Annotated in this window: 47 protein-coding genes and 4 tRNA genes (1 of these 51 running past the window's edge); 17 read left to right on the top strand and 34 right to left on the bottom strand. The window is 48.9% G+C overall.

Annotated elements, in window-relative coordinates:
- The 4 genes from HMPREF2675_RS01225 to HMPREF2675_RS01210 form a co-directional block, all read right to left on the bottom strand.
- A tRNA-Asp gene (locus tag HMPREF2675_RS01225) sits at positions 1-52 on the bottom strand; it reaches 25 nt to the left of the window's first position.
- Between the two features lie 32 nt (positions 53-84).
- Positions 85-160 (bottom strand) — tRNA-Val (locus tag HMPREF2675_RS01220).
- A gap of 125 nt (positions 161-285) precedes the next feature.
- Complete coding sequence (gene ribA, locus HMPREF2675_RS01215) at positions 286-879, bottom strand: GTP cyclohydrolase II (RefSeq protein ID WP_003685106.1); 594 nt, start codon at positions 877-879, stop codon at positions 286-288.
- Complete coding sequence (locus HMPREF2675_RS01210) at positions 872-1537, bottom strand: hypothetical protein (protein WP_070813783.1); 666 nt, start codon at positions 1535-1537, stop codon at positions 872-874. Before HMPREF2675_RS01210 ends, ribA begins: the two co-directional genes overlap by 8 nt.
- A gap of 161 nt (positions 1538-1698) precedes the next feature.
- Here HMPREF2675_RS01210 and HMPREF2675_RS01205 point away from each other — a divergent pair.
- A tRNA-Leu gene (locus tag HMPREF2675_RS01205) sits at positions 1699-1783 on the top strand.
- 158 nt (positions 1784-1941) lie between these two features.
- Positions 1942-3282 carry a DUF2868 domain-containing protein gene (locus HMPREF2675_RS01200; protein ID WP_070813782.1) on the top strand — a complete coding sequence of 447 codons (1341 nt, stop codon included), beginning with the start codon at positions 1942-1944 and terminating at the stop codon, positions 3280-3282.
- Between the two features lie 73 nt (positions 3283-3355).
- Here the strand turns inward: HMPREF2675_RS01200 and HMPREF2675_RS01195 are convergent, their stop codons facing one another.
- From HMPREF2675_RS01195 to grpE, 3 genes are all read right to left on the bottom strand, one after another.
- Positions 3356-3574, bottom strand: coding sequence for a hypothetical protein (locus tag HMPREF2675_RS01195; protein ID WP_070813781.1), 219 nt, complete (start codon positions 3572-3574; stop codon positions 3356-3358).
- 267 nt (positions 3575-3841) lie between these two features.
- The gene (gene dnaK / locus HMPREF2675_RS01190) at positions 3842-5770 is read right to left on the bottom strand and encodes a molecular chaperone DnaK (RefSeq protein WP_049348822.1); all 1929 of its coding nucleotides are present in this window, start codon (positions 5768-5770) and stop codon (positions 3842-3844) included.
- A 305-nt stretch (positions 5771-6075) separates the two neighbouring features.
- Entirely contained in the window at positions 6076-6636 is a 561-nt protein-coding gene (grpE, locus tag HMPREF2675_RS01185; RefSeq protein WP_003747507.1) for a nucleotide exchange factor GrpE, read from the bottom strand.
- A gap of 150 nt (positions 6637-6786) precedes the next feature.
- Here grpE and cysE point away from each other — a divergent pair, with 150 nt between their 5' ends.
- Positions 6787-7605 carry a serine O-acetyltransferase gene (cysE, locus tag HMPREF2675_RS01180; protein ID WP_070813780.1) on the top strand — a complete coding sequence of 273 codons (819 nt, stop codon included), beginning with the start codon at positions 6787-6789 and terminating at the stop codon, positions 7603-7605.
- A 73-nt stretch (positions 7606-7678) separates the two neighbouring features.
- On the opposite strand, the gene HMPREF2675_RS01175 is transcribed toward cysE, so the two are convergent.
- Entirely contained in the window at positions 7679-8269 is a 591-nt protein-coding gene (locus tag HMPREF2675_RS01175; protein WP_070813779.1) for a tyrosine-protein phosphatase, read from the bottom strand.
- A gap of 124 nt (positions 8270-8393) precedes the next feature.
- Between HMPREF2675_RS01175 and mnmC the strand changes: the two genes are divergently transcribed.
- Positions 8394-10004 carry an FAD-dependent 5-carboxymethylaminomethyl-2-thiouridine(34) oxidoreductase MnmC1 gene (mnmC, locus tag HMPREF2675_RS01170; protein WP_070813778.1) on the top strand — a complete coding sequence of 537 codons (1611 nt, stop codon included), beginning with the start codon at positions 8394-8396 and terminating at the stop codon, positions 10002-10004.
- Between the two features lie 209 nt (positions 10005-10213).
- Here the strand turns inward: mnmC and HMPREF2675_RS01165 are convergent, their stop codons facing one another.
- Complete coding sequence (locus HMPREF2675_RS01165) at positions 10214-12631, bottom strand: TonB-dependent hemoglobin/transferrin/lactoferrin family receptor (RefSeq protein WP_070813777.1); 2418 nt, start codon at positions 12629-12631, stop codon at positions 10214-10216.
- 61 nt (positions 12632-12692) lie between these two features.
- Positions 12693-13688, bottom strand: coding sequence for a Slam-dependent surface lipoprotein (locus tag HMPREF2675_RS01160; protein ID WP_070813776.1), 996 nt, complete (start codon positions 13686-13688; stop codon positions 12693-12695).
- 367 nt (positions 13689-14055) lie between these two features.
- Here HMPREF2675_RS01160 and HMPREF2675_RS01155 point away from each other — a divergent pair, with 367 nt between their 5' ends.
- Positions 14056-15597 (top strand): surface lipoprotein assembly modifier, encoded by a 1542-nt coding sequence (locus HMPREF2675_RS01155; protein ID WP_070813775.1) that lies wholly within the window; start codon positions 14056-14058, stop codon positions 15595-15597.
- A 114-nt stretch (positions 15598-15711) separates the two neighbouring features.
- Here HMPREF2675_RS01155 and HMPREF2675_RS01150 read toward each other — a convergent pair whose 3' ends face one another.
- Entirely contained in the window at positions 15712-16335 is a 624-nt protein-coding gene (locus HMPREF2675_RS01150; RefSeq protein WP_070813774.1) for a biliverdin-producing heme oxygenase, read from the bottom strand.
- A gap of 395 nt (positions 16336-16730) precedes the next feature.
- Between HMPREF2675_RS01150 and HMPREF2675_RS01145 the strand changes: the two genes are divergently transcribed.
- Genes HMPREF2675_RS01145 through HMPREF2675_RS01135 form a run of 3 tightly spaced genes read left to right on the top strand, consistent with a single transcriptional unit; the run spans position 16731 to position 20217 of the window.
- Positions 16731-18041, top strand: coding sequence for a paraquat-inducible protein A (locus HMPREF2675_RS01145; protein ID WP_083323856.1), 1311 nt, complete (start codon positions 16731-16733; stop codon positions 18039-18041).
- Positions 18038-19699, top strand: a complete 1662-nt coding sequence (gene pqiB, locus HMPREF2675_RS01140; RefSeq protein WP_070813772.1) for an intermembrane transport protein PqiB — start codon at positions 18038-18040, stop codon at positions 19697-19699. Before HMPREF2675_RS01145 ends, pqiB begins: the two co-directional genes overlap by 4 nt.
- Entirely contained in the window at positions 19699-20217 is a 519-nt protein-coding gene (locus HMPREF2675_RS01135) for a PqiC family protein (protein ID WP_070813771.1), read from the top strand. Before pqiB ends, HMPREF2675_RS01135 begins: the two co-directional genes overlap by 1 nt.
- 56 nt (positions 20218-20273) lie before the next feature.
- Here HMPREF2675_RS01135 and grxB read toward each other — a convergent pair whose 3' ends face one another.
- Entirely contained in the window at positions 20274-20984 is a 711-nt protein-coding gene (gene grxB / locus HMPREF2675_RS01130) for a glutaredoxin 2 (RefSeq protein ID WP_070813770.1), read from the bottom strand.
- 88 nt (positions 20985-21072) lie between these two features.
- Here grxB and HMPREF2675_RS01125 point away from each other — a divergent pair, with 88 nt between their 5' ends.
- The 4 genes from HMPREF2675_RS01125 (at position 21073) to putA (ending at position 30146) form a co-directional block, all read left to right on the top strand.
- Positions 21073-23286: a RelA/SpoT family protein gene (locus tag HMPREF2675_RS01125; protein ID WP_070813769.1), complete on the top strand. Its 2214-nt coding sequence runs from the start codon at positions 21073-21075 to the stop codon at positions 23284-23286.
- Between the two features lie 254 nt (positions 23287-23540).
- Entirely contained in the window at positions 23541-24335 is a 795-nt protein-coding gene (locus tag HMPREF2675_RS01120) for a formate/nitrite transporter family protein (protein WP_070813768.1), read from the top strand.
- Between the two features lie 455 nt (positions 24336-24790).
- On the top strand, positions 24791-26317 hold the full coding sequence (gene putP, locus HMPREF2675_RS01115) for a sodium/proline symporter PutP (RefSeq protein WP_070813767.1): 1527 nt from the start codon (positions 24791-24793) through the stop codon (positions 26315-26317).
- A 223-nt stretch (positions 26318-26540) separates the two neighbouring features.
- The gene (gene putA / locus HMPREF2675_RS01110) at positions 26541-30146 is read left to right on the top strand and encodes a bifunctional proline dehydrogenase/L-glutamate gamma-semialdehyde dehydrogenase PutA (RefSeq protein ID WP_070813766.1); all 3606 of its coding nucleotides are present in this window, start codon (positions 26541-26543) and stop codon (positions 30144-30146) included.
- Between the two features lie 58 nt (positions 30147-30204).
- Here the strand turns inward: putA and nth are convergent, their stop codons facing one another.
- The 4 genes from nth to HMPREF2675_RS01090 form a co-directional block, all read right to left on the bottom strand.
- A complete protein-coding gene (nth, locus tag HMPREF2675_RS01105; protein ID WP_049323145.1) occupies positions 30205-30834 on the bottom strand; it encodes an endonuclease III in 630 nt (209 codons plus the stop codon).
- A gap of 124 nt (positions 30835-30958) precedes the next feature.
- Positions 30959-32338 (bottom strand): Na+/H+ antiporter NhaC, encoded by a 1380-nt coding sequence (nhaC, locus tag HMPREF2675_RS01100; protein WP_003747540.1) that lies wholly within the window; start codon positions 32336-32338, stop codon positions 30959-30961.
- Positions 32339-32518: 180 nt separating this feature from the next.
- Complete coding sequence (locus HMPREF2675_RS01095; protein WP_070813765.1) at positions 32519-33142, bottom strand: alpha/beta fold hydrolase; 624 nt, start codon at positions 33140-33142, stop codon at positions 32519-32521.
- A 92-nt stretch (positions 33143-33234) separates the two neighbouring features.
- The gene (locus HMPREF2675_RS01090; protein WP_070813764.1) at positions 33235-34458 is read right to left on the bottom strand and encodes a sugar MFS transporter; all 1224 of its coding nucleotides are present in this window, start codon (positions 34456-34458) and stop codon (positions 33235-33237) included.
- Between the two features lie 275 nt (positions 34459-34733).
- On the opposite strand from HMPREF2675_RS01090, the gene HMPREF2675_RS01085 reads away from it, so the two are divergent.
- A complete protein-coding gene (locus HMPREF2675_RS01085; RefSeq protein WP_070813763.1) occupies positions 34734-35147 on the top strand; it encodes a YqaA family protein in 414 nt (137 codons plus the stop codon).
- 64 nt (positions 35148-35211) lie between these two features.
- Here HMPREF2675_RS01085 and HMPREF2675_RS01080 read toward each other — a convergent pair whose 3' ends face one another.
- From HMPREF2675_RS01080 to HMPREF2675_RS01065, 4 genes are all read right to left on the bottom strand, one after another.
- Entirely contained in the window at positions 35212-36405 is a 1194-nt protein-coding gene (locus HMPREF2675_RS01080; protein WP_070813762.1) for an amino acid aminotransferase, read from the bottom strand.
- 98 nt (positions 36406-36503) lie between these two features.
- Complete coding sequence (locus tag HMPREF2675_RS01075) at positions 36504-37154, bottom strand: HAD family hydrolase (RefSeq protein ID WP_070813761.1); 651 nt, start codon at positions 37152-37154, stop codon at positions 36504-36506.
- Between the two features lie 69 nt (positions 37155-37223).
- A complete protein-coding gene (locus HMPREF2675_RS01070) occupies positions 37224-38168 on the bottom strand; it encodes a cation diffusion facilitator family transporter (protein WP_070813760.1) in 945 nt (314 codons plus the stop codon).
- Positions 38169-38183: 15 nt separating this feature from the next.
- A complete protein-coding gene (locus HMPREF2675_RS01065; RefSeq protein ID WP_070813759.1) occupies positions 38184-39014 on the bottom strand; it encodes a ferritin-like domain-containing protein in 831 nt (276 codons plus the stop codon).
- A 289-nt stretch (positions 39015-39303) separates the two neighbouring features.
- Here HMPREF2675_RS01065 and lolA point away from each other — a divergent pair, with 289 nt between their 5' ends.
- Positions 39304-39924: an outer membrane lipoprotein periplasmic chaperone LolA gene (gene lolA / locus HMPREF2675_RS01060; RefSeq protein ID WP_036493771.1), complete on the top strand. Its 621-nt coding sequence runs from the start codon at positions 39304-39306 to the stop codon at positions 39922-39924.
- 76 nt (positions 39925-40000) lie between these two features.
- Here the strand turns inward: lolA and glmM are convergent, their stop codons facing one another.
- The gene (gene glmM, locus HMPREF2675_RS01055; RefSeq protein ID WP_070813758.1) at positions 40001-41338 is read right to left on the bottom strand and encodes a phosphoglucosamine mutase; all 1338 of its coding nucleotides are present in this window, start codon (positions 41336-41338) and stop codon (positions 40001-40003) included.
- Between the two features lie 198 nt (positions 41339-41536).
- Positions 41537-42394 carry a c-type cytochrome gene (locus tag HMPREF2675_RS01050; protein WP_070813757.1) on the bottom strand — a complete coding sequence of 286 codons (858 nt, stop codon included), beginning with the start codon at positions 42392-42394 and terminating at the stop codon, positions 41537-41539.
- A gap of 285 nt (positions 42395-42679) precedes the next feature.
- On the opposite strand from HMPREF2675_RS01050, the gene HMPREF2675_RS01045 reads away from it, so the two are divergent.
- Positions 42680-42755 (top strand) — tRNA-Arg (locus HMPREF2675_RS01045).
- 91 nt (positions 42756-42846) lie between these two features.
- Here HMPREF2675_RS01045 and HMPREF2675_RS01040 read toward each other — a convergent pair.
- Together HMPREF2675_RS01040 and HMPREF2675_RS01035 are read right to left on the bottom strand one after the other, a co-directional pair.
- Entirely contained in the window at positions 42847-44040 is a 1194-nt protein-coding gene (locus tag HMPREF2675_RS01040) for an amino acid aminotransferase (RefSeq protein WP_070813756.1), read from the bottom strand.
- A 110-nt stretch (positions 44041-44150) separates the two neighbouring features.
- Complete coding sequence (locus tag HMPREF2675_RS01035) at positions 44151-44924, bottom strand: FadR/GntR family transcriptional regulator (protein ID WP_070813755.1); 774 nt, start codon at positions 44922-44924, stop codon at positions 44151-44153.
- A gap of 428 nt (positions 44925-45352) precedes the next feature.
- On the opposite strand from HMPREF2675_RS01035, the gene HMPREF2675_RS01030 reads away from it, so the two are divergent.
- Positions 45353-47329, top strand: coding sequence for a TonB-dependent copper receptor (locus HMPREF2675_RS01030; RefSeq protein ID WP_070813754.1), 1977 nt, complete (start codon positions 45353-45355; stop codon positions 47327-47329).
- A 125-nt stretch (positions 47330-47454) separates the two neighbouring features.
- Here HMPREF2675_RS01030 and HMPREF2675_RS01025 read toward each other — a convergent pair whose 3' ends face one another.
- The 4 genes from HMPREF2675_RS01025 to HMPREF2675_RS01010 all read right to left on the bottom strand — a co-directional run bounded on the left by HMPREF2675_RS01025 (position 47455) and on the right by HMPREF2675_RS01010 (position 51722).
- A complete protein-coding gene (locus HMPREF2675_RS01025) occupies positions 47455-48792 on the bottom strand; it encodes a sodium-dependent transporter (RefSeq protein WP_070813753.1) in 1338 nt (445 codons plus the stop codon).
- A gap of 267 nt (positions 48793-49059) precedes the next feature.
- Positions 49060-49965: a metal ABC transporter solute-binding protein, Zn/Mn family gene (locus HMPREF2675_RS01020; protein ID WP_141759933.1), complete on the bottom strand. Its 906-nt coding sequence runs from the start codon at positions 49963-49965 to the stop codon at positions 49060-49062.
- Between the two features lie 79 nt (positions 49966-50044).
- Positions 50045-50920, bottom strand: a complete 876-nt coding sequence (locus HMPREF2675_RS01015; protein WP_003747573.1) for a metal ABC transporter permease — start codon at positions 50918-50920, stop codon at positions 50045-50047.
- 76 nt (positions 50921-50996) lie between these two features.
- Positions 50997-51722, bottom strand: a complete 726-nt coding sequence (locus tag HMPREF2675_RS01010; protein WP_188211416.1) for a metal ABC transporter ATP-binding protein — start codon at positions 51720-51722, stop codon at positions 50997-50999.
- A gap of 270 nt (positions 51723-51992) precedes the next feature.
- Here HMPREF2675_RS01010 and HMPREF2675_RS01005 point away from each other — a divergent pair, with 270 nt between their 5' ends.
- Positions 51993-52289 (top strand): DUF2288 domain-containing protein, encoded by a 297-nt coding sequence (locus HMPREF2675_RS01005; protein ID WP_070813751.1) that lies wholly within the window; start codon positions 51993-51995, stop codon positions 52287-52289.
- Between the two features lie 66 nt (positions 52290-52355).
- On the opposite strand, the gene apaG is transcribed toward HMPREF2675_RS01005, so the two are convergent.
- From apaG to hpnD, 6 genes are all read right to left on the bottom strand, one after another.
- Positions 52356-52724, bottom strand: coding sequence for a Co2+/Mg2+ efflux protein ApaG (gene apaG / locus HMPREF2675_RS01000; RefSeq protein WP_003682575.1), 369 nt, complete (start codon positions 52722-52724; stop codon positions 52356-52358).
- A gap of 92 nt (positions 52725-52816) precedes the next feature.
- Complete coding sequence (locus tag HMPREF2675_RS00995) at positions 52817-53305, bottom strand: phosphatidylglycerophosphatase A family protein (protein WP_003747579.1); 489 nt, start codon at positions 53303-53305, stop codon at positions 52817-52819.
- A complete protein-coding gene (thiL, locus tag HMPREF2675_RS00990) occupies positions 53298-54254 on the bottom strand; it encodes a thiamine-phosphate kinase (RefSeq protein ID WP_070813750.1) in 957 nt (318 codons plus the stop codon). Before thiL ends, HMPREF2675_RS00995 begins: the two co-directional genes overlap by 8 nt.
- Before the next feature lie 188 nt (positions 54255-54442).
- Positions 54443-55162 carry an SDR family oxidoreductase gene (locus HMPREF2675_RS00985; RefSeq protein WP_003747583.1) on the bottom strand — a complete coding sequence of 240 codons (720 nt, stop codon included), beginning with the start codon at positions 55160-55162 and terminating at the stop codon, positions 54443-54445.
- 95 nt (positions 55163-55257) lie between these two features.
- Positions 55258-56565, bottom strand: a complete 1308-nt coding sequence (gene hpnE, locus HMPREF2675_RS00980) for a hydroxysqualene dehydroxylase HpnE (protein WP_070813749.1) — start codon at positions 56563-56565, stop codon at positions 55258-55260.
- Positions 56562-57410 (bottom strand): presqualene diphosphate synthase HpnD, encoded by an 849-nt coding sequence (gene hpnD, locus HMPREF2675_RS00975; RefSeq protein WP_070813748.1) that lies wholly within the window; start codon positions 57408-57410, stop codon positions 56562-56564. Before hpnD ends, hpnE begins: the two co-directional genes overlap by 4 nt.
- Positions 57411-57671: the final 261 nt, after the last annotated feature.

Below are 57671 nucleotides of genomic sequence, written 5' to 3'. Positions count from 1 at the left end.
CGCGACCCCCGGCGTGACAGGCCGGTACTCTAACCAACTGAGCTACCACCGCGCATCCATTGTCAGGGACAATGAAAAGGAAAGTGGTGGGTGATGACGGAGTCGAACCGCCGACATTCTGCTTGTAAGGCAGACGCTCTACCAACTGAGCTAATCACCCGATAAGCCGACATTAAATCAAAAAATCAGATTACGCGCAAGGTTTTTATTTAAATAAAAATATATCCCATTGAAAGAATGTAGAATATTTTATTTAACCGCAAAAATTACCGTTATACCTATCCATCAATCGAAAATCAAATGCCCCAATTTATCCGCTTTAGTATGCAGATAACGTTCATTTTCCACATTTTCGCCGACATGTAATGCAATCCGTTCGACCACATTAATACCGGAGTCTTTCAACGTTTGGATTTTTTCAGGATTATTGGTCAACAATCTGACCTCACGAATATGCAGATAATCATAAATCTGCTTGGCCAAAGTAAAGTCGCGTGCATCAACAGGAAGGCCGAGCGCTACATTGGCCTCAACCGTATCCAAGCCCTGATCTTGCAGACGATAAGCACGGATTTTGTTTATCAAACCAATGCCCCTGCCTTCTTGGCGCAAATATACGATAACGCCACGCCCTTCTTTCTGAACGGCCTGCATCGCCGCTTGAAGCTGAGGGCCGCAATCACATTTCACCGAAAATAAAGCATCGCCGGTCAAACACTCGGAATGAATACGCGACAACACAGGCAGGCCGTCTGAAACATCGCCCATCGTCAATGCGACATGTTCCTGACCGCCCTCTTCTTCAAAGCCGTGCATGGTAAATTCGCCCCATTCCGTAGGCAAACGGCATGACGCAACAAACTTCAACGCGTTACTCATTTTCCGCTTCCTCGCTTTCAGCCACGCCCAGCAGATTTTTCAAAGAATCCGACAAGGCCAAGGCAAGGGCAATCCAAGCCACCAATACTTCATCGGGCGCACCGTCCTTGACATCAAATTCAGCATGTACCACGCCTAAAACTGCACCGCTGGGCATACAGACAGGAACAGAAATCTGACTCAAGCCGAGATGATTGCGTTCATCCGACAATTCCCCAATTTCCTGCCAATACGCCACATTCTGACAAACATTCATCCAACCGCTTTGCGCCGTACGCACAGCCAAAAAAGCCTGTCCGGCCTGCTCGTCGATTGGAATCACATTTTCCAACGGCACGCCCCAACGGCTCAGTCGAACCAGCGACAACGCGCCATCTTTCGGGAAGGCTGTATAAACCGCTGCGCTTTTCAAATGCTCGGTGCGCTCGGCAACCGAATCCAAAGCCATAAAAATCTGTTTCAACAACAATTCATGTTCGGCATCAACATAATCCGCCAACTGCCAACCGTCTTCAGACGGCCACAAAATCGAACGCTCAACCGAAGCATTGCCCATTTTAATCACAGCCTGGGCAGTCAAATAAGCAACATGTATCTCATCCGCAGGCAACTTCAAACCTTGCGTCTGCAAAAAATCTTTAATCAATAAAGCAGGCATCTGCCCTTCCTCACCAATAGTAAAGTTGAGGCCGTCTGAAAACAAACCCTGCTTTCAGACGGCCGGAATAAACCATTATATAAGGGATAAACCGAAAAATTCAAGCGAACAAGACTTTGCGCCCCCATTAATCTTGTGTATAATCCACGATTCAAATTAGTGCGGACGTGGCGAAATTGGTAGACGCACCAGATTTAGGTTCTGGCGCCGCGAGGTGTGAGAGTTCGAGTCTCTCCGTCCGCACCACACTCAAAATGAGCAGCTTTCAGGCTGCTTTTTTTACATCTATTCCACTATATACCCGAAATCAAAACTGCTTTTAATTTTTTGACCTTTGCAAAAAAGGGGTTTATTTGTGGGTATAACAGACGTTTCCATTTTATCTTTCAGACGGCCTATCATTTATGTTGAATCCATCGCAAAAACTTGTCGAATTGGTCCGCATCCTTGAAGAACGTGCCTATATTTTTCCGGGAGATCCTGTGCAGGCGACGGAAGCGTTGCGACATATTGATGGCGGCAATGAGGAAAAACTGATACGCCGCGCTCAAATTATCGACCGCGACCAGCATTTGAAATATGCGTTGCAACAGGTGGAGACAGGCTCGTTTTGGCTTTGGATTGTTGCAGCGACATTGTTGTTTACAGTCGGTTTTTCCAGTACTTATCTTTTGATGGACAATCAGGGGCTGAACTTTTTTCTGGTATTGGCCGGGATTTTGGGCATGAATACAGTCATGCTGCTGGTGTGGCTGGCGACTTTATTCCTGCGTTTGAAAAATGTGCACTTTATCAGCAGTCCGGCAACTTGGTTCCGAGGCAAAGACCCGGTCAATCAGGCAATTTTGCGGCTTTATGTAGATGAATGGCGCAAACCGCAAACGCGTTGGCTGATTGGTGCAACTTCACACGGCCTGTGGCTTTGTACGCTGTCGGGAATGTTGGTTTCTGTTTTGCTGCTGCTTTTGGTGCGTCAATATACGTTCAACTGGGAAAGTACGCTTTTAAGCAATACGGCATTGGTGAAAACGGTTGAGGCTTTGTCATGGCTGCCGGAACGTTTGGGCTTTCCTGTTCCCGACAGTCAGGCCGTAATTGCAGGCCGTCTGAACAATCATATCGAAGATGCGCGCGCTTGGGCGGGTTTACTCATCGGCAGCATTGTCTGCTATGGCATTCTGCCGCGCTTGCTTGCTTGGCTGGCTTGCAAAATTACTTTAAAAACCCTTCGCGAACGTTTGGATTTGAATCGGCCCTACTATCAAAACATTCTCCGCACATGGCAGACGAAGATTGTCGATGCCGATGACTTTCAGGAAAATATCGTTCCCGTTTCATCTAAAATTACGCTGAATAATGCGCCCAAATGGGCCGTTACTCTGGAAACGGAATGGCCTGAGCCGCTTTGGTTTTCCGGCGTTTTGGCGCAAGAATGGATAGACAAAGGCGTAGTCGCCGGCAGAAAAGATTTGGAACAATTGGAAGCCGAATTGAAACAAACTCCGGTGCAACTTCTCATCGGCGTACGCACGCAAACTGTTCCCGATCGCGGCATTTTGCGTCAAATCAGCCGCTTGGCCGAAGCTACGGACGGAGGCGTTATCATTCAGCTTTTGAATCAAGACAGTTTCTCTGAAGATTTGGATACCAAACTGGATTATTGGCGCGATGCGCTGGCAGAAAGAAACATTGCCTGGCTGGAGCCGACCCGTTTGGCACAAGAAAAACGGCAAAGCGCTATTTGACAGATAAACCGAAGGCCGTCTGAAACCTGATGTTTGGGTTTCAGACGGCCTTATTTATTGTTGAGGATTCATCTTAATGAGGTTCGTGGCGATGCTCTCGATGATGTTTGGGCTTTGGTGCGTGGTGTTTGGCTTTAGGTGCAGGTTTTTTCATTTTGTGCGGTTTGGCTTTTGTGTGCATACGCTCTTGTTTCGGATGCGTGTCGTATTTGCCATGCGCAGAAGCGACTGGAGCCAAGACCAAACCGGCAGCGGCAACCATCAAAGAGGTCACTTGAATCAGTTTTTTCATATTCATCTTCTTTCAAGAGGTTGATTTGAGGTAAAAATAAGCATTTATTCGCACTCAAGCGATGGACAAATATTAATGGCTTTGACTGTCAGCTGCTGTCTGCATTCGGCGAAATCTGTTCAAAATTCAGCAATAGAAGTATGGCAACGCGATGATGTAGCAAGGTTTTGAAAGTTTACCGTCAACTTTGACAAAGCGTCTTTACACATTCCCCAAACAACAAAAAGCGCGAACCTTTCGATTCGCGCTTTTTTCAGACGGCATCAATTATTTTTTGTCGTCTTTTACTTCTTCAAAGTCGGCATCTACAACGTCGTCGTCTTTCTTAGCTGAAGACTCGGCTTGAGCACCCTCGCCTGCTTGTGCTTCGGCTTGTGCTTGAGCGTAAACCATTTCGCCCAGTTTTTGGCTGGCTGTGCCCAAAGCTTCGGCTTTAGCATCGATAGCGGCTTTGTCGTCGCCTTTAACGGCTTCTTCAGCTTCTTTCAACGCAGCTTCGATTTTTTCTTTCTCGGCAGCGTCAAGTTTGTCGCCGTAGTCGGCTAAAGATTTTTTCACGGAGTGAATCAGAGCTTCGGCTTGGTTGCGTGAAGCGACCAATTCAGTCAGTTTTTTATCTTCTTCAGCGTTGGCTTCGGCATCTTTCACCATACGTTCGATTTCTTCTTCACTCAAACCTGAAGAACCTTGGATGGTGATGTTGGCGGCTTTGCCGGTGCCTTTGTCTTTGGCAGAAACGTGCAAGATACCGTTGGCGTCGATGTCGAAAGTAACTTCAATTTGAGGCATACCGCGTGGTGCAGGTGCGATGTCGGTCAAGTTGAACTGACCCAAAGACTTGTTGGCAGAAGCGCGTTCGCGTTCGCCTTGCAGCACATGGATGGTTACAGCGCTTTGGTTGTCTTCGGCAGTAGAGAACACTTGAGACGCTTTAGTCGGAATAGTAGTGTTCTTTTGAATCAACTTGGTCATCACGCCGCCCATGGTTTCGATACCCAAGGACAGAGGGGTTACGTCCAGCAACAATACGTCGCTACGGCCGCCGCTCAATACTTCGCCTTGAATCGCTGCACCTACGGCAACAGCTTCATCAGGGTTCACGTCTTTACGAGGCTCTTTACCGAAGAAGTCTCGAACGGCTTCTTGTACTTTCGGCATACGACTTTGACCGCCGACCAAAATCACGTCGTCGATGTCGCTGGTGCTCAAGCCGGCATCTTTCAATGCGATTTTACAAGGCTCAATAGAACGTTGGATCAAATCTTCAACCAGGCTTTCAAATTTGGCACGGGTAATTTTCATGGCCAAATGTTTCGGGCCGGTTGCGTCCATAGTGATGTATGGCAGGTTGATTTCAGTTTGCTGACCGCTGGACAATTCGATTTTGGCTTTCTCAGCAGCTTCTTTCAGGCGTTGCAGAGCCATGACGTCTTGTTTTAAATCAATGCCTTGTTCTTTTTTGAACTCGTCAATGATGTAGTCGATCAAGCGTTGGTCGAAGTCTTCGCCGCCCAAGAAGGTGTCGCCGTTGGTTGCCAATACTTCGAATTGTTTGTCGCCGTCGATGTTAGCGATTTCGATGATGGAAATATCGAAAGTACCGCCACCCAAGTCATACACGGCGATTTTACGGTCTTTGCTGTCGCCTTTGTCCATACCGAATGCCAAAGCGGCTGCGGTCGGTTCGTTGATGATGCGTTTTACTTCCAAACCTGCGATGCGGCCTGCGTCTTTAGTCGCTTGACGTTGGCTGTCGTTGAAGTAGGCAGGAACAGTAATCACGGCTTCGGTTACTTTTTCGCCCAAGTAAGCCTCGGCTGCTTCTTTCATTTTACGCAAAACTTCTGCGGAAATTTGAGGAGGAGACAGCTCTTTGCCTTGTGCTTTTACCCATGCGTCGCCGTTGTTGGCTTTGATGATTTCAAAAGGCATGGATTCGATGTCGCGTTGTACTTCTTTGTCTTCAAATTTGTGGCCGATCAAACGTTTGGCGGCGTAAATAGTGTTTTTAGCGTTGGTTACCGCTTGGCGTTTTGCAGGTGCGCCGACGAGGATTTCGCCGCCGTCCAAATAAGCGATAACGGAAGGAGTGGTGCGTGCGCCTTCTGCGTTTTCGATTACTTTGGTTTGACCGTTTTCAGAAATGGCCAAACAAGAGTTGGTTGTACCTAAGTCAATACCGATTACTTTTGCCATATTATGTTGCTCCTAATAAATAAACTTTTCTAAATTAATAATCCTGTGGAACATTTCGTTCCGATGGCTTGTAAATAAGGTTGCTTCATTTTTTTTCAAGGCCTATTTTGAATTTTTTTTAAGATTAAATTCAAGTGCTTGATTTATTTATCCACAAGCCGTTTATTCTTTTTTCAGACGACCCGGTTTTCATTTTCCGATTCCGGTTTATCGGAATGATTTTCCAATAGCGGAACATCGGGTTTTGAAACCGGATAAGGCCGTCTGAAGATTTTATGCTTGATAAACTTTATCAAGCGATGCCTTCAATCTTCTTTTTTCGCCACGACAACCATTGCAGGACGCAGCACGCGGTCGGCCAATGTATAGCCTTTTTTCATCACGCTGACGATGGTATTCGGCTCTTGCTCGCTGACGACTGCCTGCATGGCTTGATGTTGGTGCGGATCGAGTTTATCGCCCGGCTGCGGGTTGATTTCTTTAATGTGTGTGGCATCAAATGCTTTTTGCAGCTCGTTCAAAGTCATTTGCACGCCCATTTTCAGCGCATCGAAATTGCCGCTTTGGTCCAGCAGCGCCATTTCGAGATAATCTTTAACCGGCAACATTTCTGCTGCAAATTTTTGTCCGGCGAATTTATGGGTGTCGGCGATTTCCTGCTGATGGCGGCGGCGCAGGTTTTGCTCGTTTGCCAGACCGCGCAATTCGCTGTCTTTGAGCTGGCCTTCCAACTCGGCGACACGCGCCTGAAGTTCTTCGTAAGTCGGTTCTGCTTGTTCGGTTTCAACGGTTTCGGCAGTTTCTACGGCTGCCGCTTCTTCTGCTTCGTGTTGATGTTGTTCGTTATGCTCCGTCATTTCTGACATCCTTTTAGCGTGTTGATATTCGATGTTTCATATATAAGGCCGTCTGAAAAAACTTCAAGCATTTGAATGCCGATTATCAAATGCCTTGTTAAAAGACGTTGGAAAACGGTAAGATAGCCATCTGATTGTATTCTTCAGACGGCCTCAAACATGAAAAAAGACCATTTGAATTCAACTGATTTTAATCTGTGGCACACCATCCGCGAAGAAACCGAAGCCGCAGTCGCGGCCGAACCGATGCTGGCAAGCTTCCTGCATCAAACCGTGTTGCGCCACGATTCGCTCGATTCGGTATTGGCCTACCATCTTTCCAGCAAGCTCGGTAGCCCGATCATGGATGTGCGTGCACTGTTTGAAATTTATCAGCAGGCTTTGAGTGTGGACACCCGCATCAGCAAATGTGTCGAGGCCGACTTGAAAGCCATTTACGAGCGCGACCCGGCTTGTGATGAATATTCGCTGCCGCTGTTGTATTTCAAAGGCTTCCACGCCGTACAGGCACACCGTATCAACCACTGGCTCTATCAAAACGGCCGTAAACCGCTGGCGTATTTCCTGCAAAACCGCATGTCGGAAGTGTTCGGCGTCGATATCCACCCGGCTGCGCGTTTCGGTCACGGTTTGATGCTCGACCATGCCACCGGTTTTGTGGCTGGCGAAACCGCCGTCTTAGGCAACAACATTTCCATCCTCCACGGCGTAACGCTGGGCGGTTCGGGCAAAGAAAGCGGCGACCGTCACCCGAAAATCGGCGATGGCGTGATGATTGGTGCAAATGCCTCAATTTTGGGCAACATCCGCATCGGCGAAAATGCCAAAATCGGCGCAGGCAGCGTGGTGGTTGCCGATGTACCGTCTTCGATTACCGTTGTCGGCGTACCGGCCAAACCGGTTGGCCGCTCGTCCAAAACCCCGTCTGCCGATATGGATCAAAACATTCAATTATCGACTACGGATTTTGTGATTTAAGCAATCTGCCATTTAAAAGGCCGTCCGAAAGATTTGTTCTTTCAGACGGCCTTTTATGATTTAAATCTTAGTGTTAGCCGCGTTTGCGCAAGGCTTCCAAGTGTGTTTTAACCTGCTTGACTTTCTCTTCGGTAAACAGGTTGGCAATGTTTTTCCAAATGCTGTGATAACCGTAAGGCCCATGTTGCATTTCGGCTTTTGCTTCTTCCACCGGCCAGCCTTGATAAATAATGAGGTACATTCCGGCAATCAAACCGGTACGGTCTGCGCCGTGATAACAATGGATAAGCACTGCGCCGTTTTGCTGTTGTTTTTCAATCAAGTATAGGATTTCCGCAATCTCTTTCGGCTTAATGCTCCATGACAGCAACGGACGGTTTAGCAAGGTCAAACCATACGCTTTCAAATGGTCGTCATCGTTGCGGTCGAAAAAGCGCAGGTTGATCACGCTTTGAATGCCCAGTTTGACGATGGCTTCGCCATCTTCGGCAACAGGCTGCTCGCTGCGATAAAGCTTGTCGTCAATGCGATAAAGGTTGGCATCGTGTTTGACGGGGGTTGCCCAGCGTTCGGACTGAACGGCTTTGCTGCCGTTATCCGGCGGCGCGGACGAGCAAGCAATGGGCAAGCCGGAAGCAAGAAGGCACAACAAAAGACGGCGCATAAAATTCCTGTATAAAAATCAATTGAAAATCAAATATCATGCGATTCTATCAAAACCCGTTCGGATATTCTATCCGCGCAAACCGCGTTACAATAAAGCCTCTTTTTTCAGACGGCCTTTCATCATGATCTGCCTTGCTTGGAACACCACGCCTTCCCTTGCTACCCTTTGCCACGCGATCGAACAACATACCGCGCCGCTTTATTTGATTGTCTGCCTGCCTGAAAACCGTATTCCCGATTTTCCGCTGTCAAATCATTCCTCCGAGCTTGAAGGCCGTCTGAACAACCGTCTTGCTCAAGCCATGAAATGCCTTCAGTTCAACAGCGTCAATGTTTTAGAAGACCTATTGCCTGATGTGCATCTCTGGCTGGTTCCGCCACACCGCGCCGACCGCTTACACGAACATTTCCATCATATCGAATGGCAAACCGAAGCCATACCCCAATCCGCCCCTATTCCTCTTAAACCTTGGTTCAGACGGCCCGAACATCAAGCCACGCCCGAACACGTCCTGATTATCGGCGCAGGCATTGCCGGCGCGGCAACCGCACACAAACTGGCTGAGCACGGCATACGCGTTACGGTTTTGGAGGCAGGTAAAGCGGCGCAGGCAGGCAGCGGCAACCGCCAAGGCTTGCTCTACGCCAAAATCTCGCCACACGATACCGAACAAACCGAGCTGCTGCTGACAGGCTACGGCTATACGCGCCGATTGTTGGAAGACTTGCTGCCCGACTCCGACGTATGGGGCGGCGACGGCGTATTGCATTTGAATTTTGACGAAAGCGAACGCAAACGCAATCAAGCCTTGGGTTTGCAACACCAGCATAAACACCTCTACCGCAGCGTATCTGCCGAAGAGGCTGCGCACATTGCAGGCATAGACGTATTTTCAGACGGCCTTTACTGGCCGCAAGGTGTATGGCTGAATCCACCCACTGTCGTGCATGCATTATTGAATCATCCGCTGATTGAGTTGCACGAACATTCGCCGCTGACCGCCGTATCGCATGACGGCACACGATGGACGGCACACACGCCGGTCGCGCATTTCAACGCCAGTCATATCGTTTACTGTATGGGCGCGCACAGCCCGACTGCCGCCGACACCAACGTCTCCGCCCTGCCTTTCCGCCAAATCCGCGGCCAAACCGGCGTTGTATCCGCCAGCCCATTTTCACAAAAACTGCGTTGCGCCATTTCCGGCGAAAGCTACATCAGCCCGATCTGGCAAGGCCGCCACTGCTACGGCGCGACATTTGTCCTCAACAGCAACGATGAAACTTGGTATCCGCACGAAGAAACCGAAAACCGCGCCGCCCTGCAACAGCTCAATCCGCCATTGGCACAATCCCTGTTTGAGCAAGATTCGTTTTCAGACGGCCTTCAAAACACACAAGGCCATGCCGCCCTACGTTGCGACAGCCTCGACCACTTACCCGTTGTCGGCGCGCTCGGCGACATCGCCGCCATGCAGTCCGCCTACGCTAAGCTGGCCTTGGACAAGAACTACCGCCTCGACAATATTCCCTGCCCTTACCTGCCCAATGCCTACATCAATACGGCACACGGCACACGCGGACTGGCGACAGCCCCCATCTGCGCCGCCGCCATTGCAGCCGAAATACTCGGCTTGCCGCAGCCGCTATCGCAAAGACTGAGAACCGCGCTACACCCCAACCGCGCCATCATCCGCGCGATTGTTCGGCAGCAGCCGTTGTTATCCGTTTAAAAATTTCGCTGTAAATAAAAAAGGCCGTCTGAAAGTCATCAAAACTTTCAGACGGCCTTTAGCTATCCGTTAACTGCTTAGAATTTCCATTCCAGCGATACAGCGTAATTGCGGCCTGGGGCGCGGTAGCGGTCTAAGCCTTTGCCATCGTGGTCAACGCCGTTGGTGGTGCTGTAGCTGTACCAACCTTCCTTTCTGTTCTAATTACCTTAGAACTTGGCTTCAAGCGTGAAGTTGTAGCTTCTGCCGGGGGAGGTGAAGCGTTCTATACCGGCATGGGTTTTGTTGTCAACGCGGTTGACTGTACCGAATTCGCGGATGCTGCGCAGCGATTCCCAAGTGTAGTATTTTTTGTTGCCGATATTGTACGCACCGGCGCGCACAGTGAAGTATTTACCCAAATTGACGTAACCTGTCAAATCGAAAAGCGTATAAGCTTTACTATGTTTGGCAAATGGCCATGGGTTGTTCAAATCATCACTGCTATGGACGGTGTCAGACGGTTTTTTAGCTGCAGTGTGGGTCAGGTACGCATTGACACCCCAGCGTTTGGAAGGAGCATCATAGCCCAGGTTGTAAACGGCAGACCACGGGGAAAGGGCGTTAATCGGGATTTCCTGTCCGTTGGTTTGTTTGGCTTTGCCTTTGATGTAGCTGACATTAACACCTGCGTGCGTGCCTTGCGGCAAACCGATGCTGTCGAGGTTCCATGTGCCGTTAAATTCCAAACCTTTCACCCATGCGGAGGAACGGTTTTGGTTTTGCCAAACGGGTGAGCTGACCAATGCGGTACCGTCGGAAATCGGCGCATAATTAGGGCTGTTGGGGTTGTCTGAGGACACACCCATGTAGGTCAGCTCGATAAAGTTGCGGTAGCGGGTTTGGAAGCCGGAGAGTTTAAAGTTTCCGGCTTTGCCACTGCCGGCAAGTCCCAGCTCGAAGTTTTTGGCGGTTTCTGCCTTCAGGTTGGGGTTGGCTTTAAGGTAGAAGTCAGGATGCGGGAACAATAGCCAGGTTTCGTCCGAAGTCGGCGCGCGGAAGCCTGTACTGTATTTCGCTAGAAGATTCAAATGTGGAGTAAATTTCCAGTCTAATCCTAAGCCGTAGCTGAAACCGCTGTGTTTACGCTCGCTGCCAAGATAGGGGATTTGACCGCGGATGGCAGGGGTATAGTTGGGGTTGTCCTTGGCTTTGCTGCTGCTGTTGTCGTAACGAACCCCGGCATTGAGGCGGTATTGGCTGCTGTCGCCGAATTGGAAGGTGTTGTTCCAGTAGGCAAAACGGTTTTTGGACGAGCTTTCGACCAGCATAGTCAATTCTTGGTTGTTGGACGTTTGGTATTTCGGGTCATATAGGCGTACCCAATAGCTATGGTCGCTATTACCGTTATCGTTTTTGGAGCCACCTAATCCGTATTGCATTGCCCATACCGATTTGGAGAAGTCGATTTGTTTTTCGGCATCGGCACCGAATTGGGTATTTTTTTGACGGATGTTGCGGAACATATGGTACACGTCGCTGTTGACACCGTTACGGCCATAATCCGTCGGCAAGTCCCAGGTCCAAGTGCTCATGTCGATGGTTTGACGGTCGTAACGCAGGTTGAGGTTGTCCCATGGTCCTTTGTCAAGTTGGTTTTTGTATTCGAAACCGATGCGTTTGCGGTAGGAAATATCTTGACGGGAACGGGTGTCGCCCAGTGCGTCGCCTTTCCAGTCTGCCGCCCACATATTGGACAATTCAATCGTCGTGCGGTCGGTGCGTGAATCTTCGTAAATCCAGCCGATACGGTTTTTATCGTTGAAGTTGTAACCCAGTTTGAACAGGGTGCTTTTGTTTTCCCAGTCTTGAGGGTCAGGTTTGCTGCGCGCTACACCGCGGCTGCCGTAGTTGGTCATACCAGCATTCGGACTCCAGCTTTGTTTGTTGTCAGTGATGACGGTATCGGCAGCGTCGCTGTTGTTTTTGGTTTCTTTACCGAAACGGCGGGTGTAGACCATCAATGCGTCCAGACCCAACCAGGTTCCTGCGGCGGTTATGCTGCTGAATTTTTGGCTGTTGCGTCCGATATAGCCGCCTTTAATGCCTAAGTGGTAGGGTTTTTCTTCGGAAACATAGTCGCTTGCGGATTTGGTTTTGTAGTTGACGGCACCGCCCAATGCGCCGCTGCCGGATTTAAGCGAGTCCGCGCCTTTGTTAAGGGTTACTTCCGAAAAGTTTTCGGGTTCGGAAGTGTTGCGGTTTGCATTGAAGTTGCCGTATGCACCGAACAACTCTTGAAACGCTTCAGACGACCTGCTTTCTGCTTGTGCCAGTCCGTCCACGTTGATGGCAACGCGGTCTTTATCGACACCGCGTATGGTAAAGCCGTTGGAACCGGAACGTCCGCCTTCAACGACGCTGATGCCCGGATCGTAACGCACCAAGTCGCTTTCATCGGAGACCATTTGTTTATCCAAAACCTGACGGCGGATTTTCTCTTCACCGAGTTTTTGTACTTTGCGGCCGCCAATGACTTTGACTTCATTCAACTCCTGATAAGCTTGAGGAATAGGATCGGCCGCTAAGGCAGGGAAAGTTTGGCTGACAATAGCTGCCAGCAGTACAGGTTTAAAATGGAAGGACATTTTTTGCCTCTTAATATAATATATATATTGATTATCTATTATTGGAATGCTTGATGCGCAGTTACTGGCTGACAGGTGTCAAGCTTGTATCTGTCGTATTGCGGTCTGATGAATTTTCTACGCCGCCAAATACAGTATCTAACGATTTGTCAGCATCGAAGGTTACTTTGCCGCCTATGCTGACTTCTGTTTTATAACCGCCGTTGAACTGACCGAAGAATTTCCCTTCGACTTTGCCGTTTTTGCCGTTGGATTCAGCAGTGCCCGAGAAATCAACGCCGTTGATGCCAACATCTTTCATCACAACATCTGGACCGTAATCCGCATTACCTAAAATCGTGCCGCCGAGTTTGTTGGTGTTGAAATTGGCTGTCAGCAGTGAAAGCTTGGGAGCGATTTTTTCAGAGGCCCCATAGGATTTTTTGGGCTCGTAGGTAGAGGTAACGAAATTGCCGTTGCGGACGCGTACTGCCCAAACTTCGTATGTAGTCTTACCTTTTGCCACAGTACTGTCTGACGGTGTACTCCATGACGGTTTTGCCGATCCGACAGGTTTGCCGCCAACAAACAGGTCTGCCGTACCGTCTGAACTTATCCATGCGCCGAATTTAAGGTGGTCATGTTTGGTTGCAGGGGCATTGGCGAACTGTCCCGAACTACTGCAACAGACAAACAGTTTGCCACCTTCAGATAAAGGTTGTCCTTCATGGCGGGTACGAAGGGCATAAGATGGGCTGGAATATGATGGGACAATCGGATCAGAATATGAACTAATGTTGTAATAGTTACCAGAAGGGGTTTGATAGACATATTGATTATCGGTATAACTACCCCAGGATGTTTTCACTTCGAGCTCCGCTTCATGCAGGCTGCCACCTTTACCGGAAAGGGTGTTGATGGTCTTTATTGCATTGCTCTCATCACTCAACTTGACATTGGCGATAGGTTGCGCTGTCGGAATAGCAACGGGAACTTTGGGCTCAGATGCACCTCCACCTGCACATGCAGTCAAAATAAAGGTAGTTGCAATAGGCACTATAAATACATTAATTTTCATAACCAATCTCTCTAAAATACAAGCTTCTCAGATACAATAATGATAAGTATTACTAATAATATGTAATATTGTGTAACAAATATTTTATTTTAGCAATACCAATATTTTTTCTATCAGTAGTTAGGGTGAATCTTTATGCTATCCTCTCTCTGTTAAATATATTTACGTAATCTATAATCCTATAAAAATAAATAAGTTATATATATTTCGTAAATTTGCCGTTATAATGATAAATCTAAATACGAATCTGTATTTTTTATGCAAAAATAAAATCACCTGAGATGTTTCAGGCAGTTTTATGACAAGAGCAAATCCATTATTAGAAACGATTTGCCCTCAGATATACATATATTTCGGATGACTTTAAATGCTAAAAATAAAACAAAAAATTGTCTCAGCTTCTTTGTGCTACCTATTGCCGTCAGCAGCCTTTGCTGAATTTCCCGAAGAGGGTGTTTGGCAGAATATTTCTTCTCAGAATACTGCTGTACAAGTACAACAGAAACAATGGTTAGACATTTTATCCGAGGAGGAAAGGTCGCCTGAAAAGAATGAGAATGTAGGCAGTCCAACTCTGGTTAACGATGATTTTTTAGCGGCAAACCCACATATTCTTGAGGACGCATTGGTTCAAGCACTTAACGGCAATAGCGCAGATCTGGTTTCCTCGCTCGTCGCCCTTTACCGTAAACAGCCCAACCACAATCCCAAACTGATTGCGCGTGCCGATGCTTTGCTGGCAAAGCTGAAAGGACGGACTTCCGAAGCGGTCGAACGTTATCGTACCCTTTATGAATCTGACGTTTCAGACGACCGCATATTGTTGGATTTGGCAGCAGCAGAGTTTCAGGACCATCGCTTGGGTGAGGCAACGATGCATTTTCGTCATGCCGCGCAACGCGATATACCTGCCCCCGTTTTGGAAAATGTCAAACGTTTTCAAGAAGCCGTCAAACGGCAGACCGAATGGAAATGGTCTGGCGGAATCAGCCCTGTGCATAACGATAATGCCAACAACGCTGCTCCGCGTTATTGCATCGAAACAAGGGGGCAAACCGCATGCAGTGTTACCCTACCTGTCAGTGCCAACGGCTTGAATTACGAATTGAACACCGAAAAACTTACCCCATTGTATGGGCATCACGCCATCAAATTCCGCGCCAACCTCAGCGGCACAAGCTATTTTTTCGACCGCCAATCGGCTTACGACGATGCGTTCGGCAGAGCTTATTTGGGCTGGCAACGCAAGGACGGCAAACAAACCGTCAGCGTTTTACCGTTTTATCAGGCACAGTTGGCAGGCAGCAGCGAATTTGACAGCAAAAAAGAAAATAACCGCCGCGTTGCACCTTATATGCTGGCTCACGGAGTTGGCGTACAGCTTTCGCATATGGTCAATCTCGGCAATGCGACTCAACTTTACTACTCACTGGAACGCTACCGCCAAAACTATCGGGAAACTGATCGTGCACTGCGCAACGATGGTTGGCACGACAGTACCTATCTCTCCCTGGCTCGCCGTTTTGGCAACACGACTCTTTTCGGCGGTTGGCAATACAACCGCTTTGTTCCTGAAAACAAAAACATACACAATATTGAGAACAATGCAGCCTACCACCGCAACGGTTTCAATATAGGTTGGATACAGCAATGGCAGGTTTTAGGTGGGCTTAACAGCAGACTTACCGCTTCATTTGCCAACCGTCGCTATAAAGGCATTATGGCATTCGGTACGGAGCCGCAACGCAATCGGGAGCGCGCGCTCTCTATCAATCTTAGTCACAACAAATTATCTTATAAAGGCATTACCCCTACTTTGAATTATAGTTATAGTCACACCCATAGCAATGCACCCTATGCAATGCGTAATACTCATCAATGGTCATTAGGTGGTGAATGGAATTTTTAAAGGAGAATCAAATCTGAGTAGGTGTAAGACAGCAACCCATTCAAACAAAACTTTGTAGTGTAATTAAAGGCCCCTGCAAACATCTACGCCGAGACCTTGTTTGTTTCATTATTTTTAATGTCTGTGCGGCGTCATGCCTTCGGGGGCTTCTGTGCCTTCCGGCAAACCGAAGGTTTCACGCAGAATCACTTTATAGAAGGCAAACGCTTCCTGCGCGCCTTGAATGGCTTCTGCTTCGGCTTCCGGAGTTAAGTTCAGGGCATTCAGGTGCTCGACGAAGGCGCGCCAGTGTTTGCCGCGGCCGTTGGGATGCGGAGCCAGGTGGCGTGCGCCGTGTTCGCCGTTGTATTCGAGTTTTTGAGCGTGTTTGAACAAGAATGCCGCACCCAAATTTGAACCTTCGGCGCAATAGAGCCAGCCGATGGCTTTATTGCCTGTTTCATGCGGCAATTCTTTGTCGAATTTGTAAGGCTCTTCGCCCAAGTCTTTTAGGTCTTGGGTTACGGCATCGTAACGCGCCATGTATTCGAGTTCGGGAATGGCTTTGTTCAATTCGGCATCTTTATAGATGTGATCGACAGCTTTGTGGAAAACTGATTGGAGTTTCAAAAATTTGATGTAGTTTTCTTTGCTGACGAAAGGCTGGACAAACATAACCAAGTTATCAACGCTGTCGTGTGTAACTGTGGTTTGCTCTTTCAAGCGTTTGGCGAAAGTCAGCTCTTGTGGTTCACTCATGATGTTTCCTTTGAATAGGGGACAAACGGCTTCAGACGGCCTCTATTGTTTTGAAATGCCGTCTTCTTTGAAAAAATCGTTTTAAAAATAAAGAATGTAACTTTTTAAATGCTTCCGGCTCAGTGTTGGCGTGCCTTTTGCAATTCAATAAGTCTCATCATTTTTATAATTAGAATATATATCATTTTTATTTCAATGACAATAAACTCAATTGGGTCTTATTAATAAAATCTAACGGCCCATAGCCAGCATCTTCTAAAACCTTTGCTGCCTTTTCAGACGGCCTTCTTATGAAGCAGCCGCCATTCAACTAAATATCTGCTAAATTTGGGCTATCCTGCTGTTTTCCTTTATAATGCGACACTCTTTGCACCTTCTTTATCCCCTGCCGAACCATGAAACGGATTCCTGCCTACCATCGCTGGTGGCGCTACAAGTCTTATCTTCCTGATGCGACGCTGCCTGCACATACGGTGGAATGCCCGGATTGCGGCTGCCGTATGGATATTCCGCGCCTGCGTCAGGGGCAGGAAGCGCATTGTCCGGTATGCAACCATGAAATCGTGGAGGTGGAAAACAATCCGTATATCGCGCCGATCGCCTATGCGCTGACAACCTTGATTCTGATGGCGTTTGCGTACAATATGGTGTATATCCGGGTGGATTTGTTCGGCGTAACATCGATTTTGTCGCTGCCACAAATGATGCGGCTTTTGATTTCGCTGGATTATGGTTTTCTGGCGGAAGTGATGTTTATCCTCACTTTCGGTGCGCCTTTACTGTTTTTACTGCTCTGTCTGTATGTTTATACGGCTTTGATACGCGAAAAGGCCTACCCTGCGCTGCGCTTTGCGACGCGTGTATTGGTGCGGCTGCGTCATTGGATTATGGTGGATGTGTTTTTCATTTCCACTTTGGTGGCGTATATCAAACTCTCGTCCGTTGCTACGGTAGAGTTCGGCTCGGCGTTTTATCTGATGTTTCCGCTGTCGGTCATGCTGATTCGGACTTCGGTATCGATTCCGCAGCATTGGGTTTATTATAAGATTCATCGTTTAACCGGCGGCCATGCGGTTCAGACGGCCACTGAAGACAAAATCTGTTGCAGCCGCTGCCTGTATTTCCGCGATAAAGACGAGCAGCCTTGCGGCGTATGCGGTGCGGACTTATACCGCCGCCGCCCGAAAAGCCTGAGCATTTCGCTGGCGTTTTTAGTGGCAGCGTTTATCCTGTATTTCCCTGCCAACATCCTACCGATTATGATTTCGTCCAACCCGACGGCTTTGGAGATCAATACGATTTTCAACGGCATTGTTTATATGTGGGACGACGGCGACCGGTTGATTGCGGTGATTATTTTCAGCGCGAGCATTATGGTGCCGGTATTGAAGATTATCGCGATGGCGGTTTTGATTTATTCCGCATACTTCAAACCCGTGATGAGCGCGGACAAGATGTCGGTTTTGTATCGGTTCACCGAATCTATCGGCCGCTGGTCGATGATCGATATTTTTGTGATTATTATTTTGATGAGTTCGTTCCACACCAATATGGCGCGCGTCGTGCCGGGTGGTGCGGCGATTTACTTCTGCCTGGTCGTTATTTTGACCATGCTTTCGGCCTATTATTTCGATCCCCGTCTGATTTGGGACAAGCAACAGCAGCTTTCAGACGGCCTTGATTCTGAGCAGACCTTAAAACAATGAAAAAACATGATTCTTCACCCAATTATCACGCCCCGGCGCGTGTCAAGAAAACCAATGTCTTCACGTCTGTCGTGTGGCTGATTCCGCTGATTGCGCTGATTGCCGGCAGCTGGCTTTTGGTTAAAGACATCCGCAACCGCGGCCCTGTCGTTACGCTGTTGATGGACAGCGCGGAAGGCATCGAAGTCAACAACACCGTTATTAAAGTGTTGAACGTCGATGTCGGACGCGTTACCCGCATCAAATTGCGCGACGACCAAAAAGGCGTGGAAGTTACCGCCCAACTCAGCGCCGATGCCAAAGACCTTATCCGCAGTGATACCCAATTTTGGGTAGTCAAACCGCGTATCGACCAAAGCGGCGTTACCGGCTTGGGAACCTTGCTTTCCGGCTCATATATTGCATTTACACCGGGTAAAAGCCAAGAAACCAAAGATGTATTTGTCGTCCAAGATATTCCGCCGATTGCCGCCATCGGTCAAAGCGGCCTGCGCCTAAATTTGATCGGCAAAAACGACCGCATCCTCAACGTCAGCAGCCCTGTTTTGTATGAAAACTTTATGGTCGGTCAAGTAGAAAGCGCGCATTTCGACCCGTCTGACCAAAGCGTGCATTACACCATTTTCATCCAAAGCCCCAACGACAAACTGATTAATTCCGCCAGCCGTTTTTGGCTAGAAAGCGGCATTAATATCGAAACCACAGGCAGCGGCGTCAAACTCAATTCCGCTCCTCTGCCTGCCCTGCTGTCGGGCGCAATTTCGTTTGATTCGCCGAAAACCAAAAACAGTAAAAACGTCAAAAGCGAAGACAGCTTCACGCTTTATGACAGCCGCAGCGAAGTGGCCAATCTGCCTGACGACCGCTCGCTGTATTACACCGCATTCTTCAAACAATCCGTACGCGGCCTGACTGCCGGTTCTCCCGTCGAATACAAAGGCCTGAATGTCGGCGTGGTTTCCGATGTTCCTTATTTCGACCGCAACGACAGCCTGCATTTGTTTGAAAACGGCTGGATTCCCGTGCGCATCCGCATTGAGCCTTCCCGTTTGGAAATCAATGCCGACGAGCAAAGCAAAGAGCATTGGAAACAACAATTTCAGACGGCCTTAAACAAAGGTCTGACTGCCACCATCTCCAGCAACAACCTGCTGACCGGCAGCAAAATGATTGAGTTAAACGATCAGCCTTCTGCCTCGCCCAAGCTGCGACCGCATACCGTTTATGCCGGCGATACCGTCATTGCCACACAAGGCGGCGGTTTGGACGATTTGCAGGCAAAAGTGGCCGACTTGTTAGACAAGTTCAACAATCTGCCGTTGGATAAAACCGTTGCCGGCTTGAACGGCTCGCTTGCCGAACTCAAGTCCACACTCAAATCTGCCAATGCTGCCCTAAGCTCCATCGACAAACTGGTCGGCAAACCGCAGACACAAAACATTCCAAACGAGTTGAACCAAACCCTGAAAGAATTGCGTCAAACCCTGCAAGGCGTATCGCCGCAATCGCCTATCTACGGCGACGTGCAAAATACGCTGCAAAGTTTGGACAAAACCTTAAAAGACGTTCAACCCGTGATTAATACTTTGAAAGAAAAACCCAATGCGCTGATTTTCAACAGCAGCAGCAAAGACCCCATCCCGAAAGGAAGCCGATAATGCGCCTCTTCCCGATTGCCGCCGCCCTGACGCTTGCCGCCTGCGGCACTACGCAAAGCACACAATATTTCGTCCTGCCCGACAGCCAGTACATCCGTCCGGCTGCGCACGGCAACGAAATCGCGGTCAAAGTCAACCTTGCCGAACCGCTTACCAACGGCGGCCTCGTTTACCAAACCGATGCCTATCATGTGAACTTGGCGAAAAACCACCTTTGGGCGGCGCCACTCGATGGCGCGTTGGCGGCCAACCTCAGCAACAAGCTCAACCGCCTCAATCCGCGCCATACTTTCGTCCCTGCTTCACGCAGCCAAAGCAGCCAAACCCTAAAAGTCTATATCGAAGCCTTCCAAGGCAGCTATCAGGGGCAGACCACCATCAGCGGTTATGCACAATGGCCGGACGGACGCAGCAAACCGTTTAACGCCATCACACCGCAACAAGGCGACGGCTATACCGCCATGCTTGAATCATTGGAAAACGGTTTGTCACAGGTTGCCGATACGATTGCCTATTAAACCCAAAGGCCGTCTGAAAGATGTTCAGACGGCCTTTTTCATGTTTCAAACATTCATCACAACGCACGGTCAAAATACAGAGCCACGCCGGATCGCTCGCTCATCGCCAGCAAATAATCCATCAATTTTTGCGGCCATTGAATACCGCGCACAACGGTCAGATTGCGCAAAATAGGGAAAGTCAGGATATCTTCCAAACTGATTTCACCGCCCAAACCCTCGCCTTCGCACACCAGCGTTTCCAGTTCGGCCAAGTCTTGATGCAAACGCTCCAGATACTGCGCCGTTTTGTTCAGATTAGTCTCGAAATTGCCGATACTTTTCTCTTTTTTGTCGATAAAGTATTGTTTCGCTTCATCGATCTCAAATTCAGGCAGGCCGATTTTGACCATGCGCGGCTGTACCAATTTGTTATTGTATTCACCCACTTTGTCCAACCAAGCCTGCACTTCTGGACGAACTTCTTCTTTCAGACGGCCTTGATCAATGTAACGGACAATATCCAAACTCTCGCCCATAAACGAACCATCTTCTTTTTGCAAAATCGGCACTTGTTTTGAACCAATCATGCCAATCGGCGTAGCTTCATCATCGTTTGCTAAGACGACCTCTTCCACCGCCACATCGCGCAAGCCAAAAATCATCCGCGCACGAACGCAAAACGGGCAATGGTCGTAAATATACAGTTTCATCGAAATGCTCCTTAAAATTTCAAAACGGTTAACCATAACACCCAAGGCCGTCTGAAACAAGGCTTCCTGAAACATAGTGCCACTTTCGCATACAAATCTAGGGCTGCCGGCAATAAACTGTTACAATGGCAACGTTTTTATCAAAAAGAAAAAAACGCACGCCATGACCACTATTCGCCAAACGCCCCAAACATCGAGCGTAACGCTGGAAGGCCTCCTCGCATGGTTCGACGGCTATGTTGCCGCGCTGCCTGATCCCGATAAAAACCTGATTCAGACGGCCTTTGACCTGGCTAAAGAACATTATCCCGCCGATGCCCTAACGACTTACGGCGAGCCTTTAATGGAACATTTCCTCGGCTCGATGCAAATCGTCAGCGAACTCGACCTCTTGCCCGATGCCGTAGCCGCTACGATTTTGTCCGACATCGGCAAATACGTTCCCTCTTGGCAAGAATTGGTTACCGAACGCTGCAACAGCACCGTTTGCGAGCTGGTCAAAGGCGTAGACGAAGTACAAAAACTGACCCAATTCGCACGCGTGGACAGCCTTGCCACGCCGGAAGAGCGCGCCCAACAAGCCGAAACCATGCGTAAAATGCTGTTGGCGATGGTTACCGACATCCGCGTCGTCCTGATCAAACTGGCGATGCGCACGCGCACCCTGCAATTCTTAAGCAACGTTCCCGACAATCCTGAAAAACGCGCTGTTGCCAAAGAAACCCTCGACATTTTTGCCCCCCTCGCCAACCGCTTGGGCGTGTGGCAACTCAAATGGCAGCTCGAAGATTTGGGCTTCCGCCATCAAGAGCCGGAAAAATACCGCGAAATCGCCCTGCTTTTGGACGAAAAGCGCACTGAACGCCTCGAATACATCGAGAATTTCCTCAATATCCTGCGTACGGAACTGACAAAATACAATATTCATTTTGAAGTTGCCGGAAGACCGAAGCACATCTACTCCATTTACAAAAAAATGGTGAAGAAAAAGCTCACTTTCGACGGCTTGTTCGACATCCGCGCCGTACGGATTTTAGTGGACACCATTCCCGAGTGTTACACCACCTTGGGTATTGTCCACAGCCTCTGGCAGCCGATTCCGGGCGAGTTTGACGACTATATCGCTAACCCGAAAGGCAACGGCTATAAAAGTTTGCACACCGTTATCGTCGGTCCGGAAGACAAAGGCGTGGAAGTCCAAATCCGCACCTTCGACATGCACCAATTCAACGAATTTGGTGTTGCCGCCCACTGGCGTTATAAAGAAGGCGGCCGTGGCGATTCTGCCTACGAACAAAAAATCGCTTGGTTGCGCCAACTCCTAGACTGGCGTGAAAACATGGCCGAAAGCGGCAAGGAAGACCTCGCCGCCGCCTTTAAAACCGAGCTGTTCAACGATACGATTTACGTTTTGACTCCGCATGGCAAAGTCCTCTCCCTGCCTACAGGTGCTACTCCGATTGACTTTGCCTATGCCCTGCACAGCAGCGTGGGCGATCGTTGTCGCGGCGCAAAAGTCGAAGGACAAATCGTGCCGCTGTCCACGCCGTTGGAAAACGGACAACGCGTTGAAATCATTACCGCCAAAGAGGGAAATCCTTCCGTCAACTGGCTCTACGAAGGCTGGGTCAAATCCAACCGCGCCATCAGCAAAATCCGTGCTTACATCCGCCAGCAAAATGCAGATACCGTGCGCGAAGAAGGCCGCGCCCAGTTGGACAAACAGTTGTCAAAAATCTTCCCCAAACCCAATCTGCAAGCATTGGCGGAAAAACTCGGCTTCAAAAAAACCGACGAACTCTATACAGCCATCGGTCAGGGCGAAGTTTCCAACCGCGCCATCCACAAAGCCTGCGGCGCGCTGAATGAGCCGCCTCCTGTGCCGATTGATGAAACCAATATCGTCAAGCAGTCTAAAATCAAAAAAGGCGGCAAAAACGGCATTTTGATTGACGGTGAAGACGGCTTGATGACTACGCTTGCCAAATGCTGCAAACCGGCACCTCCTGACGATATTGTGGGCTTTGTTACCCGCGACCGCGGTATTTCCGTCCACCGCAACACCTGCCCTTCTTTCCGCCACCTTGCCGAACAGGCACCGGAAAAAGTGTTGAATGCCAGCTGGGCAGCCTTGCAAGAAGGACAAGTCTTTGCCGTCGATGTTGAAATCCGCGCCCAAGACCGCTCCGGTTTGCTGCGCGACGTTTCGGATGCACTGGCGCGTCATAAACTCAACGTTACCGCGGTGCAAACCCAATCGCGCGATTTGGAAGCCAGTATGCGCTTTACCCTTGAAGTCCGCCAAGTCAACGACCTGCCGCGCGTATTAGCCAGCTTGGGCGACATCAAAGGCGTTTTAAGCGTAACGCGCTTGTAGTTATAACTCACCAAGCAAATCTAAAGGCCGTCTGAAAGCAACTTTTTCAGACGGCCTTTTCAGTTTTTAACACACCAATATCTCAACGCCTCAACTTATCTTTCTTCAAAAAAGTCAGCCGTTAGCCTTAGCCGCTTCAATATATAACCCCCTCTTCTATTCTTACAACCAGTCGTTATTTCCTACCGGCATCATTCTCAGGCAAACTTATTATCCTCATGATAAACAAGATATTTCCAATTTAAGGGAGCCTCATGGATACACGAGATTTGTACCCTCACGAGATTTTGCAGGAAGCCATCAGCAAGAGCTGCGCCAAGTCCGAGTTCAGCATCAAAATGTTGGTGATTTTGAGTTTTTTAGGCGGCGGCTATGTCGGCTTCGGCTATCTTGCCTGCCTGCGCGTCATCAGCGGCATTCCGGCTGAATGGAACGGCCTGGCCGCCCTTTTGGGCGCGTCTGTGTTCCCGATTGCGCTGATTTGTATCTTAATCGGCGGCGGCGAGCTGGCAACAGGCAATATGATGATTATGGCTTTGGGCAGATTGACCGGCCGCGTCAGCACCTACAAACTGGTACGCAACTGGCTCATTGTCAGCTTGGGCAATTTGGCAGGCGCCATTGCCATGGCCTATTTCCTTGGCCACTATGTCGGCCTGGCAGAGGGAGCGGCTACGGCGAAAACCATTGCCATCGCCGAAGCCAAAGTTAATATGGACTTTGGTCGTGCATTCGTTTCTGCTATCGCATGTAACTGGATGGTGTGCATGGGTATTTGGTTCTATTTCGGCTCACGCCATACTTCAGGCCGCATTTTGGCAACTTGGTTTCCGGTCATGATCTTCGTGTTGATCGGTTTCCAACACTTTGTTGCCAATATGTTCATCATTCCGGCCGGTATTTGGGCAGGCGCAAATGTCAGCTGGGGTCAATTTTTCTACAATATGATTCCCGTCTTCTTAGGCAACGTCCTCGGCGGATCGTCTTTTGTTGCCGCCTTCTATCTTTTCGCTTATAAACATTTGTTAAAAGACGATTTTTCTATTTAGTTCAAGCTGACTCACTACCCCGTATTCATCAAAAATACGGGATAGTGCCGTTATCAGGCCGTCTGAACGGCTCGTTTCTGTCGCATAATTACGCTTTTTCTCTGCGTAACGTTTCATTTATAGGAAAGATAGTTTCATTGTCTTTCCTTTTCTCCAATTTAAGATAATTTTTGCAATCTTTTGTTTTCAAATGACTTCCCCTCAAAAGCGCTACGATTTTTCATAAAGCCCGTGTTCCGTGCTTTGCAAAACAAAAAATTTACTGTATTCTGAATTTAATTATTTACAATTTAATATGGATTGGTTACATATCCTATTGTATTTGAAAATAATTTATCCTGACTCTCTCGTGAAAAACAGGATTTTTAAGCTGTATTTTTATTAGAAAAAAGTTTGGGTACGAATTGTTTGCAATTTCAAAACCCGTATTTATAAGTTAGATGAGGAATAAATACATGAATCCCATGTATATCACTTTCGCGATTTATCTGATCGCCGTATTACTGATCGGCCTCGCCGCCTATTTTTCAACACGAAACTTCGACGACTACATCCTCGGCGGCCGCAGCTTGGGTCCGTTCGTGACCGCGATGTCTGCCGGTGCTTCCGATATGTCAGGTTGGCTTTTGATGGGTTTGCCCGGTGCCATTTACCTGAGCGGTTTGAATGAAGCTTGGATTGCCATTGGTCTGATTGTGGGTGCATACCTCAACTGGCTTTTGGTTGCAGGCCGTCTGCGCGTACATACCGAATACGCCAACAACGCGCTGACGCTCCCTGATTACTTCTTCCACCGCTTTGGTGCCGGCGGTCACTTGATGAAAGTGGTTTCTGCACTGATTATCTTGTTCTTCTTCACTATTTACTGTGCTTCAGGCATCGTAGCCGGTGCTACCCTGTTCCAAAGCCTGTTCCACGATCTGTCTTACACTCAAGCCATGTGGCTGGGTGCCGGCGCTACCATCGCCTACACTTTCTTGGGCGGTTTCTTGGCCGTAAGCTGGACCGATACCCTGCAAGCTTCTTTGATGATTTTTGCATTGGTACTGACTCCTATAATGGTGTACTTGGGCTTGGGTGGTGCAGATCAAATGAACGCGGCCATCCAACAAGTTGCCGCCTCTACCGGTAAAGAATACGGCAGCCTGTTTGCCGGTACTACCTTCATCGGCATTATCTCTACCGCTGCTTGGGGCTTGGGCTATTTCGGCCAACCACACATTTTGGCCCGTTTCATGGCTGCTGAAAGCGCTAAATCTCTGGTTTCTGCACGCCGTATCGGTATGACTTGGATGATTCTGTGTATGGCCGGTGCTGTGGCTGTCGGCTACTTCGGTATCGCTTACTTCGGCGCCAACCCTGCCCACGTTGATGAAATGAACGGCAACCACGAACGTATCTTCATCGCTTTGGCTACCCTGCTCTTCAACCCTTGGATCGCCGGTATCATCTTGAGCGCGATTCTTGCCGCTGTAATGTCTACCCTGTCTTGCCAATTGTTGGTTTGCTCCAGCGCGATTACCGAAGACTTCTACAAAGGCTTCCTGCGTAAAAAAGCACAACAAGCCGAGTTGGTATGGATTGGCCGTCTGATGGTTTTGGCGATTGCCGTGATTTCCATCCTGATTGCTTCTGATCCTAACAGCAAAGTATTGGGCTTGGTGGCTTACGCATGGGCCGGCTTTGGTGCCGCATTCGGTCCAGTTGTTATCCTGTCTGTTTTGTGGAAACGCATTACTGCCTACGGCGCACTCTCCGGCATGATTGCAGGCGCGCTGACTGTGGTTGTTTGGGCCGAATGGATCAAAAAACCTGCTTTGGCTGCACAAGAAACAGGCTTCTCTACCGTCTATGAAATCGTTCCCGGCTTCATCGCTTGTACCCTCGTAATTGTTTTGGTCTCTCTGATCGACAAAAAACCTTCACGCGAATTGCAAGAACGCTTTGAAAAAGCAGACGCAGAATACCGCGCCTCTAAATAAGACGTTTTCAGACGGCCTGCATGATTCCGTGCAGGCCGTCTTTGCGAAATAAACTGTTTCAAAATAATCTGAGCCTTATCAGAAAAAACAGCAATTTATGCGGATGCATCTTGTATCCGCATCATAATTTTATTACGATATTACTATCCTTCAGAATGCTTGTTTTAGCAGTCTTAATTCAGGCCGTCTGAAACCATGAAAAAACCTTTGGAGAACATAAATAATGTTTAACTTCGCTTTTCCAACACAAACTCCTCTGCGTCAAGCTGTAACTGATGCCTACCGCCGCGATGAAATCGAGGCCGTTCAGGATATGTTGCAACGTGCACAGATGACCGACGAAGAACGCAATGCCGCCTCCGAGCTTGCCCGTCGTTTGGTTACCCAAGTCCGTGCCAGCCGTACCAAAGCCAGCGGTGTAGATGCCTTGATGCACGAGTTCTCCCTCTCCAGTGAAGAAGGTGTTGCACTGATGTGTCTGGCTGAAGCCCTGCTGCGCATTCCGGACAATGCCACCCGTGACCGCCTGATTGCCGACAAAATCTCTGAAGGCAACTGGAAAAGCCACTTGAACAACAGCCCTTCCCTCTTCGTTAACGCGGCCGCATGGGGTCTGCTGATTACCGGCAAACTGACCGCGACAAACGACAAACAGATGAGTTCCGCATTGAGCCGTCTGATCAGCAAAGGCGGCGCCCCTTTGATCCGTCAAGGCGTTAACTACGCAATGCGCCTGTTGGGCAAACAGTTCGTAACCGGCCAAACCATTGAAGAAGCGCTGCAAAACGGTAAAGAGCGCGAGAAAATGGGTTACCGCTTCTCTTTCGATATGTTGGGTGAAGCCGCATACACCGAAGAAGATGCCAACCGCTACTACAACGACTACGTTCAAGCCATTCACGCCATCGGTAAAGATGCCGCTGGCCAAGGCGTTTACGAAGGCAACGGTATCTCCGTTAAACTTTCCGCCATCCACCCTCGCTACTCACGCGCCCAACACGAACGCGTGATGAGCGAATTGTTGCCACGCCTGAAAGAATTGTTCCTTTTGGGTAAAAAATACGATATCGGTATCAACATCGACGCCGAAGAAGCCAACCGTCTCGAATTGTCTTTGGACTTGATGGAAGCGTTGGTTTCCGATCCTGACTTGGCAGGCTACAAAGGTATCGGTTTCGTTGTTCAGGCCTACCAAAAACGTTGCCCGTTTGTTATCGACTATCTGATCGACCTGGCCCGCCGCAACAACCAAAAACTGATGATCCGTTTGGTTAAAGGCGCATACTGGGACAGCGAAGTAAAATGGGCTCAAGTAGACGGCATGGAAGGCTATCCGACTTACACCCGTAAAGTCCACACCGACATCTCCTACCTCGCCTGCGCACGCAAACTCTTGGATGCGCAAGATGCCGTGTTCCCACAATTTGCCACCCACAACGCCTACACTTTGGGCGTAATCTACCAAATGGGTAAAGGCAAAGACTTCGAACACCAATGTCTGCACGGCATGGGCGAAACCCTGTACGACCAAGTGGTCGGCCCGCAAAACTTAGGCCGCCGCGTACGCGTGTATGCCCCGGTCGGCACACACGAAACCTTGCTTGCCTACTTGGTACGCCGCCTGTTGGAAAACGGTGCGAACTCTTCTTTCGTGAACCAAATCGTTGACGAAAACATCAGCATCGACCGCCTGATTAAGAGCCCGTTCGACACCATCGCCGAACAAGGCATCCACCTGCATCCGGCCTTGCCTCTGCCGCGCGATTTGTATGGTAAAGACCGTCTGAACTCTCAAGGCGTAGATTTCAGCAACGAAACCGTATTGCAAAACCTGCAAGAAAAACTCAACCAAGCTGCTTCCGAAGACTTCCACGCTGCATCTATCGTCAATGGCGAAGCGCGTAACGTGGGCGAAGCGCAACCCGTCCGCAACCCTGCAGACCACAACGATGTTGTCGGCACTGTCAGCTTTGCCGATGCGGCATTGGCTCAAGAAGCTATTGGTGCAGCCGTTGCCGCCCTGCCGGAGTGGAGTGCCAAACCTGCTTCAGAACGCGCCGACTGCCTGCGCCGTTTTGCCGATTTGTTGGAACAACACACGCCTGCATTGATGATGCTGGCCGTCCGCGAAGCCGGTAAAACCCTGAACAACGCCGTTGCCGAAGTACGCGAAGCCGTTGACTTCTGCCGCTACTATGCCAACGAAGCTGAGAACACCCTGCCTAAAGATGCCAAAGCTGTCGGCGCAATCGTTGCCATCAGCCCATGGAACTTCCCATTGGCCATCTTTACCGGCGAAGTGGTTTCTGCATTGGCAGCCGGTAACACCGTTATCGCCAAACCTGCCGAACAAACCAGCCTGATTGCCACTTACGCAGTTTCCCTGATGCATCAAGCCGGTATTCCGACTTCTGCGCTGCAACTCGTACTCGGCGCAGGTGATGTCGGCTCCGCCCTGACCGGCGATGCCCGCATCGGCGGCGTGATCTTCACCGGTTCTACCGAAGTAGCGCGCCTGATCAACAAAGCCCTGTCCAAACGCGACGACAGCCCTGTCCTGATTGCCGAGACCGGCGGTCAAAACGCGATGATCGTGGACTCTACCGCCCTGCCGGAACAAGTCTGCCTCGACGTATTGAACTCTGCCTTCGACAGCGCGGGCCAACGTTGTTCCGCCCTGCGTATCTTGTGTGTTCAAGAAGATGTTGCCGATAAAATGATCAACATCATCAAAGGTGCAATGGATGAGCTGGTTGTCGGCAAACCGATCCAACTGACCACAGACATCGGCCCTGTCATCGATGCTGAAGCCCAACAAAACCTGTTGGCCCACATCAACAAAATGAAAGGCGTAGCGAAGGCTTACCACGAAATCAAAACTGCCGCCGACGTTGATGACAACAACTCTACCTTCGTTCGTCCAATCCTGTTTGAATTGAACAACCTGAACGAGTTGCAACGCGAAGTGTTCGGTCCCGTGCTGCACGTTGTCCGCTACCGCGCCAGCGAATTGGATCAACTCATCGACCAAATCAACGCCAAAGGCTATGCATTGACCAGCGGTGTACACAGCCGTATCGAAGGTACTGTCGACCACATCCGCGACCGCATCGAAGCCGGTAACATCTACGTTAACCGCAACATCGTTGGTGCCGTTGTCGGCGTACAGCCTTTCGGCGGTCACGGCTTGTCCGGTACCGGTCCTAAAGCAGGCGGTTCATTCTATCTGCAACGCCTGGTTCGTACTCCTGAATGGGTTGCCCCAACTCTCAGCCGCATCGGCCAAGCAGACGAAGACGCGCTCAAACGTTTGGAAACCCTGGTTCACAAACTGCCGTTTAACGCAGAAGAGAAAAAAGCCGCAGCCGCAGCTTTGGGTCACGCCCGCGTCCGTACCCTGCGCAAAGCCGAAACCGTATTGGTCGGCCCGACCGGCGAACGCAACTCATTGAGCTGGCGCTCTCCAAAACGCGTTTGGGTACATGGCGGCAATCTGCTGCAAGCCTTCTCTGCCCTGACCGAGCTGGCAGCCGCAGGCATCCAAACCGTTGTTGAGCCTAACAGCCCGTTGGCTTCCTACTCAGCCGATTTGGACGGTTTGTTGCAAGTCAACAGCAAACCTGAAAACGCAGGCATCAGCCATGTTGCCGCTATCGAGCCTTTGAGCAGCGAGCGCAAACAAGAGTTGGCCGGCCGCGACGGTGCGCTCATCCGCATCCTGCCTTCCGAACAAGGTCTGGACATTCTGCAAGTATTTGAAGAAATTTCTTGCAGTATCAATACTACCGCTGCCGGCGGTAACGCCAGCCTGATGGCAGTTGCCGACTAATCACAGCCAAATCAAAGGCCGTCTGAAATTCAGACGGCCTTTTTTTATCTGTTTTTATTTACATTTTTGCCGGATATTCGCACAAATCATTAATCAAACATTTGCTGCATTGCGGTTTCAAAGCCTTACATGTATAGCGACCGTGCAAAATCAACCAATGATGGGCATCCATCAAAAATTCTTTGGGAATAAAGCGCATCAACTTGTCTTCAACTTCGCGCACATCCTTGCCCGGCGCGATTTTAGTACGGTTGGCCACACGGAAAATATGGGTATCGACCGCCATAACAGGTTGCCCGAATGCAGTATTCAATACCACGTTGGCGGTTTTCCGGCCAACACCAGGCAAAGATTCCAAAGCCTCGCGGTCGGCAGGCACTTCGCCATTGTATTTTTCCAGCAAAATACGGCAAGTCTGCATGATGTGTTTGGATTTGGTTTTGTAGAGGCCTATGGTTTTGGTGTATTCCATCACGCCGTCCAGCCCCAAATCCAACATGGCTTGCGGCGTATTGGCAACGGGAAAGAGCTTGGCAGTCGCTTTGTTCACACCGACATCGGTCGCCTGTGCAGACAATAAAACAGCGATAAGCAGCTCAAACGGCGAGCTGAAATTCAACTCGGTAGTCGGATGAGGATTGGCAGCGCGGAAACGCTCGAAAATTTCTTGGCGGATTTGTTTGTTCATTGTTTGGATTATTTTTTTATTGGCGCAGCAATTATAGTGAAATCATGTTGATACGGCTACTTCAAGTAAAACAAGGCCGTCTGAAATTGTTTTCAGACGGCCTGATGATCAAACAGCCTACTGTCTATTTTTTACTCAAGGTCAGCCCTGTCCAGCCAAACACCAGCGTCAAAGCCAAACTCAAGTAGCAGAAGAAGGCATAAGGCAGGTATTCCCAAACAGGCACACCCAAGGCATGGCTGATGAATACGCCGCAGACGCTCCAAGGCACCAACGGGTTGATGACCGTACCCGCATCTTCCAGCGTACGGGCAAGGTTGCGCGAATGCAGGCCGAGTTTGTCATAAACCGGCTTAAAGGTTTCACCGGAAAGCAGAATACTCAAATATTGTTCGCCAATCAGGAAGTTGACGCCGACCGATGTCATGGCCACGCTGAAAGTAGCACGTCCGGCATTGGTTAGGAACGCACGAATGGCCTCCAGCAAAGACGGAATCACACCAATGCTGAACAACAGGCCGCCCAAGCTCATGCCGAGTATCACGATAGTTTGCGTAAAGAACATGCTTTCCAAGCCGCCGCGCGAAATCAAGCGGGCAATATCTTTAAATGCTTCGCCTTCAAGTTTGTATCCGCTGTAAAACCACGCGCCCAGCTGTTTCAAATCAGGCGTACTGTGGAAGTAAGTCACAATCAGCGCCACCACAACGGTAAACAGCATGGCCACAATGGCATTGACGCGCATCAGGGCGAGGATAACCAATAAAGCAAACGGAATCAGCGAGTAAGCATGCACCAAACCGGTTGCTTCCAATTGCGCGCGGAAAGCTTCGACGCTGTTCATGTCATGCGCGGCAACATTGGGCAAGAGCCACAACATCAAGGCCGCACTGATCAACCACGCAGGCACAGTGGTGTACATCATGTTTTTGATGTGCTCGAACAAATCAATGCCGACAATCGAAGCGGAAATACCGGTCGTATCGGAAAGCGGCGACATTTTATCGCCGAAGAACGCACCCGACACAATCGCACCTGCCGTCATCGCCATATCGGCATGAAACGCAGCCGCCATACCCATAAATGCCACGCCGACAGTCGCACAAGTCGTCAAACTACTGCCGATGGAAATACCAATGACCGAGCAAAGCGCAAACGCCGAAAAATAAAAATAAGTCGGCGAAATCAATCCGAAACCGTAATACATCAGCGTCGGAATCGCACCGCTCATCATCAGCGCGCTGACCATCAGGCCGATAAAGAAAAACAGATAAATCGCGCCCATGCCCTGCCCGACCGCGCCGATCATACCGTTTTGCATGTCTTGATATTTCAAGCCGCGCATCAAGCCGTACAAAAGCAAGACCACAATCGCCGTTACAATCGACATATGCGGCAGCCATTCAAGCGAAATAATCGTATAACCCATTGCCGCCACCAAAGCCAAGGCCACAGCGATGGCCTCAAAGCGCGGCATATTAAGTAAGGATTTGAAAGCAAACATTGTTCTTTGCCTTTTTAATAAGTATTTAACAGATTTTAGCATAACAGGCCGTCTGAAAAACCGGTTTCAGACGGCCTGCTGATTATTTTACGAAAACAACGCTCACGAATCCTTGCCATTTTCTTTAAAATAAACGAATTATTTAGAATAAAATATTTTTTAATTAGAATAAATGGTATTTTATTGCTTTTTAAAATATCCATCATGCAAAAATGCCACCACCTGACCGACAGTTTTGCGGTTGAACAGCATACCGCTATGGCTGACCGGCAAAACGACATGATCGCGCATATTCGGACAATGCGTTTCGCTGACCAAAACCGTACCATCATGTTCGCCATGCAAACCTAAAACACGGCCCAACCCATACGGTTTATTGCCGGCAATACTGCCCAGCTCAATACCGACAGGCAACTCAGGCATACTGCCATCCAACGCCCCTTTGTAAGAGCCGCCCAATACCGGCTTTTGCAAACCCAAATTGAGCACGCGTTGCGCGGCACGGCTGCCTTGGTGCGGCGTACCCATGGTAACGATACGGCCGCTGACTTTATCCGGATATGCCGCCGCAAAATTGCGTAAAACCAAGCCGCCCAAACTATGGCCGACAAAGTGCAGCGTTTCATCAGCATGGTTCTCATTAATCCATCGCACCAAATCTTCAACATGTCGGTTCATCGAATGCAAAACACTGTAATAATCGAACAGCGCCACTTCAAAACCTTCTTGTTCCAGCAAATACGCCAGCGGTTTCATTACCCATGAATGCATGTGCAAGCCATGCAGCAAAATGATTTTGGCCATTTTTTCCTCCTGTCATTTAAATCATTATGCCACAAAGTAAAAAGGCCGTCTGAAATCCCATAGGGTTTCAGACGGCCTTTTATCATGATGAATTATTCGTCAGCTTTGTAGCCTTTTATAGCAAAGAAGACAATGTATACGTAACAAATTGCTGATACAACGAAAGAAATCATCAGACCGTAAGTATCCGCAGCCCAACCTTGTACCACAGGCACAATCGCACCGCCGACAATTGCAGTACACAATACGCCGGAAGCGCTGCTGGTAAATCGGCCCAGACCTTTGGTTGCCAAAGAGAAAATCGTTGGGAACATGATGGAGTTGAAGAAGCCGATGGCCAACAATGCCCACATCGCAACATCTGCACTGGCTTTACCTGCCAACATAGCAACGCCTAACAGGGCAACAGCAGCGGTAGCGTTAAATGCCAAATAGCGGTTAGGCGCAATTTTTGCCATGATAGCGGAGCCTAAGAAGCGGCCAACCATCGCGCCGCCCCAGTAGAACGACAGATATTTTGCGGCAGACGAGTGGTCCATACCTTTCAGGTAACCCAACACGCTGACCAATAAAGAACCGATGGATACTTCCGCACCGACATAACAGAAAATACCAGCCGCACCAAAAACCAAATGACGGTATTGCCAAACACTGTGTTTGCCATCATGGTTATGTTCGCTCTCTTCTTCGGCAATTTTACGCGCATCAGGCAAACGAATCATTTTGACAAACACAGCCAAAATAATCAGCAAACCGGCCAACCCTAAATACGGAATTTGAACGGAAGAAATTTGCTCGGCTTTGCTGACAGTTTGTGTTGCATCAGCCAAAATCAGGAATGCGCCGATTTGCGGAGCAATGGTCGTACCCAAAGAGTTAAATGCCTGAACCAAAGTCAGTGTTGCAGATTCTTTACCCGGTTTGGACAGCAAAGTCACATAAGGGTTACCCGCTACTTGCAACAGGGTTACACCTGAAGCCAAAATAAACAATGCACCCAAAAAAGTTGCATAAGAATGACTGCCGGCAGCAGGATAGAAGAGCAGACAGCCGATGGCAGTCAATACGAAGCCGCTAATCACGCCGTTTTTATAGCCAATTTTGCCGACCAAATAGCCCATCGGAATCGACATAATCGCATAAGCGGTAAAGAAACAGAATTGAATCAGCATCGCCTGAACATAAGTCAGTTCGAAAATATCTTTCAGGTGCGGAATCAAAATATCGTTCATGCAGGTAATGAAACCCATCATGAAGAAGAGTGTGGTCAGAACGACCAGCGCAGGAGTATGATTTTGTTGTGAATGCGCAGACATGATTTGCCTTTCGTTTTGTTAAGATTCGCTGGAAAAATGAGCTTAAATCAGTTCATTAAACTTAACACCCATTAACAGCCGCCCGTATCATACTGATAATCCGTCACTTTGAAAACTATTTTCTAACAGCCGACTACATTATCCTTCAGCCGTTTAATTGTAAAAAATTTAATAATATTGGATTTATCTTTTAATAGATTAAAAAAATAAAGGCATAATCTTCTTATTAAGCTTGTTATTTCTTTTTTACAATACTCCTTGATACAACTCAAAATATGCCCCTTCTTTACGCTTACCTTGGCCTGATTGCCTCTGCCTTTACTTCTGCCACACTACTTCCGGGTACATCCGAGGCGGCATATGCCGCATTTGTGTACCAATATCCGCAACATGCCCTCGGCGCATGTTTGTGTGCCGGATTGGCGAATGGCTTGGGCAGTATGGTTTCGTATTACATGGGCAGGATGTTTCCAAATAAAAAAAGGCCGTCTGAAAAAATGTTGGAAAGGCTTAATCGTTGGGGAATTTGGCCGCTATTGTTTGCATGGCTGCCGATTATCGGCGATGCCCTCCCCCTTGCTGCAGGCTGGCTCAGGCTCAATGCCCTGCATTGCGCCATTATTCTGATTGCAGGCAAACTGCTGCGCTATGCGGTGATTTATTGGGGAATGAACGCAGTTGCCGGATAAGCTGACAAGTCAAAAATAAAGGCCGTCTGAACGATTCAGACGGCCTTTGCCTTTAATTCGACAATTACAACACTTTCACAATGCTCTCGCACAAATAATCGATGTTGTCATCAGTAATGCCGGCAACGTTGATGCGACCGGAGCGGACGGCATAAATGGCAAACTCGTTTTTCAAACGGTCAACTTGTTCTGGAGTCAGGCCGCTGAAAGAGAACATGCCGTTTTGTTCGATAATGAAATCAAAATCTTGGGTTGCACCTTTGGCTTTGAGCAACTCGACAAATTTTTGGCGCATGGCTTTGATGCGGCCGCGCATTTCATCGAGTTCGGCAATCCATTGTGCTTTCAAATCATCATTTTTCAACACCAGCGCAATGGTGTTCGCACCGTGTGAAGCCGGGTTGGAATACAAGGTACGGATGATGGTTTTGACTTGGCTGTGGGCGCGGGCTGCTGTTGCTTCATCTTCAGCCACCAAAGTGAACGCGCCGACGCGTTCGTTGTACATGCCGAAGTTTTTGGAATAAGAGCTGGCAATCAGCAATTCTTTATTGTATTTCAAGAATACGCGCAAGCCGTAGGCATCTTCTTCCAAACCGTTGCCAAAGCCTTGGTAAGCAAAGTCAAACAGCGGCAACCAGCCTTTTTCGGCAGAAAGTTTTGCCAAAGTTTCCCATTGTTCGGGCGTAGGGTCGATGCCGGTAGGGTTGTGGCAGCAGCCGTGCAGCAGGACGATGTCGCCTTTTTGCGCTTGGCTCAAGTCTTCAATCATGCCGTCCCAATCCAAACCGTGTTTGGCGGCATCGTAATAACGATAAGGTTTGTCTTGGATACCGACTGCTTTGGCGATGGCGTTGTGGTTTGGCCAAGTCGGATTGGAAATCCAGATGGTTTGCGCGTTCAACTGGCGTTTGGCAAATTCGGCCGCAATACGCAATGCGCCTGTACCGCCAAGGCTTTGCGCTGTTTTGGCGCGACGGCTGGCGATGATTTCGTGGTCTTTGCCAAACAGCAGAATTTGGGTTTGCTCGTTGTAATCGGCAACGCCGTCGATGGTGAGGTAGTTTTTAGTTGTCTCGCTTTCCAACAGGCGTTTTTCAGCCTCTTTGACGGCTTTGACAATAGGTGTCGCGCCGGATGCGTCTTTGTACACGCCGATGCCGAGATTGACTTTTTCGGGACGGGTTTCGGCTTTAAACGCTTCGCCCAAACCTAAAATCGGATCAGCAGGAGCAGCTTCGATATGCTTGAAGAACATGATTTTTCTCTTTACAAGTAGTAAAACGGTTGAAAAAATACAAATTTATGTAATTTTACGCCGTTTCGGGCCGTCTGAAAACGGATTATTACAGGGTTTTAACGCAAGATTGCCAACAAATCCAAAGGCGTGGCAATACGGAAATCGGCAAGCCAGTTTTCGGTTTGGTCTTCGGCAGAAATATAGCCCCAATCGGCAAGCACGGTTGTCATCCCGGCATTCTTGCCTGCCTGCATATCGCGCTCGGCATCGCCGACATAAAAACATCGCCGCGCTTCGACACCCATCTGTTCGCACGCATAAAACATGGGCTTCACGCTGGGCTTAGGTTCATCGCAAGTATCGCCGCTGACAATGACGGCAGGAGGCACGGTAAACCCGAGCTTAGGCACGAGGACATCGGTAAAGCGCATGGGCTTGTTAGTGATAACGCCCCATTGGATACCGCGTTGAACTAAGGCTTCTAGCATTTCGTTTACGCCGTCGAACAAGATGGTTTGATCGGCATAGCAGCGGCTGTATTCTTCCAAAAACTCTTTGCGCCATTGCATATAGTCCGGATGGTCGGGCGTAATGCCTGCACCAAGTTTGAGCAAACCGCTCGCACCGTGGCTGGCCTGCGGACGGATTTCATCCATGCTTTTTTCAGGCAAACCGTGTCGGCGCAATACCGTGTTGAGCGCGCCACCCAAATCAAGTGCGGTATCGGCAAGCGTGCCGTCAAGGTCGAATAATACGGCTTGGGTCATAAGTGTTCCTTTGATGATTTTAGAAGGCCGTCTGAACAATCCAACAAGTTTCAGACGGCCTGAATATGGTTAATGGTGATGGTGTTCGTGAACTTCCTGCGAACACAAAACTTCATCTTTATGCGGATGCTGTTCGCTTTCAATCTGAATCGTACAATGCCCGATGTTGTGATGCGCCAATTCATGTCCGATGCGGTAGGCGATTTGTTCGGATTCGGCAACCGTCATGCTGCCATCGACAACAATATGGCAGGACAAAACGTGGATATTGCTGGTAATCGTCCAAACATGCAAGTCGTGAACGGATTTTACGCCCTCCGTATTGCGGATCACGCTGAGCAACTCATCGGTATGGATGTTTTCCGGTGCACCTTCCATCAAAATGTGCAAAGTCTGTTTAAACAGCGTCCAGCCGCTGCGCCCTACCAAAGCCGCCACCAATACGCTGGCAACTGTATCCGCCCATTGCCAGCCATACGCCATTATCAGCACTGCTGCGACAATCGCCCCTATCGAGCCGAATAAGTCGCTGATTACATGCAGATACGCGCCGCGCATATTGACGTTTTCTTCGGTATCGCTATTTTTCAACATATAAACGGCGACGCCGATGTTGACCAGCAATCCGATGATACTGACCACCAACATGCCGCCCGTCAAAATTTCCGGCGGATAAAACAATCGTTTGACTGCCTCATAAAAAATCATCGCCGCAATCAACACCAGCGACAATCCGTTAAACATCGCCGTCAAAATTTCAAAACGTTTGTAACCGAAAGTCTTTTGCAGCGTGGTCTGTTTCTCGCCAAGTTTGAATGCCCACAATGCCACGCCCAACGAAAACGCATCGCTGAACATATGCCCCGCATCGGAAAGCAGAGCCAAAGAGTTGGTCAGCCAACCGCCGACCGCCTCAACCAGCATAAATCCGGCAATGACAAAAAATGAAATACGCAATACCTGCTTATTGGCGGTATGCGTGTGCGCGTGCGAATGATCGTGATGATGTGCCATGATGATTTTACCGTTTCAGACGGCCTTTTTATCCTGTTTCAAACTTTTCTCAAAATCTTCCAACATATCCAGCTCGAAACGGCTGAATCCTGCACGTTCCCGTGCTTCGATATTGACGTAGCCACGGAAGATAAACATATCGTAACGCGCAATCAGGCTGCGGAACAGGGCGACCGGTTCCAAACCGCGCTCACGGCAAAGATGCTGATACCAATGATTGCCGATGGCGACATGCCCCACTTCATCGCGGTAAATAATATCCAACATATCGCAGGTTTCCATATCGCCGCGCTGCGCCACTTTTGCACGAATACCCGGCGTGACATCCAAACCGCGCGCTTCCAACACCCGCGGCACCAAAGCCATGCGCAACAAGGGATCGTAAGCGGTTTTATACGCCATGTCCCACAAATGCCCGTGTGCTTCAAAAGCGCCGTAATCGTAGCCCAAGCTGTTCAGACGGCCACGCATCAAGCCGAAGTGAAACACTTCTTCTTTCGCCACCCTCACCCAATCGCGTACAAACTGAAACGGCATATTGCGGAAACGATACGCCGCATCCAAAGCCAGATTAATCGCATTAAATTCAATGTGCGCAATCGCATGCAACATCGCCGCATAGCCTTCGACCGTATTCATCTTGCGCGGCGTAACCTCCGAAGGCGCAACCAAACGCGGACGCAACGGATGACCGGCGAAACGGCAATCCACAGGTTTCGACGCTTCAGCCGTCAAGCCTTCCGCCTCGCCCAACTGCGCAAACAAGGCCTGCGTCAATTTTCCTTTTTCATCCGGATTGTCCGACAGCAAAGCCTGTTCCAATAAAGGATAAGGATTCAGATACATACAAAACCATTGTTTTCAAAAGATAAATATTATAACCGTTTTAAAAAGCAAACAGAAAGACTATAATTTCAAGCTTTCCGTAAAATGACATTAAATACCACACCAAACCATTGTGTGCTTCATTAAAAAAACGTCAAAACCAAATACAGGCCGTCTGAAGAAATAAAATTATTTCAGATACTTGCTTGGATTTTTCATATTTACACAAATTAAACCCGCTCTTCAGCCCCTTGCCTGTTACACCATAACGTCTATACTGAACCCATTTCTCCGAACAAGGAACCAAAACATGAAAACTACCCGACTGTTCACCCTGACCGCTGCCGCGCTGCTTTCTTCAGCCATCGGCTTTGCACAAGCCGGCGCAGTGGACGCCCTGAAAAAATTCAATAATGACGCCGACGGTATCAGCGGCAACTTCAGCCAAACCGTTCACAGCAAAAAGAAAACCCAAACCACATACGGTACATTCAAAATCCTGCGCCCGGGTTTGTTCAAATGGGAATACACCAAACCCTACAAACAAACCATCGTCGGCGACGGCAAAACCATTTGGCTCTATGACGTAGATTTGGCGCAAGTAACCAAGTCCTCACAAGACCAAACCATCGGCGACAGCCCTGCCGCCATCCTCTCCAACAAAACGGCATTAGACAGCAGCTACACGTTGAAAGAAGACGGTTCTGCCAACGGCATCGACTACGTTTTGGCTACGCCTAAGAAAAACAACGCCGGCTACCAATACATCCGCATCGGCTTCAAAGGCGACAACCTCGCCGCCATGCAGCTGAAAGACAGCTTCGGCAACCAAACCAGCATCAGCTTCAGCGGTTTGAACACCAAGCCTAACCTTTCCAGCGGTATGTTCAAATTCACGCCTCCTAAAGGCGTTGATGTCTTGAGCAACTAAGCTTCTAATAAAACACAAAGGCCGTCTGAACAACAGACGGCCTTTTATTTAGTTCAATTCAACATCAAACACACTGTTACTTTTGACCTTGAATGGCAGCGGCAATTTTTTCTGCGCCTTTTTTCGCCCAGTCCGCCTGTTTGGCTTCCACCATCACGCGCACGACAGGCTCGGTACCGGATGCACGCAAGACCACGCGGCCTTTGCCTTCAAGTTCTTTTTCCACTTCAGCCAAAGCCTCTTTGGAAGTGTCCTGCCAGTTTTGGCCTTTTTTGATGCGGACGTTGATCATGGTTTGCGGATACGGCTGCCAATCGGCGCAAACGGTGGCAAGGTCTTGATTCAAGGTTTGCAATGCGGCCAAAACTTGTAGCGCGGAAATGATGCCGTCGCCGGTATTGTGTTTGTCCATGCACAAAATATGGCCGCTGGCTTCGCCGCCAATCAGCCAACCGCGTTGGTGGAGCTGTTCCAACACATAGCGGTCGCCCACTTTGGCACGGCAGAAATCAACGCCCTGCTCTTTCAAAGCAATTTCCATCGCCATATTGGTCATCACTGTACCCACCACACCGCCGATTTCCACGCCTTCGTGCGCGCGTGCTTTGGCAATCACATAAATCAGGCTGTCGCCGTCATACACTTTGCCATTGCGGTCAACCATCATCAAACGGTCGCCATCGCCATCCAAGGCAATGCCGTAATCGGCTTCATTTTGCAACACAGCCGCTTGCAAAGCTTTCGGATGGGTCGCACCACATTTCTCATTGATGTTGTAACCGTTTGGCTCATCACCGATGCTGACTACTTGCGCGCCCAACTCATGGAATACTTTAGGTGCAACTGCATAGCCCGCACCATTAGCGGTATCGACCACCAATTTCAGACCGCGCAAGTCCAAATGGCTTGGGAAAGTGGATTTACAAAACTCGATATAGCGGTCATCCGCACCATTAATCCGGCGCGCACGGCCCAAACGGCTGGACGGCTGGGTTTTCATTTCTTCATCGATTTTGGCTTCAATTTCTAACTCGATTTCATCGCTCAACTTCACACCGCCTTCGGCAAAGAATTTAATGCCGTTGTCGGAATAAACGTTATGGGAAGCAGAAATCATCACACCGGCAGACAAACGTAAAGCACGGGTCAAATACGCTACACCTGGGGTTGGCAGAGGGCCGGTTTGAATAACATTGACACCGGCGGCAGTAAAGCCGGCAATCAGCGCGGCTTCCAGCATATAGCCTGAAATACGCGTGTCTTTACCGATTAAAACAGTCGGTTTAATTTCACCTTCGTGCTGTACCAAAACCTGACCTGCCGCATAACCCAATTTCAAGACAAAATCAGGATTGATAGGGAATTGACCGACTTCGCCGCGCACACCGTCAGTACCAAAATATTTTTTTGCCATGAGATAACTCCGTGATTGTTTTGTCGTATGTGAATATGGTTGAACTTCTTTAAAAAATATTGTGTTTGAAGGCCGTCTGAATCTTTCAGACAAACCACAATCTACTACTTCCGTATTATAGCAAGATCAGGCCTTCCTGCACGAAAAAAGCGCATCCTATACGGAATGCGCTTTCTATTCGAGATTCAAAGTCAAATCTTAGAATTTAGCACCAGATTGATTAGCCATGTAATCAACTGCAGCTTTCACTTCATCGTCGCTCAGGCTGCCGTTACCGCCTTTGGCAGGCATTGCGTTAAAGCCTTCGAGTGCGTGTTTGTGCAGGGTGTCTTTACCTTGTTTGATACGAGGAGCCCAGTCTTCTTTTTTACCTACATGAGGAACACCGGGAACCGCACCGCCGTGACATGCTTGGCAGCTGGCTTCGTAAACTTTTTTACCGTCTGCACCGCCGGCAGCTGCGCCTTTGTCTTCAGCTTTGGCAGCATCTGCTTTAGGAACATCGGCAGTAGCCGCACCCTCAGCAGCAGGAGCTGAAGCAGCCTCGCCGGAAGCAGCGGCATCGGCAGGAGCCGCAGCATCAGGATCAGGGAAAGTACCGCCGGCTTTGTTGGCCATATAAGTAATTACGCGTTTCAATTCTTGGTCGGTCAAATCAGCCGCACCACCTTTGGCAGGCATTGCGTTGAAACCGTTCAAAGCGTGTTGGAACAAAGTATCAAAGCCTTGGGCGATACGAGGAGCCCAATCGCCTTTGTTTTCAAATTTAGGCGCATTAGGAACAATGCTGTCCGCCGCGTGACATTGGATACAGATTTTGTTGAAAATCTGGTCGCCTTGACGTTCGCCGACAGGGATGCCGTCGCCCAGTTTGAGTTGGCCGACTGGCTGGATACGGGTTTGAGTCGCAGCTTCGGTTGTTTCGTTAACATCGCCGAATGAACCGCTTCCCGCCAATTTGATCAGGAAGAAAATTACTGCAATAACAATAACGATACCGCTCACAAGGGTGAACAATGCAGAGCCTTGGGCTTTGTGGTCGCGGAGTTGTTTCATTTGGTAGGCCTCGCCGTTAGGTTAGGTTGTGCTGTAAGTTATAGTTTATGTGTTAAACGCAATTAACAATATTTTGCTGGATTATACTGAATTCGCAAAGGCTTTCCAATCCATCTTGAGAAAAAGATACGCAAAAATCCTCAAAAAGGCCGTCTGAAATCTATAAGCCTTTGTAGTTAATTGATTATTCCAGCCATGCAAAAAAGTGGCCGCCAATGCCACTTTCAGACACTTTCAAGATAAACTTTGCCAATAAAGCCAATATGCGTTAACCTTACGGCTTCCGCACCCATAGCTCAGTTGGAAGAGTGTCAGTTTCCGAAGCTGGAGGTCACAGGTTCGATCCCTGTTGGGTGCGCCAATTATAAAGAGGCCGTCTGAAAGATGAAAATTTTTCAGACGGCCTTTTGATTTACTTCAAATAAAACTACATTCAATTTCAGATTGAACGGCTATTGCAACACTTTGGCAAATGCCTCGGCCACATAATCGATATTCGATGCATTCAAACCGGCCACACACATCCTGCCCGAATCCAGCAGATAAACGGCAAACTCGTCGCGCAGGCGGTGCACCTGCTCTACGGTCAGGCCTGTATAGCTGAACATACCGCGTTGTTTGATGAAATAGCTGAAATCGCGATTGGGGATTTTGGCCGTCAAAACATCATAAAGCTTCTGACGCATGGCACGGATGCGGTCGCGCATGGCGTAAACCTCGTTCTCCCACAAAGCGCGCAAATCATCGCTGTTCATCACATCAGACGCAATATATGCACCATGCGCGGCAGGGCTGGAATAAATACGGCGGACGGTAAATTTCAACTGTCCGAACACCAGCTCTGCTTCTTCCTTATTGGGACACACTACACTCAAACCGCCGACGCGCTCGCCGTACAGCGACAGGTTTTTCGAGAAAGAGTTGCTGACAAACAAAGGCAGACCCATTTCGACGGCTTTACGGATTGCATAGGCATCGCTGTCCAAATCCTCGCCGAAACCTTGATAGGCAATATCCATAAACGGAATCAGCTTGTGCGTTTTGATGATGTCCAACACCTCATCCCATTGCGCTTGCGACATATCTACGCCGGTCGGGTTTTGACAACATGGATGCAAAATCAAGATGCTGTTTTCCGGCAATGTTTTGAAAAACGCAGTCATTTCTTCAAATTTCACGCCGACGGTTTCAGGGTTGTAATAAGGATACGTCCCCACTTCAAAACCTGCGCCTTCAAAAATGCCTTTATGGTTGTCCCAAGTCGGATCGCTGACATAGGCTTTTGCATCGGGGAACCAACGGTGCAAAAAGTCGGCACCGACTTTCAACGCCCCTGAGCCACCTAAAGTCTGTACGGTCGCAACACGCCCTTCTACTAGCGCCGGATTATCCTTGCCAAACAACAAACGCTGAACCGCGCTTCGATAAGTGTCCAAACCTTCCATCGGCAGATAAGGCGATGGTCGCGGTACGGCCACACGCTCTGCTTCTACCCGGCGGACAGATTCCAAAACCGGCATTTTGCCTTCGTCATCAAAATAAATGCCTATGCTCAAATTGACTTTTTCAGGACGCTCGTCGCGTTTGAAGGTTTCAACCAAACTCAAAATCGGGTCGCCCGGATAATACTCGACATGACGGTACATGGTGCTTCCTTTGTTTTCAGACAGAATTGATGAAGATTGTGGCACTAAAAGTCTTTATTTGCAAAATCAGGCCGTCTGAAAAATTCAGACGGCCTGATTATTTTTAAACGCTACCAATCTACCCGTTTCAAATCATTTTGTGCCAATACATCCGCATGCTCGCTGCGGCTTTGATATTCCCTGTCCTGCAAAATGCGGCGGGCGACATAATTCAAATGTAGCTTGGCCGCTTCGGCAGCCTCCGCCGGCTTGGCCTGCGCAACGGCTTCAAAAATAGCGCGGTGCTGGGCAATCAGAGTCGGGCGCGGGTCTTCGGTTTGATGGATATAGATAATGCCGCTGCGTGTTTGCTGATAAAGCATTTTGAGCAGGCTGCTGGAAAGGTGGCTGAATAGGATATTGTGTGCAGCATCGGCAATGGCTTGATGGAAGCTGACGTCTGCTTCGGCTTGATGCTCCAAATTTCCGCTTTCACAAGCCGTTTCGAACTTCTGCCGCCAGAAGTCAATGCGTTTCAAATCGGCGTCAGTCCGTCTTTCAGCAGCCAGCGCCGCCATACAGCCTTCAACATGACAGCTGAAATCGAATACGTCTGTTTCCCAATTGGTATGTTTGCCGAGCAAATCCTGCCAGCTTTGTAAAAAATCCTGTTGCGGCTTGACGGAAACATAATAGCCATCGCCCTGCCGCGCGTCCAAAACCTGCTTGGCAATCAAGATATTCAATGCCACCCTGACCGACAGACGCGATACACCGAATTCTTCCGCAAGCGTACGTTCGGGAGGCAATTTACTGCCTTCTTCATAAATACCGGTAGCGATACGTTCTTCCAAAACGGCTAAAACCTGATCGCTGATTTTTTGCGGACGAACCAATTTCGTCATGTTGTATTCCTGATGATTGAAGGACAGTTGTGTTCAGACGGCCATAAATTGGATTGACCAATTAGCCGCCCATTCTAATCAATCCACTATTTTTTCGTCAAGAAATGTTATCAAATCGTAACATCAATAGAAAATCATAAGCAAATGACGCTTTCTATACCAAATATCTTCTTGCTTTTAGTTAAATAATTAAATTAATGAAATTCCCAATAATCAAGCTTGAAACCATATTGGTATTTTTCATTAACTGCTTAAAAAGAATCAAATTTTGTCATCACTGGTATAACCAAATCATGAACCAGCAAAACATGCAGATAAAATGATAAATATTGATATAAGTTAAAAACAGCATGTTTTAATTTTACTAAACTTTGTATATACTACTTAAGCATTGCTTGATATAACACTTAATGATAGAGAGGAACTACATGAAATACCCACCATTACTTATCTTGCCTATCGTCTTAGCCGTATCCCAAGCATGGGCAGACACTGATCCTGTACCTGAAGAAACAGTTACCCTTTCCCCTGTCACCGTCACCGGCACACAACAAGAAAAAGCCAACCGCGTTACTTTCAACCCCAAAGCTGCTTTGCAACCCCTCCCTGCCGGCGACGGGGCAGACCTTTTGCAATCTGTCCCCAACATGAGCATCATCCGCAAAGGCGGTAGCTCGGGCGATCCGCTGTTCCGTGGTTTGGGTGGCTCGCGCCTCTCCGTCAATGCCGACGACCAGTTTATTTATGGCGGTTGCGGTATGCGCATGGACCCGCCGACTGCCTATATCCACCCAAATTCATTTGATGAAGTCGTGGTCACTAAAGGCCCACAAACTGTTACCCAAGGTATGGGCTTGGTCAGCGGCTCGGTGCAATTTATCCGTAAAGATCCTGATTTCACTGAAAAACCTTACAACATCAATGCCACCCTGACAGCAGGCAGCAACGACCGCCTTGACGGCTCGCTGGAAGCCGAGTTCGGCGGCAAATACGGCTACGTCCGTACCAATATCTCCCATAACGAAGCCGACGACTACAAAGACGGCGACGGCAACCGCATTCACTCCAACTTCAAACGCGACAGCCAAATGTTGCAACTAGGTGTTACCCCGACAGAAAACACCACCATTGCCGGCACATACGAGCGCAGCAGAGCCAAGGTTGCCTACGCCGACCGCATGATGGACGGCAGCAAATTCGACCGTGATGCGTGGAATATCCGTTTTACCCAACGCAACCTCACACCATGGTTCAGCGAATTGGAACTGCGCTACGGTAAAAGCGAAATCGACCACGTGATGGACACATACAGCCTGCGTACCATCCGCAACCGTGCCGGCATGCAGATTAAAAATGCCAACAACCCTAAACGCAATACCGATACAGGCCGTCTGAAAGCCACTTTCGATTGGGACAAGCTTAACCTGCAAACCGGTTTGGATTATTTGGACGATGTCCACGTCGCGCGTCATGAGCGTGGTGGCGACGGCTATAGCCACAAGCCTTACATGCCCAACCAAAGTTTCAAACAATGGGGTGTTTTCACCGAAGCCTCTTGGCAGCAAACCGACAATCAACGCTGGGTAGCAGGTTTGCGCCATGACCAAGTCAAAGCGCATTACGATACCGCACGCGTGACCAACCCCGTTTTGAAACATCAAAAATTCAATTTGAACTCAGGATTCCTGCGCTGGGAAAGAAATACGGACAACGGCCTGAAATACTATGCCGGCTTCGGTATTGCCGAACGCGCACCTGACTACTGGGAACGCCTGCAGTCTGAAAACAAAGCCATCCACGCAGAGCAAAACCGCCAAATTGATGCGGGCATTATCTGGAAACGTCCTAATCTCCACGCTTCCGTATCCGTATTCGGCAGCAACATCAAAGACTTCATCATGATGGAGCGCCAAGGCATGGATTTCAACGTACGCAACATCAACGCTTCACGCTTTGGCGGCGAAGCCGAAGTCAAATGGACATTTGCGCCTAACTGGGAAGTCGGCACCAGCCTCGCCTACACCCACGGCAAAAACCGTACCGACGGCAAACCTTTGGCACAAACTCCGCCACTCGAGTGGAACAACACCCTCGCCTTTGACAACGGCAAATTCAGCGCGGGCGCATTGTGGCGCGTCGTAGCCAAACAAAACCGTTACAGCAAAGGCCAAGGCAATATCGTCGGTCAAGACATCGGCGCTTCTTCGGGCTTTGGCGTACTCTCGCTTAACGCCGGTTGGAAATTCAGCAAATACGCCACATTGCAAGGCGGCGTAGACAACGTGTTCAACAAAACCTATGCTGAATTCGTCAGCCGCGGCGGCGACCCGTCTGCCGGTACGCAAACCATGCGCGTGAACGAACCCGGCCGTACTGCATGGCTGAGACTGCAAGCGAAGTTCTAATCAGCCTCGCGCATCTATAAAAAGGCCGTCTGAAAAATGTTCAGACGGCCTTAATATTTTTAATGATGTTTTAAACAAACAGTCCGGCGAAGCAATGCAACGCCGGATGTTTGTTCACTATCGGATTAAATCAAACCCAAAGAGTTGATGAACACCACAACAATCGCAATCGGCGCAAGATAGCGAAGCGCACCCAGCCACAGGTAAAGCAGCTGTTTCGGCACTGTACTGCCCATGCCCGCATCGCGCAGGACGGACTGTTTGTCCTGAATCCATGACGTAAACACGGCAACGCTCAATGCGCCAATCGGCATGATGACGGCGGAAATGATGAAATCCCACAAGTCAAAAATGGTTTTGCCGAAAATTTTAAACTCGCTCCATACGCCAAATGACAGCGCCGAAGGAATACCGACTATGAAAATCGCAATGCCGGTTACCCAAGCGTGGCTGCTGCGCTTTTTCTCGTCTTGGCGGATGGTTGCCGCAATCACGGTTTCCAGCATGGAAAATGCGGAAGTCAGCGTCGCAAAGACAACCAACAGCATGAACACGGCAAACAAATACGTACCCATAGGCATTTTCATGAATACCGCAGGCAACACAACAAAAATCAAACCTGGGCCTTGACCGGGTTCAAAACCGAAGGCAAATACCGCAGGGAAAATCACCAAACCGGCCAGCAATGATACAAACAGGTTCATCCACATAATCGTATGTCCGGAGCGGAACATATCCTGATCCTTACCCAAATACGAGGCATAGGTAATCATCGCAGACACGCCGATACTCAAGGCAAAAAATGCCTGACCCAAAGCAGTCAGCATCGTGCCCGGTTTCAAATACGACCAATCCGGTTTTAACAAGAATGCCACGCCCTCCATTGCGCCGGGCAAGGTCAGCGAACGAACGGCCAGTGCGATAAAGAGGATAAACAAACCCGGCATCAACACGCGGTTTGCCTTTTCAATGCCGTCTGAAATGCCGCCTTTGACCACCCAAATGGTAATCAGCATGAACAAGCCTTGGTAAAACAGCGAGCCAAACGGTGAAGAAATCGTATTTTCAAACAGGGCCTTAAAGTCTGCACCAACGTGAATTTCGCCGGTAAAACTGTGTACCACATAGTTTAATACCCAGCCGCCGACCACGCTGTAAAACGACAGCAAAATAAAACAAGCGGCCACGCCCATGCGGCCAACCCACGGCCACTGCGAACCGGGGCGCAATACTTTGAAGGAGTCGATGGCATTTTTACCGCCCGTACGGCCGATATAAAACTCGGCCAATTGAACCGGCAAAGCCACCAAAATCGTAAAAATCAAAAACAAAAGAAAAAATACAGCGCCACCGTTTGTACCGGCCGTATAAGGGAATTTCCAAATTGCACCCAAACCGATGGCCGAGCCTGCCGCAGCAAGCACAAAGCCGATTTTGGATGACCAAGACGAATGGTTGCTCATGATGTAATATTAAGAAACGTGAAGATGCCGAATTGTAACAGGGTGAAGTCAAGCCGTGAGTGGCTGACGGACAGCCGATAAGCAATTCGCACGGATGGTGCGTACTTACCAAGCAAATTAGCATGAATTTTTGATAATTAAACTTTTAATAGCACAAATTTTATTTTTATATTTTAAATTTGACGGTTTATTTTAAAAATAAGCATATAAAAGGCCGTCTGAAACCTTGTTTTTAAGGTTTCAGACGGCCTTTATCCTTAAGCCACTTTATTTTTTCATGGCATCGGTCAAAACTTTGACATTGTAGCGGTACATGCCGATGTAGCTGTTGGCCGGTGCGCCACCCAATGCATCGGAATACAAACGTCCGCTGACATTGACGCCGGTTTCTTTGGCAATACGGTCAATCATGCGCGTGTCTTTGATGTTTTCAGTAAAGACAGCTTTAATGCCCTCGCGTTTGATTTGGCGGATGATGGAAGCCACTTGTTTGGCAGACGGCTCGGCTTCGCTGCTCACGCCTTGAGGGGCGATGAATTCAATATTGTAGCGTTTGCCCATGTAAGAGAACGCATCGTGTCCGGTCAAGACTTTACGCTTGGCGGCAGGTACGGCATTAAAGGCAGCCTGCACATCGCTGTGCAGTTTTTTCAGCTGCATTTGATAGTTGCCCAAACGTTGCTGATAGTAGGTTTTGCCTTCAGGGTCGGCTTGAATCAGCGCATTGGCAACGTTTTGCGCATAAGTGCCCATCAGGACGGGGTCGGTCCAAACGTGCGGATCAAACTCGCCGTGATCGTGATGATGGCCTTCGTGATCGTGGTCATGATGATGGCCGCCCTCTTCTGCTTTCAAAGCCTGAATGCCTTTGGTCGCTTCGGCGAAAGGAACTTTACTCTGTTTGACTGCACGCTGTATATCGGCGGCTTCCAAGCCCAAGCCATTGAGCAATACCAATTTGGCACTGCGGATTTTTTTGATGTCGCCACTGGTCATGTGGTAGGCATGGCTGTCTTGGTTGGCACCGACCAAACTTTGAACAGCAATACGTTCACCGCCAATCTGTTTGGCCACATCGCCCAAAATGCTGAAGCTGGTCACAACAGGCAAAGGAGCGGCATAAGCGGCACCGGTCAATAATGCGGCAACGATGCCGAGTTTCCAATGTTTCATATTCTCTCCAGTGATATAACGTAACATTAACATCATCATAAGACAGACCGCCTGATTATTCAAGCGGCCGTCTGAAAAATCATGCCGTGCGGTGTTTCTTGCGGCGCAGCCATTTTGCCAAAATGCCGCCCTCCCAACCGAACACGACGGAAATCAGGTAAAGCGTGCCGCAGCATAAAATAATCGCAGGACCGGACGGGATTTCGATATGGTAGGAAAACAACAGTCCTGCCAAGCCGCAAAGCAAAGCCAATGCGACAGACAAAATCATCAGCCAACCCATGCTTTTCGCCCACAGTCTGGCGGTAATCGCAGGCAACATCATCAAGCCGACCGACATCAACGTACCCAATGCCTGAAAACCAGCAACCAAATTCATCACGACCAGCACCAAAAACAACACATGCCAAAAGCCGCCCTTGCCGCCGACAGCCTTGAGGAACAAAGGGTCTATGCTTTCCAACACCAGCGGGCGGAACATGACCGCCATCAGCAAAATAGTGACGCTCGCAGAAACAGCAATTAGCTGCAAAGCCGGAATATCCACCGCCAAGACCGAGCCAAACAGCAAATGCAGCAAATCGACGCTGCTGCCGTTTTTGCTGACCAAAACCACGCCGATGGCAAGGCTGCTCAAATAAAATGCGGCAAAGTTCGCGTCTTCTTTCAATGAAGTAAACCTGCTGACCAAACCGGCCAGCAAAGCCATCAGCAAACCGGCCGCAAAACCGCCGACACTCATCGCAGGCAAACTCAAACCGGCAAACATATAGCCAATGGCCGCACCGGGCAAAACCGCATGGCTCAGGGCATCTCCCACCAAACTCATACGGCGCATCACCAAAAACACACCGACAGGCGCCGCGCTCAATGCCAGGCAGAAAATCGACGCCAAGGCATAGCGCATAAAGTCGAATTCGACGAACGGCGCGACGACCAAATCATATAAATCCATGTTTTATCGCTTTTTTATTAATCTCTGAAAGCCTGAGGCCGTCTGAAAAACACTTACTTTCAGACGGCCTTGTCCATTAAACCGCGCACCAATCGGCCGCTTCCTGCTTCTGCATCATTCGGTTGGCCTGTGCCAAAAATTCATCGGTCAACACATTTTCCGTCGCACCGGCAGCCACTTTTTCACGCGCCAAAAGCAGCGTGTTGGCAAAATATGCCCGCACCTGCTCGTAATCATGCAACACGGCAATCACCGCCTGACCGTCCTGATGGCACTGCCGCAAAACTTCCAACAGCGCATAAGTCGTCCGCGCATCCACTGCATTAAACGGTTCGTCCAGCAGCAAAAATTTGGCATCCTGAACCAGCATCCGCGCAAACAATACGCGTTGGAACTGGCCATTGGACAAGTGTGCGATTTGGCGCGTGGCAAAATCCTGCATTTCCACGCGTTCCAAAGCCGCCATCACACGCTTTTTCTGCGCCGCGTTCACACGTCCGAAAAAGCCGATTTCATACCACAGCCCCATCGCCGCCAGTTCAAACACCGTCATCGGCTGGCTGCGGTCAATGTCCGACTGCTGCGGCAGATAGGCAATATCCTTGCGTGCCATATTTTCATAGCGCACGCTGCCCGTATCCGTCTTCTGCAAACCCATAATGGCTTTGAGCAGGGTCGATTTGCCCGCGCCGTTCGGCCCGAAAATCGTCCACATCTTGCCATCTTCAAACACCATATCGACATGGTGCACCACCGGCCTGCGCTGATAGCTGACCGTCAGATTTTCCACCACGATACTCATGGCGATACCGCCCAAAAATACACAGCCCACAACGCCGCCAATGCGACAAGCGCAATCATCAGCCTTTGCAGCAATCCGGTCAACAATACAGAATTCATAAGCCTAAAACCGCCCTTGCCCAAATACGGACAACAGGCCGTCTGAAAGAAAATTAAAACATTAAAATGATACTGTATAACGTTAACCCTGTAAATTTCTTTCGTTTTCAGACGGCATCGGGCAAAAGGCCGAATATCGGTTACAATCCGTTTTTTATTTGATGATTGTCCTATGTCTATTCCACTCTTAAACGAAAAACTCAATACCGAAACCGCCCGCATTTCATGGGAAGAGCTGCAACCCCACTTCGCACGCGGTGCCGCCGTCTATGTTGCGCCCGATTTGGATTTGATTGCCGTCGCCCGCCATGTTGCCGAAGATGAAGCCGCGCCATTGAAACAATGGATGGAACAAGGCAAATTCGGTACCGTCAGCGATGATATGGCGCGTACTTTTCTAGAGGATAAGCAGGAAATGTGGGCGGTCGTTGTAGCGCCGTGGGTATTGGTACAGCCTTGCAAAGACTGATAAGTCCGTCTGAAAAAACAAAACCGGAACATTTCCCATGCTCCGGTTTTTCATTTTTCAGACGGCCTATTGCAACGTAAAGCCCGCTTTGAATTCAAGCTTCGGCACCCCGATAACGAAACGTTTGCCGATGCTGTCTTCAAACTCATACGCGCCTTCAATACTGCCCCAAGGCGTGCTGATTTGCGAACCGCTGTTGTACTCATAGGCTTCGCCCGGGTACAAAACAGGTTGCTCTTCAATCAGGCCGGCATGGCCGACTTGCTCTGTCTCACCGTGTCCGTCGGTGATTTCCCAAAAACGCTGACGCAAAGTAATGATTTCATCACTGCGGTTGCAGATGGTAATCAGATAATTGAAGGCGTAGCGGTCTCGGTAGACGTCGCTTTGGCCGGCCATATAACGCGGCTCCACGTTAATCTCGATTTCGTTCATAATTGTTCACCCGTATATTTATTTTATTTAAAACCGGATAATTCCGGCGTGTCCGCCCTATTTTTGAAAAGGGTCGAAACACTTAAAACACATCACGCAATCCAATGAAATAGCCCCAAGACCAATAAAGTCATCACAGCCGCAATCAAATCATCAAGCATAATGCCCAAACCTCCATGAATCCGCCGGTCAAACCATTTGATCGGCCAGGGTTTCAACGCATCAAACAAGCGGAAAATAACAAAAGCCGCCAGCCACCAGCTCCATTTAAACGGAATCAGCGACAGCACCAGCAGCATCGCGACAATTTCATCCCAAACGATACCGCCGTAATCCTGAATGCCCAGTTCCCTCTCGGTATAACCGCAAATGCGGATGCCCCAGAAAAACAAGGCGATACACAATAAAAGCAATATCCAGCCGTCTATGCCCAACAGGCACAATACAAAAGCCAGGGGTAACGCGGCCAGCGTTCCTGCCGTACCCGGCGCAACCGGCGATAAGCCGCTGCCGAAACCGAATCCTAAAAAACACAATGGTTTGTGCAACAGCCAAGAAAAAGTAGGTTTACGTTCAGCCAAAATGATCAAATCCTAAAGAAGTCAGTTCCAATACGCCGCCTTCGGCATCCAAAATATTCAGACGGCCTGAGTCAGTCATTTTACCAATTCGGGCGACCGGTACGCCACTTTGTTCCGCCGCCTGACAAACACGTTCCCTGTCTTCTGGAGCAGCAGTAAAAATCAGTTCGTAATCATCGCCGCCGGCCAATACTGCCGACAACCATTGCTCGCGCGACAAAACGTTTTTCAATTCAGGCAACGACGGCACACAATCGGCAAATATTTCCGCCCCGACAGCAGAGGCTTTCAAAATATGCCCCACATCTTGAGCCAGGCCGTCTGAAACATCTTGCGCAGCATGGGCAAACGGCAGCAATGCCAGCCCCAATGAAACGCGCGGCTCCGGACGGAGCAATTTATCATCGCAAACCGCCATGATTTCAGACGGTAATTGATAATGCCCCAGATGTTGGTTCAAAGCAGCGGCAGCCAAACCCAAGCGGCCCGATACCCAAATATCGTCGCCGACTTCGGCCCCATCACGCCGCAGGGCACGCCCTGTCGGAACTTCACCTACTATCGTTACATTAAAGACCAAATCGCCTTTGGTGGTATCGCCACCAATCAACACCGTATCAAAACGCGCTGCCAAAGCAAAAAAGCTATCGCAAAAACGTGTCAGCCAGTCTTGATTCAATTCAGGCAACGCAGCACTGAGCAACACCCATCGCGGCTTGGCACCCATAGCGGCCATATCGGACAAATTTACTGCAAGCATTTTCCATGCCAAATCTTCAGGCGAAACATCTTCAAAAAAATGTCTGCCTTTAACCAACATATCTGCGCTAAAACATAAATCAAATCCGCTACTTGGGCGGATAATGGCGGCATCGTCGCCTATGCCCAAAATCAAACCTTCCGATTTTTGTCGCTGCAAATATTGTCTGATAAAGTCAAATTCCGTCATATTTATCCAATATAACTATAACTTAGATTACTATATCTAATTTTGTGCCAGCCCGACGGTTGCCTATTAGCACGTCAAACATCAAATCTACACCATTATTTAGATATAAAACTCAATAAGTTAAAGGCCGTCTGAAAATACAGATTTCAGACGGCCTCATATTCTCAAACCACTCTGAGCAGGTAGATTTACAGATAGACGATTTCGCCTGTCCGCCCCCTGCTCTCTCGGCTTGCCCACCAAATAAATTGCGGCAGGACATCTTCGTAGTTTTTACGTTCGCTTTTCGATTCGCCCGGATGGGATTTGATACGTTGCGGCGAATTGATGGCCCCTGGCACCAAAACATTGGCACGCAGGTTGTCAAAACGTTCCCACTCGTCCGCAGCCACTTTACACAAATAATTAAGCGCGGCTTTGGAAGCACCGAAACCGCCCCAATAGGCTTGCGGTTTTTCGCCGTGGCTTTCGCCGACAAAAATCACAGAAGCGTCTTCGGATTGCTTCAACAATGGGAACAGCGCACGGGTCAAGCCCATAGGCGCAACAGTATTGATACGGTATTGGTTGACCCATTCCGATACAGTTTGGAAATCCAACGGCGACAAAGCATAGAAATAGCTGGCGCAATGCACTACGCCATCCAATTTTCCGCCGGTAGCTTCATCAATGGTTTCCGCGAACTGTTTAAATTCTTTTTCCTCAGCGCTCATCAAATCAAAGCAGATGGCAAACGGCTCTGGGCTGCCCGCAGCCACAATGGCATCATATACTTTTTCCAAACGCTTTTGATGACGCGCCACCAAAATGACAGTCGCTCCGGCCGCCGCATAGGCTTTGGCAACCTGCTCGCCCAAGCCTTGGGATGCGCCGGTAACCAAGATGGTTTTGTCCGCTAATGTCGTCATGACTTTTCCTTGAACTTTATGGTTTTAGATATTGTATCGGCTTGGTAAGTTTTGTAAAGTCAAAAAGGCCGTCTGAACATTCAGACGGCCTCAGTTTATTCAAACCGCAAATCCAGCATAAGCTTTTCAGCCGCGGCAAAACCTGACTGAACCGCCGCTTCCAAGGTTGCCGGATAGCGCGGATGGAGGTAGTCGCCGGCCGGATAAATACGGCGATGGTGCAGCCATGAGAAATCAGGTTGTACAAAATCAACCGTTGCCGCCGTAGTCGCGCGTTTTTCCGTAATAATGCGTACGGCTTCGGGTTTATCCAAATCCGGACAAATCCGCTTGATGTCCGCATGAATTTTCTCGGCTAAATCTTTGTCCTTCCAAGCCTCGGTGTAATCGGAAACGCTGATGACGACCGCGACTTCATTATCCGGCAAACCCAATGCCCCCCGATGCAGCACCCACTGCGCAGTACTATCAGCAAACCCGGTTAAAGGCGCAGGCAATTTGACTGCTTGGGCATAACGCAAATAAACCGTGGTAATTGCATGGTAATGCAACGATTGATAGGCCGTCTGAATATAGTTAGGCGTATCTTCAGGCAAAAGCGCGTCAACATGATATGGCGCAACGGCTAAAATCACCGCATCAAATACTTCGCCATTGATTTCAATTCGGCCATCGATATGATGGTTTAAATGTGTAATACGGGTTTCAAGATGTATTTTTGCACCATGCTTGTGCAGGAAATCCAAAGCCGGTTCTACTACGATCCGCCCTAAATCCTGCTTGGGCAAAAGATAATCGCTGTTCGCCTTTTCAGACCACACGCCATCATTCAATACATTGCATAAAATGCGCAACGATGCCTGTTCTAACGGCGTATTTAAAGCACCCCAAACCAAAGGTTGCCAAAATTGGCCAAGCAGGCTGCGCGGAACATTTCGTGTTCTCAACCACTTTGCAACCGTCAAATCGGTTTTATGATGGCCTGCCCAACGTTGCAATGCCGACATATCCGACAGCAATTTGATTCTCAATGAAAAGGAAAGATTTTTCGCACGCAGGATACCGACAAGCAAATGCCAAGGCGCTGGCAGAGAGGCCGTCTGAAACTGCAATCCCTCATGGATGTACCATTGCAAAGGCTGGCGTAAAAAGGCTGATTCAGGTTGAACGCCAATATGTTGCATCAAAGTTTGAACACCATGATACGCACCCAACAAAATATGCTGCCCATTATCCAAAAAGCTGAATCCATCATCTTTCCCGGCTAAGGCACGCGCCCTACCGCCTGCCTGTCTCCCGGCTTCAAACAAAGCAATATCAGCTCGTTGAATCAGGGAAACCGCCGAAGACAAACCTGCCCAACCGGCACCAATCACAGCAATTTTTGGACGCCGAATATTCATGGTTTAAATCCAAACAGCCAAGTTTTCAAAGCAATACGTTTTTTACGGGGAGAAGGAATCGCAATTTTGTAAGTCAACACATTTTGCGCACCATCACGGTCAATTTCATTCAACAGCGCATAATAAATGGCCGCCATAATCAGACCGACTTTTTGCGATTTCTTATCCGCAGCCAGCAAAAGCAACATAGCCTCACGATAAGTTTCACGCGCCCTATCCACTTGAAACTGCATTAATTTTGCAAAATTGTCTGTCGGTTTGCACTGCATGATGACGTTGGCAGGCACATCAAATTTCTGCATCTCCTCTATCGGCAGATAAATTCTTCCCTGCCGCGCATCTTCGCCCACATCGCGAATAATGTTCGTCAACTGCAAAGCCAAGCCCATTTTGTCCGCATATTCCAAAGTTTTCGGATTGGAAAAACCTAAAATTCGTGCAATAAGACGCCCCACAACTCCGGCAACACGGTGACAATACAGCTTTAATTCATCAAAACTACCATAACGAGCCTGCTCCAAATCCATCTGCATCCCATCAATCAAAGATTCAAATTCATTCTTCGGCAAATCAAAACTTGCCCGAATATCTTTTAAAGCTTGATGAACTGGATGCTCAGGCATCTCATTGTTGAATACTTTCTCCAAATCACTGCGCCACCAATTCAAGGTAATCTGAGCCACATTCGGATCGGTACAACCATCGACTACATCATCCAGTTCACGACAAAAAGCGTATAAAACAGTGATCGCATTTCGTTTTTCTACTGATAAAAAACGAAAACCGGATAAAAAACTGGAATGGCTTTCCGCAGCCTTTTGACGACAATAATCTAAAGCAAGCACTGTGTATCCTAAAAATATTGTTATAAATAATTAGCAGGAATTTTATCTGTATTTAAAAAAGTACGCCAATATCAAAACTCATCTTACGACAAGGCCGTCTGAAAGCTGATCTTAAGTATCTTTCAGACGGCCTAATATCTTACGTCGCCAATATCGAAACCAACAGCATCACCACCAACAGCTGTATCAAGGAGTACCCCCTCTGCACAGTTGCCCTATTCCGTTTTCTGTCAAATGTTTTTAAGTACATATCTTTATTCC

The sequence above is a fragment of the Neisseria sp. HMSC061H08 genome (assembly GCF_001836795.1).
GTDB classification, from domain to species: Bacteria; Pseudomonadota; Gammaproteobacteria; order Burkholderiales; family Neisseriaceae; genus Neisseria; species Neisseria subflava_A.
This window is presented reverse-complemented; position numbering and strand designations above follow the sequence as displayed.

Coding starts and splice junctions, on each gene's coding strand:
- ribA (WP_003685106.1), bottom strand. CDS start 879: ATGAGTAACGCGTTGAAGTTTGTTGCGTCATGCCGTTTGCCTACGGAA.
- HMPREF2675_RS01210 (WP_070813783.1), bottom strand. CDS start 1,537: ATGCCTGCTTTATTGATTAAAGATTTTTTGCAGACGCAAGGTTTGAAG.
- HMPREF2675_RS01200 (WP_070813782.1), top strand. CDS start 1,942: ATGTTGAATCCATCGCAAAAACTTGTCGAATTGGTCCGCATCCTTGAA.
- HMPREF2675_RS01195 (WP_070813781.1), bottom strand. CDS start 3,574: ATGAAAAAACTGATTCAAGTGACCTCTTTGATGGTTGCCGCTGCCGGT.
- dnaK (WP_049348822.1), bottom strand. CDS start 5,770: ATGGCAAAAGTAATCGGTATTGACTTAGGTACAACCAACTCTTGTTTG.
- grpE (WP_003747507.1), bottom strand. CDS start 6,636: ATGTCAGAAATGACGGAGCATAACGAACAACATCAACACGAAGCAGAA.
- cysE (WP_070813780.1), top strand. CDS start 6,787: ATGAAAAAAGACCATTTGAATTCAACTGATTTTAATCTGTGGCACACC.
- HMPREF2675_RS01175 (WP_070813779.1), bottom strand. CDS start 8,269: ATGCGCCGTCTTTTGTTGTGCCTTCTTGCTTCCGGCTTGCCCATTGCT.
- mnmC (WP_070813778.1), top strand. CDS start 8,394: ATGATCTGCCTTGCTTGGAACACCACGCCTTCCCTTGCTACCCTTTGC.
- HMPREF2675_RS01165 (WP_070813777.1), bottom strand. CDS start 12,631: ATGTCCTTCCATTTTAAACCTGTACTGCTGGCAGCTATTGTCAGCCAA.
- HMPREF2675_RS01160 (WP_070813776.1), bottom strand. CDS start 13,688: ATGAAAATTAATGTATTTATAGTGCCTATTGCAACTACCTTTATTTTG.
- HMPREF2675_RS01155 (WP_070813775.1), top strand. CDS start 14,056: ATGCTAAAAATAAAACAAAAAATTGTCTCAGCTTCTTTGTGCTACCTA.
- HMPREF2675_RS01150 (WP_070813774.1), bottom strand. CDS start 16,335: ATGAGTGAACCACAAGAGCTGACTTTCGCCAAACGCTTGAAAGAGCAA.
- HMPREF2675_RS01145 (WP_083323856.1), top strand. CDS start 16,731: ATGAAACGGATTCCTGCCTACCATCGCTGGTGGCGCTACAAGTCTTAT.
- pqiB (WP_070813772.1), top strand. CDS start 18,038: ATGAAAAAACATGATTCTTCACCCAATTATCACGCCCCGGCGCGTGTC.
- HMPREF2675_RS01135 (WP_070813771.1), top strand. CDS start 19,699: ATGCGCCTCTTCCCGATTGCCGCCGCCCTGACGCTTGCCGCCTGCGGC.
- grxB (WP_070813770.1), bottom strand. CDS start 20,984: ATGTTTCAGGAAGCCTTGTTTCAGACGGCCTTGGGTGTTATGGTTAAC.
- HMPREF2675_RS01125 (WP_070813769.1), top strand. CDS start 21,073: ATGACCACTATTCGCCAAACGCCCCAAACATCGAGCGTAACGCTGGAA.
- HMPREF2675_RS01120 (WP_070813768.1), top strand. CDS start 23,541: ATGGATACACGAGATTTGTACCCTCACGAGATTTTGCAGGAAGCCATC.
- putP (WP_070813767.1), top strand. CDS start 24,791: ATGAATCCCATGTATATCACTTTCGCGATTTATCTGATCGCCGTATTA.
- putA (WP_070813766.1), top strand. CDS start 26,541: ATGTTTAACTTCGCTTTTCCAACACAAACTCCTCTGCGTCAAGCTGTA.
- nth (WP_049323145.1), bottom strand. CDS start 30,834: ATGAACAAACAAATCCGCCAAGAAATTTTCGAGCGTTTCCGCGCTGCC.
- nhaC (WP_003747540.1), bottom strand. CDS start 32,338: ATGTTTGCTTTCAAATCCTTACTTAATATGCCGCGCTTTGAGGCCATC.
- HMPREF2675_RS01095 (WP_070813765.1), bottom strand. CDS start 33,142: ATGGCCAAAATCATTTTGCTGCATGGCTTGCACATGCATTCATGGGTA.
- HMPREF2675_RS01090 (WP_070813764.1), bottom strand. CDS start 34,458: ATGTCTGCGCATTCACAACAAAATCATACTCCTGCGCTGGTCGTTCTG.
- HMPREF2675_RS01085 (WP_070813763.1), top strand. CDS start 34,734: ATGCCCCTTCTTTACGCTTACCTTGGCCTGATTGCCTCTGCCTTTACT.
- HMPREF2675_RS01080 (WP_070813762.1), bottom strand. CDS start 36,405: ATGTTCTTCAAGCATATCGAAGCTGCTCCTGCTGATCCGATTTTAGGT.
- HMPREF2675_RS01075 (WP_070813761.1), bottom strand. CDS start 37,154: ATGACCCAAGCCGTATTATTCGACCTTGACGGCACGCTTGCCGATACC.
- HMPREF2675_RS01070 (WP_070813760.1), bottom strand. CDS start 38,168: ATGGCACATCATCACGATCATTCGCACGCGCACACGCATACCGCCAAT.
- HMPREF2675_RS01065 (WP_070813759.1), bottom strand. CDS start 39,014: ATGTATCTGAATCCTTATCCTTTATTGGAACAGGCTTTGCTGTCGGAC.
- lolA (WP_036493771.1), top strand. CDS start 39,304: ATGAAAACTACCCGACTGTTCACCCTGACCGCTGCCGCGCTGCTTTCT.
- glmM (WP_070813758.1), bottom strand. CDS start 41,338: ATGGCAAAAAAATATTTTGGTACTGACGGTGTGCGCGGCGAAGTCGGT.
- HMPREF2675_RS01050 (WP_070813757.1), bottom strand. CDS start 42,394: ATGAAACAACTCCGCGACCACAAAGCCCAAGGCTCTGCATTGTTCACC.
- HMPREF2675_RS01040 (WP_070813756.1), bottom strand. CDS start 44,040: ATGTACCGTCATGTCGAGTATTATCCGGGCGACCCGATTTTGAGTTTG.
- HMPREF2675_RS01035 (WP_070813755.1), bottom strand. CDS start 44,924: ATGACGAAATTGGTTCGTCCGCAAAAAATCAGCGATCAGGTTTTAGCC.
- HMPREF2675_RS01030 (WP_070813754.1), top strand. CDS start 45,353: ATGAAATACCCACCATTACTTATCTTGCCTATCGTCTTAGCCGTATCC.
- HMPREF2675_RS01025 (WP_070813753.1), bottom strand. CDS start 48,792: ATGAGCAACCATTCGTCTTGGTCATCCAAAATCGGCTTTGTGCTTGCT.
- HMPREF2675_RS01020 (WP_141759933.1), bottom strand. CDS start 49,965: ATGAAACATTGGAAACTCGGCATCGTTGCCGCATTATTGACCGGTGCC.
- HMPREF2675_RS01015 (WP_003747573.1), bottom strand. CDS start 50,920: ATGGATTTATATGATTTGGTCGTCGCGCCGTTCGTCGAATTCGACTTT.
- HMPREF2675_RS01010 (WP_188211416.1), bottom strand. CDS start 51,722: ATGAGTATCGTGGTGGAAAATCTGACGGTCAGCTATCAGCGCAGGCCG.
- HMPREF2675_RS01005 (WP_070813751.1), top strand. CDS start 51,993: ATGTCTATTCCACTCTTAAACGAAAAACTCAATACCGAAACCGCCCGC.
- apaG (WP_003682575.1), bottom strand. CDS start 52,724: ATGAACGAAATCGAGATTAACGTGGAGCCGCGTTATATGGCCGGCCAA.
- thiL (WP_070813750.1), bottom strand. CDS start 54,254: ATGACGGAATTTGACTTTATCAGACAATATTTGCAGCGACAAAAATCG.
- HMPREF2675_RS00985 (WP_003747583.1), bottom strand. CDS start 55,162: ATGACGACATTAGCGGACAAAACCATCTTGGTTACCGGCGCATCCCAA.
- hpnE (WP_070813749.1), bottom strand. CDS start 56,565: ATGAATATTCGGCGTCCAAAAATTGCTGTGATTGGTGCCGGTTGGGCA.